Genomic DNA, 55,197 nt, shown 5'->3' with positions numbered 1-55,197 from the left:
AGGGAAAGGCCTTCTGTCATTGTTGAGTTGGATCCCCCGAGGAAGCTTGATACTTCACGCTTTTTCGAAGGTGCAGAAGCATTGAAGGAAGCCGGAATAGATTCTATTACACTTGCAGATAACTCCCTTGCTTCCCCCCGGGTTTGCAACTCTGCGCTTGGCTATCTCGTCAAGCAGCAGACAGGATTGCGCCCGCTTGTTCATGTGACCTGCAGGGATAGAAATATAATTGGACTGCAATCCCATTTAATGGGGCTGCATGCACTTGGATTAAATGATATTCTTGCTGTTACGGGTGATCCTGCACGTGTCGGTGATTTTCCAGGAGCATCTTCCGTATATGATGTCTCATCATTTGAATTGATCAGTATGATCAAGCAGTTGAATGAGGGGTTATCTTTTTCAGGGAAAGATCTTGGCCAGAAAGCTGCTTTTTCAGTTGCAGGCGCTTTTAACCCCAATGTCCGCTCATTGGAAAAAGCTGTTGGACGGCTTGAAAAGAAAATTGAACATGGTGCGGATTATTTCATCTCGCAGCCAGTTTTTTCTGAAGAGAAGCTGCTGGAAGTTCATGAGGCTGTGAAAGATTTAAAAGCACCTGTTTATATAGGCCTAATGCCCCTTACCGGCAGCCGGAATGCCGAGTTTCTTCATAATGAAGTACCGGGAATCAAAATTTCCGACAGTATTAGAAACCGAATGGCTTCATTGAAAGATGATCCTGCGCAGGCTGGAGCTGAAGGCATTGCCATTGCGAAGTCACTGATCGATGCCGCGGCAGAGCTGTTTAATGGCATTTACCTTATCACTCCATTTATGCGCTATGAAATGACGGTCGAACTATCAAACTATGCCCGTGAGACAACCGAACGGCTTTCAAGGAGGAAACAACATGCATAAACCATCACTGCAGGAGCAGCTGAAAAAGAAGATCCTGATCATGGATGGAGCAATGGGCACCATGTTGCAGAGAGCCAATCTTACCGCGGATGACTTTGGCGGCGAAGAATATGAAGGCTGCAACGAGTATTTAAATATAACAGCTCCTTCTGTGATTGAACATATTCACCTTGAATATTTAAAAGCCGGCGCAGATATTATTGAAACCAATACCTTTGGCGCAACCAGCATTGTTCTGGCAGATTACGATCTGGAAGAAAAAGCTTATGAACTAAATAAACTTGCTGTTGAAATTGCCAGGGAAGCGGCAGACAGCATTTCAACCCCTGAATGGCCGAGATATGTGGCTGGTGCCATGGGACCTACTACGAAGACGCTGAGTGTTACCGGCGGGTCTACATTTGAAGAAATGATAACAGCTTATGAAGAACAAGCCAGAGGGTTAATTGACGGCGGAGCCGATCTTCTCCTCCTTGAAACCAGCCAGGACATGCTGAATGTGAAGGCTGGTTTTATCGGCATTGAAAATGCATCAAAAACGACGGGAATAAAACTTCCGCTCATCGTTTCGGGAACGATTGAACCGATGGGTACAACTCTTGCAGGCCAATCGATTGAAGCATTTTATATTTCTCTGGAACATATGAAACCTCTGGCAGTTGGACTTAACTGTGCGACAGGCCCTGAATTCATGCAGGACCATATCCGTTCCTTATCAGGATTGGCATCCACTGCTGTCAGCTGCTATCCCAATGCAGGACTGCCTGATGAAGAAGGACAGTACCATGAAACTCCCGAATCACTGGCGAGCAAGCTTGAGGGCTTTGCCAAGGAAGGCTGGCTGAATATTGTGGGCGGCTGCTGCGGAACCACACCTGAACATATCCAGGCAATTGCTGAGTCGGTTGAAAATTATAAACCAAGGAATTATGAGGGGAATTCACTGCACAAAGTTTCTGGAATTGAACCTCTGATTTATGACGACCCGACATTAAGGCCCATAATGGTCGGCGAGCGCACAAATGTAATTGGCTCACGCAAGTTTAAAAGACTGATTGCTGAAGGTAAGTTTGAGGAAGCTGCTGAGATTGGCCGAGCACAGGTAAAAGGCGGAGCCCATGTAATTGATATATGCCTTGCAGACCCTGACCGTGATGAAATGCAGGATGTTGAAAACTTTATCAGGGAATTAGTGAAAAAAATTAAGGTCCCGCTGGTCATTGATTCAACAGACGAACTGGTTATCGAGAAGGCCCTTACCTATTCTCAGGGGAAAGCCATCATTAATTCCATTAATCTGGAGGATGGCGAAGAAAGATTCGAAGCTATAGCTCCTCTCATCCATCGATATGGTGCAGCTGTGGTAGTAGGTACGATAGATGAAGTCGGAATGGGCGTTACGGCTGAACGAAAACTTGAAATTGCAAAGCGTTCGTATGATTTGCTTGTAAACAAGTATCAAATTCCGCCTGAGGATCTTATTTTTGACCCTCTCGTCTTCCCTGTCGGCACAGGGGATGAGCAATACATCGGGTCTGCAAAGGCAACTGTAGATGGGATAAGACTTATTAAAGAAGCTTTCCCGGAGGTACAAACCATACTGGGAATCAGTAATGTTTCATTCGGCCTTCCTCCTGTCGGCAGGGAGATATTAAATTCAGTATTTCTGTATCACTGCACTCAGGCAGGCCTCGATTATGCGATAGTGAATACGGAGAAACTCGAAAGATTTGCTTCTATCTCAAAAGAAGAGGTCTTAATGGCTGAAAAGCTTCTTTTTGAAACTACTGATGAATCACTTGCCATTTTCACAGATTTTTACCGGGATAAAAAGAAAGAAAGCAAAAGTGTTCTTCCGGATATGACACTTGAGGAACGCCTCGCTTATTATATTCTGGAGGGAACAAAAGAAGGGCTCCTGCCTGATCTTGATCTGGCCCTGCAAGCATACCCTGCTCCCCTTGATATCATTAATGGGCCTTTAATGAATGGAATGAAGGAAGTAGGAAGATTGTTCAATGATAACCAGCTGATTGTTGCAGAAGTCCTTCAAAGTGCAGAGGTAATGAAAGCATCTGTTGCTCATCTTGAACCTTATATGGAAAAAGACGCTGCACAATCTTCTTCCAAGGGGAAAATCATCCTCGCAACCGTTAAAGGCGATGTCCATGATATTGGGAAAAATCTTGTAGATATTATTTTAAGCAATAATGGATATGAAGTAATAGACCTGGGAATCAAGGTCTCCCCTGCTGAACTGATTGAAAAAATCAGGCGTGAGAATCCGGATATGGTCGGCCTGTCAGGTCTGCTTGTTAAATCCGCACAGCAGATGGTCATTACGGCCCATGATATGAAGCAGGCAGGAATCGATATTCCGATATTAGTAGGCGGAGCTGCACTGTCGAGAAAGTTCACAGATACTAAAATCTCCAAGGAATATGATGGACTTGTACTGTATGCCAAGGATGCGATGAATGGACTCTCTATAGCCAATCAGCTTCAGGAGCCCGAAGAAGCGGAGAAACTGCGGATCCAGCAGGCAGAAAAACAGGCAGCCGTGCTGAATGCAGTCCCTTTTGACCGCGGATCGGTTGCAGTTGCAGTAAAGCCTAAACCAACAGTCAGCACAAAAGTGCCAGTTTTTGTTCCAAAAGATTTAAAGAGGCATCTGCTGAAAACATATTCCCTCTCGCATATAGAGCCGTATATAAATAAGCAAATGCTCATTGGCCATCACCTTGGCTTAAAAGGAAACCTGCAAAAGCTTCTTGCGGAAAAAGATGAAAAAGCGATTAAGATTAACGCAATGGTTGATGAACTGATTGCTGAAGCAAAAGAGAAAAACTGGATTGAGCCTAAAGCAGTTTATCAATTCTTCCCTGCCCAAGCAGATGGCGATAAGGTGTATATCTATGATGAAGATGAACAAACGGTCATTGAAACGTTTGAGTTCCCGCGCCAGGAAACAGAGCCATTCCTGTGTCTGGCAGACTTCCTTAAATCAAAAGAAAGCGGTCAAATGGATTATGTTTCCTTCTTTACTGTTACAGCCGGGAAAGGAATACGCAGTATAGCAGACCGTTTAAAAGGGGAAGGCAGATTCCTGGAAAGCCACGCTCTGCAGTCGCTCGCTTTGGAGACAGCTGAAGGGCTTGCCGAGCTGATCCATCGTCAAATACGGGATCGCTGGGGATTCCCTGATCCAGTTGAAATGACAATGAAAGACCGTTTTGCAGCGAAATACCAGGGACAGCGCTTTTCTTATGGATATCCTGCATGCCCAGAGCTTGAGGATCAGAAAAAGCTATTTAAACTAATAAAGCCTGAAGATATCGGAGTTAAGCTTACGGAAGAATGCATGATGGAGCCGGAAGCTTCTGTATCTGCAATGGTTTTTGCCCATCCGGAAGCAAGATATTTTAATGTATTAAGATAGTAATAACCCGGCAAATAAAAAAATTGCCGGGTATTTGCCTATCCCTTTTTAAAACCTTTACAATGGTTACATAGCAAGGAGGGAAATTTATATGAATGTTCTCTGGGATTTAGATGGCACCATTCTGGATACATGGCCTACTCTGGTCCAGTCTTTTATTCGCATATCCGGCAAAGAGCTGGATCCTCAAGAAGTTCTTACGCCTCTTAAAAACGGGACAGCCTATCAGAAATTTAATGTTTCACCGGAAAAAATTGCTGATTTTCGTCAAATGGAAGCAACTTTTAAGCATGATAAGAAGCCATTATTCCCATATGTAAGGAATATTTTAGAACAAAATAATGTAAATGTGATGGTAACCCATCGGAACCGGCAATCCACAGAGGAGCTGCTTGAATATTGGAAACTTAATTCCTATTTTGCAGAAGTCATCTGCCCTGAATTTGATGGGTTCAGCTTAAAACCACATCCGGAATCCTATGAATATCTTCATCGGCGGTATCATATTGATTTGGCGATTGGCGACCAGGATACAGATTTAATGCCTGCCAGACAGATTGGCATCAGCACCTGTGCGTTTCGCAATCCTAACCCCTATGCAGACTTCGCGATTGATTGCTATTCAAAATTTGAATTTGAGAAATAAGGAACCAGGGCTTCACTATGATGAAGTCCTGGTTTGATACCGAGCAGTTTAATTAGCTGATCTTCGCGTATTAATCCTGATTACTCTCTCAGTTTTTGAATCAAACTCAATATCAATATATAAACCGAATTCTTTGCCGCTATCCTCTATCCATAGCTTGAACTTTTCAATGTCTGTCGTTTGTCTCTTTTCTCTGCCGATATGCAAGTAGTCCAGAATTTTAGCTTTAGGGTATTTCTCTTTTGCTGTTTCCATAGCCAGTCTGCCCCATTTTGCATAGGCTGGTTCTGGTCTTTCTGCAAACGCTTCTCCAGTGAATGTCCGAATGGGAATATACTCCGATAAGAACATCAAAACCATAAAGCTGATAATTAATTTCTTCATCTTTTACCTCTTTCCCAAAAGATCCTAATCAGTATTCCCGCTATTCATGGTTTCTTCCTTCATCCGTTCTTCCTCTTCCTCTACACAGATATAAGCAATTTGTTCTTCCATTAGATGATGGAGAATATCTTTATCATCTGTACAGGAAATGTCTTTTCTTTTTTCCATTATCCTCTCTCCCCTCCTCATTCATTCGGGATTTATTAAAATAATTTCTAAATCTAACTACTAACGCCGACAATATTTTTTTATCCACAAATGCCAAATGAAAAACATACATGAATATTGATTTCATCAAGAACAGCATAAATAGCTTCAGCTGTGAAAAACGGAGAAGCTTCCATATCCCGATCTTTTTGAACCACGTATAAAAAGGATAGGCGAAAAAGGCGTCAACAACTGTATTCAAAAGGAAATACAGCAAGGGCCTGCCATAGGTTAATTTTAATATCCATATAGATCCCGCAAAAAACGGCCCTAAAATCATTGGCAATTCACCACTGAGTTTTGGAAGAAGCCTTTCCTTAATAGTCCACCATTTGTTTTTTTCAGCAATAAATCCTTCTAATAAAACATAAAGGCACATAAAAATGGCTGCCGGATAAAAACGTTTAAAGTCCCTTTTGCCTATGAATGGAACAGTCAGCCAGGAAAGGAGAATTATAAGCACCAAATATAGCTTCTTTTTCATCTTACCCCACCTTTTTTTTAAGGTTTTGTATTTAAAGGAAAATTATTCATTCCTTCCGCATGAACGGCAGATATTTTTAAATTTGCTTTAAATATGAGGTTTGAACATTTAAATATGTGTAATAGATTAACAACCAAAGAAGGAGCTGATCAGCATGTTAACAATGTATAAATGCAAAAATTTCAATAAAACTGGGAAAATTCTGCTCCCCAGCAAGTGGCGCTGCCAATTTGGGCTTTTGCCGGGAAAACTGGCTGATCTTCGCTTCGACCAGGATCAAATTATTATTGAGAAGGCCGATTATAAATCAACCCATAATAAAAGACTTATATCTGAAAATGGCTCTATCCATATTCCAAAAGAACTTCAGCTTCTTCTTGACATTACGGAGGAAGAAGAATATTGCCTTTTTATTGATGAGGAAGATAAGAGTTTTGTCCTTAAGATGATTTCAGAACACTAAAAAAGCTGCAGCTATTTCCTTAGCAGCAGCTTTTTAGCAGATATATTTACCTGTCAGCTTTGAAAGTGCCTTGCAAAACTTTTCCCAGCCCTTAGGGAATGCCTGTATTCCCTGACTCTCAAAAATATTCGCCTTTGTAATCAGCTTTATGGACCATGTCACACTATCCAATATTATTCCAGGGTTTTGGTATTCCTTCTGCCACTTCCAAATTTTCAGCCGATATAATTCCTTCTTAAACTCCTCAATGCTGCCTGAAGCTGCAGGCAGTTCATTTCTAGGTGAGAACGAACTTAAATGCCATTCAAAATATGCAAAACGTCCGTTGATAAAGTCCACTTCAATTTTGTACCATGGCCCGGGATAACCGCCAAGGCTGACACTTAAAACGATGGGATCTTTATCAGGATCAATCGTGACAATATTATTTTTTATATGGAAAATTTCTCTTTTTCTGCTGATAACAGATTTTACATGTGATAATTCAAGCGGTTTCCGGTTGGTATTCTGAAAGTTACTTTGTCTATTTATTTCGTCAAGCAAGGAAGGGATTGATATAGCTCCCTTTTTCTCCAGGATATCCAAAATATTCTCGTAAATACTCATTGTTTCTTCCTCCATCAACACAAGGTGGGTTTATGTACCAAAGAATGTTTTCTTCCCTAATATCCTTTTTTCCCCCTGTGCAAACATTAATTAGTTATCAAGGAACATGAGTGAATAAATTCCGCCTGCTTATTGCACGCTATGGATTGGGAGGTGCAGCCATGGATCCAATAAAACCAGGAAGTAAAAAGCTGCCGGATTTCGAAGAACTGGATGATCGGATGATTGCGGGGCATACTTCGGGGCCAACGCTTGTAATAAAGACAAATCTTGATCCGGAAAATTCGACTGAAGATAATCCTTACTTTAAGAATAAAGGCGAAACGGATACAGAAGAATTTCGGGATTATTTTGAGGAATAAAAGGAAACCGGCAGGCTTTTTGCCTGCCGGTTTCCTGCATTATTTAGAAATCGAAGTTGTCAGGGTCAGGACCTACTCGTCTATTTTCATTTAAGCCGCTGATTTTGTCCATATCTTCTGAAGTAAGCTCAAAGTCAAATAAATCAGCATTTTCAATGATGCGATGTTCTTTTACTGACTTGGGTATTGTTACAATTTCGTTCTGAAGATCCCATCTTAAGATCACTTGTGCAACCGATTTGCTGTACTTTTGGGCAATTTCCTTCAATGCTTCGTTTTCAAGAAGCTCTCCTTGTGCAAGTGGTGACCATGCTTCTATTTGAATATCCTGTTTCCTGGAGAACTCCCTAAGCTCAGTCTGGTTCAGCAAAGGATGAAGCTCTACCTGGTTAACCATAGGGTTTATTTCAGCATCCTGCATCAGATCTTCAAGGTGATGAATCTGGAAGTTGCTCACGCCAATTGCCTTTACTCTTTTTTCTTTATAAAGAGTTTCAAGGGCTTTCCATGTTTCTTTATATTTCCCTTTCACAGGCCAATGGATCAGGTAAAGGTCGATATAATCCAGACCCAGCTTTTTAAGACTGGTTTCAAATGCCTTGATTGTAGAATCATAGCCCTGGTCAGAATTCCAGACTTTTGTGGTAATAAATAGTTCTTCACGAGGTACGCCTGCTTCCTTGATTGCCTGGCCTACACCTTCTTCATTCTGATAGACAGCTGCCGTATCAATGCTTTTATATCCTGCTTTAATGGCTGATTTAACTGACTGGACAACTTCGTCTCCGTCCTTAACCTTGAAAACACCCAGTCCCAGCCACGGCATTTTGACACCGTTATGTAATGTTGCAGCAGATTGTAAATTTTCCATTCTTTCACCTCTTTTTAGGAATTAGGGTACTGGATAATTTTCTCACATTATTTTCAGTTAACAAAATCTTTTTCTTAAAAAGAAAAACATTGCCCCATATTAGGCAATGTATGATCAGATACTTTTATCCCCCGAAGAAAAAATCCAGAACGTTTCCTGCAGTGGAAGAGTTTTTATTATAGAATTCTGAGTATCCGCAGTTTTTACAGTAAACTACCAGAAAGCGGTTATGCTGAATATCAAACATTTTGGAAAGTCCTGTACCAGTCATGGCAACTTCTTTTTGGCCGGCATCACTGCTGCCGCATTTAATACAGCCCTTTTTCTCCATATTCTCACCCTTTCGATTTCTTTCCTTACTTTACGTTCACAGCTGAAAAAAGTTTCGCCAATAATCGTACTGTGATTTTAATCACACTTAAGCTAAAATAACTTCTATATAATGACAAATATAATTAATGTAATTAAAGCAGGTGAAGAATTGTGCATGACTTTAAAACACTTTTTGAAGAAATTGGCGGAGCTGAGACCATTGAAAAGCTTGTGGAGGCGTTTTATCCGCGTGTGTATGCTGATCCCGTATTAAGTCCCCTTTTTGTAGGAGACATAGAGGACATTAAGCGAAAACAGAGGATGTTTCTTACACAATTTCTTGGAGGCTCTCCCCTCTACAGCCAGGAGTTTGGACCGCCGGCCATGAAACAAAGGCATCTGCCATTCGAGATTACACCTTTAAGAGCACAAAGATGGCTTGCCTGCATGAAAGAGGCCTTCAAGGAAACGGGGCTCGATCAAATTCCAGCATCGGTTCTATTCTTTGATCGATTAATACAGGTGGCGGCCATTATGGTCAATAGCCCGGAACGAGAATAGACCTTCCGATTCGGAAGGTCTATTCTCTGTTAAATGAGTAAGTATATAGTTTTAAACATCCAGTCCAAGCGATTTTCCAGTTATAGCGATTCAAAATATTCTTTTGCATGTTCTACCGACTGGAACATCTTAACTTCTGTCACCTCTTTTTCATCATAAGCTACTCCGAGAAATCCATCCGCAAGCTGAAGGATATCAGCAGATGAGGTGTTTTCATCTTCGACGATAACAGTGTCTTCCATTTCAAGCTGCCCTTTTTCCGCCCATGATTGAACTTCGGCCGAGTAAGTATCAATATTCATGCCCTCATCAATACGATCATCCAATTCAGCTACTGACAGCGGCTTTTCTTCACCTTCTGTATTCGTAGCATCATTATATTCCTGGCTATTGGTTGAATCATTCGCTGCTTCTTCCTTATTTTCTTCCTCTGTACTGCATGCTGTCATCAGTATGCAGGCGGTAAAAGCAAGAATCCATTTACTCATATGTGTTCATCTCCTTTTGTAATTCTTCTATGCTAGTAACCTATTACCCCAAATTTTGGTTTGCATTCATATTAAAAAAAATAAAGCACCTATAAAAAGGTGCTCTAGCTATTTATTCCTGAGCTCTTCTCTATCAAGTGATTGAGGCGGATTTTCAAGCCAGCCGTTGTCAATCATAATCTTTGCTCCATCATCTGCAAAATCACCGACTTTGATCATCATTTTAGCATACTGAATAGCCAGGTCTTTTCTGATGCTTGCACCGATAGCTATACCAAAGTCCATTACGCCGACCGCCGTTATGCTGGCGATTAGAAACATCATTAATCTATCCGAAAAAGGTGAAATGGTTGAGTCTGTAATGGAACCATCCCATGTGCTTGGATAGGCTACATCGTCATTTTTTAAGACATTGAGAAAATATTCGACATGCTCCAGGCTCATTTCATAGCCTTTTTTAAAATAATCGCTTATATCTTTTTGTTTAGCTACCTGGCTGAAAGCCAAAAGCATGGTTTTGGCAATATTGGATAACTCGATATTTGTACCCAGATGGGCAATTTCGATGGCCAGCAGCTGCCTCCTTTTGCCTACAATCCCGCCCAGAAAACGATGGTCTGATACATACTTAACTTTCTTGGGATATTCTATGTATGGTGATCGAATGAAAATTCCCTTATCTTGCATAGCCTCAGCTGCCATATCAAAAAGTTTTTCTGTTTGTTCATAGTATTTTTTAAACATGCTGCGAACGTCTTTTCTTGCAGAAACTGATTTAGCAAGTGAATAGGCACTCAATCCGGTTCTTCCCAAATGATGCATGAATCTTAAATAGGTTACGTCCGAAAATAATTTAGGAGTGTCATTGTGCAGGTCTTTTTCATTAAATCCATCAGGTATTGGAAATTCTTCTTTTTTAAAGAGCGAGGCAATGTCGTCTATGTGATCCTTGGCGATGGAAAGCGCGTATTTCAATACTGGCAGGACATCTGGATCTTTATTTGTTTTTATATAGTGCCTTATGCAGCAGACTGCTGCAGTATCTGCTACATAGGTATTCCAGAGCAATGCCATTTCAGACGAAATTAATTTAGGAATACTGCTGCCGTTCATATTCTCACCAGCCGTTAGTAAAATTATATTTATATACTATCAGCTTTATATTTGCCTTCATTCAGCATTTTCATTCAAAGATATGGAAATTAATTTCCATCATACTGTTTTACAGGCACATTAAGAAAAAGAACCAGCCAGAAAAGAGGCCGGTTCCTATAAATTAATTTAACTCGAGCTCTCCTGCTTTTTTGAATCCATCAATATGGTAGGCATCAACTTTTTTAGGAGAAATGCTATAAATGTGATCACCGATATAAATAAGCCTTTCTATTGTCTCTTCCCATTCTTCATAGATTGCATTTTCTGTCTGATGGGTAATTTTACTTTGAAGCTCGATTCCACTTTGGGCAGTAATTTTGTATACTAACGCACCCTGGAAGTCGAATGTGGATTCAAACTGGCTTCCTTCTTTATTCTGGTAAATCGAAATGGGAAATCCATATAGATTCTTCTTTTTATGAATGAGCAGAGCTTTGTGATCGTAATTTAATGGTGAATATGTTCCGCGTCCTCCTATTATTTCGGTATCTTTTTCCACGGGCTTATTTGTATTGCTTACATCGAATAATGATATTTTAACACCGTCCGTAGTAATAACAGGCTGGCTGCCTGTACCTTTGCCTCCTGTTATCTTCGTATCATACCCGAAGCCTATCAGATGGTTTTCATCCAATGGGTGCAGGTAATTGCTAAAGCCGGGAATTTTTAATTCACCCAGTACAGAAGGTTTTTTCGGATCTGATCCATCAATGACAAAGAGCGGGTCAGTTTCCTTAAAAGTAACCATATAAATTCGGTCATTCATAAACCTTGCAGAATAAATCCGTTCCCCTCTAGCCAGGTCTTCAAGCTGTCCAATCTGTTTTAAATTCTTATCCAGTATATAAAGGCTGTTGGATGAAGGGGTTCTTTCGTCCCGGGCTTCACCCCTGGTTGTTACCACTCTGAAGTTTTCATTATACTCATCCATTGAAAATTGATTTAAAACGGTGCCTTCTATTTCAGCTGATGCCTGGAACTCTACTTTTCCATCTTTTATCTTGAACTTATAGATGCTCGTATCCGGCTGGGGCATCTGTCTGTCTGCGATGATTTCATTGCTGTAGCTGACGGCTGATAAATATAGATTATTATGGGACATATAGAATTCGTTTCCGCTGCCTAAGTAGCTTGTGATAGATAGTGGCTCTCTGCTTGATCTTACATTCAATACAGCTATATTAATATAGTTTGCGTTTTGGGAACCAGGAAAATATTTTATCTCATTATAATCAACGATCTGCTGCTCACTGCTCTTGGCAGTATCAAAATAACGAGGACGCAGATCTGCATTTTTATTTCTTTCCAGAATCCAATATTCAGGATAATAACTTGTAATAAAATATACCTTTCCATCCATTAGCCTGGAAGCAAGCAAACTTCCTTCGATGTCTGCCTCTCTAATTTGTACCGGTTTTTGTTTATTTTCGATATTGAATACAATCGTTTTTGTGGAATGAAATGCAGGTGCAATCTTTTTTTCTGAAGCCGCTTTTCCAATATGATCAGGAGTATCTATATAGCTGTGGCCCACAACTATTAATTGATTCCCTTCTATAAATAACTGATAGGGAGAGAAGGCTTGATTAAATGTTAATACAGAATCCATCTTCATTTTATCAGCAGGCATGGCCTTAATAATCTGGACTTTATTATCAGTGATTTTGTAAATATGCGTGCCATCCGTTTTTACCACATCAGCTTCATCTATACCCGCTACTTGAATATTTGTCCCGGAATAGTCTGCACCTGCAGAATCTGATGAGCTCTTTTCACTGCTGTTCTCCTCACTCACTGCCATATCCCTTCCAGCAAGGACAGTCCTGTCTTCATTGGACATTTTTGAAAAGTAATTGTTCAATTTTTTTCTTGAGCCGATTGCCGGCAGAGTATTTATAACTTTGAAAGCAGTTTTTACTGATTGATTCAAATTTTGCCCGCCCTTTGTTTTGATATCCTTTGTCAGGACCAAGGTATAATGTGGAGAATTTAAATTATAACCTTTAGAAGGGGGCTGAATTTCAATGGATTTATTAGTATTTTCCAGAGAGATTTTAACCTGCTCTTTTTCCCCCTTCTCATTTAAAATATAAACCGAGCGGCTGTTAACACTATCTGGATTAAGTTTTTTTGAAAACGTAATTTCCCATACTTTATTATTTAGAACTATAACTTCTTCATTATTTTCTGCCAGATTACCGACAATTTTTAATCTGTTAAGGAATGAAAAAGACGCCAAAATAATAATAATCATTGTGACTCCGCCTAGAAAAAGCCATTTTTTCTTCATGAAAGACACCCCTTTTTAAGTAAGTTGACGGGTTAAATCTTCCAATAGTTACAAATTATTATTTATTAAATTTCTGAAATTAATGAATTTTCCTGGCGGTAAAGGTAAAATGTAATTTATTACAGTGCAGGAAGAAGGTTTTCTCAATTGCTGGGAGAGACAAACAAAAGGTACGGTTTTTTAATGCTGATTTTAGCGAACATGATTTGGGGCGGTAATTTTGTTATTGGGAGAATTGGTGTCGATTATTTTCCTCCAATCCTCTTTTCCCTATTAAGATGGATTATTGCATTCTTGCTTTTAACCCCTTTTATGGTCAAGCAGCTAAAAAAAGATTGGCACATTATTTGGCAACATAAGCGGATCATTTTGCTTTTGGCAATGACTGGTGTTGCCGGTTACAATACAATCATTTATTTTGCCCTGCAATACACCACTTCCATTAATGCATCAGTGGTAAACAGCACAACACCACTTTTTATCGCCATTCTGGCCATATTTATTTTAAGAGAAAAGCTTCTAGCCCACCAGGGAGCTGGAATTCTCCTGTCAGTCTTGGGAATTTTATTCATTATTTCAAAGGGATCGATTGAAGTGTTTCTTTCATGGAAAATAAATGCGGGAGATTTATACGTTTTGGCTGCAGTCATTATGTGGGCATTGTATTCGGTCATTGGCAAAAAATATTCAGGCGTATTGCCTGTACTATCTTCTTTTTATGCATCATCATTTCTCGGCATATTACTATTGGCGCCATTAAGCTTGATTGAATATTCTGTAATGGAAGAAGAGCCTGTCTTATCCTTAACTTCCGCAGGAATCTTGCTGTATGTTGGTTTCCTGGCTTCAATTATGGCTTTTCTATCCTGGAATTTTGGAGTTTCCTTAATAGGAGCTGCCAAAGCAGGCGTTTTTCTGAATCTTCTTCCTGTTTTCGCTATCATATTCTCATTGTGTTTTACGGAGGAAAAATTGTATTTGTATCAGATAATCGGCGGAGGAATTGTCGCATTGGGCGTTGTATTATCTTCTAAAAAATCTCTTCGACTTAAGAATCACTTTCAAGAAAATAAGTCTTCAGCATAAAAACTCCCCTCAGTTCCTGACTGCGGGGAGTTTCCATATATATTACCAATCCTGGGTTCGTTCTAATAAATGATCAATTTCTACATGTCTGATCATATAGCCAAGATCTTCTTCGGCAATTTCCGATGTGGATTCCAATAGCTGATCAATATCCATTTGCACCAATCTCATAACCAGACCTCCTGATTTAATAAATGAATCTATATTCTCTTTCCTGCTATACTATTCGCTATGCACTAGACTGGTATGGGGGCAGATGAGAAATTTTATCAGTATTTATTACCCGACTTTTTTTGGACCTAAACATAAATTCAAAAAACAAGATTGAATGGCTGTTCATTATTCGTCACGTCTACTCCGGAAAATAGATAGTATATAATGTTTTAAAAAATCGCAACAGGGAATAGTGTCATAAATACATTGCTGTTTGAAGGTGGCTATTATGAAAACTAACTTTAGTGATTTTGCGAAGCTATTGGAATCTGCCCTTGATAAAGGGCAAACAGATAACGAAGTGACCATTCATGAATTGCTTGATGAAATAAAAAATAAGCTTGAACCTTTAATTAATAAAAAGGAAATCGGCTAATGTGCCGATTTCCTTTTTATTTTGCTATAAACATTTGTGTCCAATAGGAGCCATTTTCAGTATATCCAACACCAATATGTGTGAAAGTGCTGTTTAATATATTTTTCCGATGCCCTTCACTTTCCATCCATGCTTGAACAACTTGTTCAGGAGTCTGCTGTCCCATGGCAATATTTTCGCCAGCGCTGCTGTAATTGACCCCAAAATCCCTCATCATGTCAAATGGCGACCCAAAAGTTGGGCTTGTATGAGAAAAGTAATTTTTCTGCTGCATATCATTTGATTTCGCTTGTGCCACATTACTTAGCGGATTATCTGATTTTAATGCATTTAGGCCATTTTTCTGACGTTCTGCATTTGTTAATTCAATTACTTTCGATTCAAAGTTGTTAATTTCATCATTTTGAGCTGCAGGTGCCTGTCCTCTATCGCTATCTTCTTGAGGCACTGCTGATTTCGGCTGCTGTTGTCCGCCTTCCTGCTGATCTGGCTGCGCAAATTGGCGGCTTTCAGGCTGCTGGGGTGTCATACCCTGTTCTTGCTGCTGGTCTTCTCCGAATTGGAATAAGGGCATTCCGCCATCATCTGTTAATTGGCTGTGTGGAAATTCCTGACTTGGTGTTGCTGTACTATAAGAATTCGGGTCAATAGTTAGATAGCCATTATTTACACGCTGCAATTCCAGAGGAGCTGCTCCCCGTCTTTCTCTATCCACATTCACATTATTTGCATTGCTTATTTCCTGGAGATCTTCACCTGTCAATGCCCCGGAGTGCATTCCCTGCTCTGTGTTATTATTACATGCCGTGAGCATGAGAATCAGGAAGAGACCTGGCAGAACATTTTTCTTTAAGTTCATTTTTCAATTCTCCTTTAGAAAGTGTTTTATAACTTTCTTATCATATGGAGACATTCATAAAGTATGGGTGGAAAAATAGAGAAGTCATCGAGAGAGAACGTAAACATTGTTTGGCATATCTTATTGATAAAGATAAATAAGGAGGAATATCTTTGAGGCAATATATAATTACAGGCATAAATGGAGCACATTATTATGGATATCCTCAGATGCAGTATGGGCCCTGGTGGCAGCCAATTCATCAAGGCTATCCTTATCACAGCATTTGGCATCAAAGTCATTTTCATTCACAGCATTACAATGCTGTTCCGATGCAAAGAATAATTTGAAACAGAAAAACGCATGTTTAAGGGAAACATGCGTTTTTACATTTTATTATGAGATTTGAACAGAAACTCTCTGTATGGCATTAATTGCATCTTCAAGCTGGTTTTTAGTAACATCATAGTGAGTAACAAAACGCACATAAGAGGGTCCAAAAGTTCCTGAAAGCACGCCTTCAGCTTTTAACCTTTCAACAAACTCCGATGAATTCATTTTAAGTTTTTTTACATCAGCCACAATGATATTTGTATCCACTTGATTTACGATTTCTATCCCTTTGATTTGCCCAAGCTGCTGAGCAAGAAGTTGAGCATTTTCATGATCCTCGGCTAAACGCTCTCTCATATTCGTTAATGCAACAATTCCCGGGGCTGCTATGATCCCAGCCTGGCGGAGTCCCCCGCCTAATCTTTTGCGCCATTTTCTTGCTGCAGCAATAAACTCCCTGCTGCCTGCAAGAATGGAACCAACTGGAGCTCCGAGCCCCTTTGAGAGACATACTTGCACTGTGTCGCAGTGTTCAGCCAAGTCAGAAGCCGGCAGATTTAAGGCTGCGGCTGCATTAAACAGTCTTGCCCCATCAATATGTAATGGAATATTATTCCTTTTTGCAATGCTGTATATTTCTTTCATATTATCAATAGGTATTACGGCACCGCCAGCTCTATTGTGAGTATTTTCCAGACAAATCAATCCAGTTTCCGGATAATGCTGATCTTCTCCCCTAATGGCATACTCCACTTCTGATGGATTCATTGCACCTCGTGTCCCATTTAGCGTCCTTGTCTGGACTCCGGCAAAAGCTGAAGAAGCACCGCTTTCATAATAAAAAATATGGCTTTCTGCTTCAAGAATGATTTCATTGCCCGGTCGGCAGTGTGTTAAGATGGCAATCTGGTTTCCCTGAGTGCCGCTCGTTACAAACAGAGCTGCCTCCTTACCAAGCACCTCAGCAGCGGTCTCTTCCAACTTATTGATTGATGGATCCTCTCCGTATACGTCATCCCCAACTGCTGCTTCATAAGCAGCTTTCCTCATTTCTTCAGTTGGCTTTGTAACTGTATCACTTCTTAAATCAATCATACCCTCACCCTGTCCTTCTCTATTTTTAGTCCATGTTACTGTACTATTCAGTATTTTTCAACAAAGAGAGTAATTAGGGTGTCGCAATAAAGTTCAAAATTTGTTCAAAAGTTGTTTTGATGGCCAAAACCCTGCAATAATGCTATTTGTGCAAAATTATCAGCCACTCTAACACCTTACATTTATTTCCTTCTCACTTTTGTCACAACTTTTCATATTTGCTTATGTTAATATCATTTACACAGTGATAACTAAGTTAAATAAAGGTTTTAAGGATGTTTATGTTTATCAGCTATATATTTTTTTGGCATCTTTGTGAAAACCCGCACATTATTTGTGAATTATTTAACAATAGTTTTTGTCAAAAAGGAGATGAAACATCAGATGAAGAAAATGCTGCTCTCTTTAACAGCTCTATTGCCCTTAATGGTTCTCAGCGGCTGTAATATGGTTGTATTTGAACCTCAGGGCCCCGTTGCAAGAAGCATAACCGAATTAATTAACTGGTCCCTGATCTGGATGCTTCTTGTCGTTGCAGTTGTATTTGGATTATTCGGCTACATTGTCTGGAAATACAGGGAACGACCTGAAAATAAAGATTATGAACCCCCGGAGGAGCATGGCAGTACACTCCTTGAAATTATCTGGACCGGGATTCCGATATTAATTGTCATTGCCCTGACAATCCCGACAGTAAAAACTCTTTATGCTCTGGAAGAAACACCAAAGGGCTATGAAGAAAAAGAACCTATTACAATACATGTAACATCTGCAGACTGGAAATGGATCTTCAGCTATCCTGAAGAAGGCATTGAGACAGTGAACTATGTAAATATACCGGAAGATACGCCAGTTCTCTTTAAGATGACATCTGCAAGCACCATGCAATCTTTCTGGGTGCCAGCTCTTGGCGGACAAAAGTATACCATGCCAAAAATGGAAACAGAATTGTATCTTGTTGCAGACAGCCCTGGATCTTATGAAGGCCAGAACACGAACTTTAACGGCCGTGGATATGCGGATATGAAATTTGAAGTGCTTGCACAAACCCAGGAAGATTTTGACCAATGGGTTGACGACGTTAAGGATACAGCTCCCAAGCTAACGGAAGATGAGTATGAAGGGCTGCTGAAGCCTACTCATTTAGGAAGACTGACATATTCCAATACTCATTTAGAATGGGTCAATCATGCTGATCCAAATTCGAAGGCTTATACAAATCCTGAGCTCTACAGAGGGCATGGATATCAAGGTAAAACCTTCGAAGAAGATGACAATTATAAAAATGAGAATCCAAACGTAATCGAAGGTCATGGCGAAGAAGAAAGCCATGATAGTCAAGAAAACCATGGAGGTGACCATCATGGGCATTAAATGGGATGAGTTTTTTATTACTGGGGACCCCCTTATACTAGGTTCACAGATTGCTATATTGTTAACGATGATTGGTGCAGTCGCTGGCATCACTTACTTAAAAAAGTGGAAATACCTTTGGACAGAATGGCTGACTACAGTTGATCATAAAAAAATCGGTATCATGTATATCATCTCCGCAGTATTGATGTTTTTCCGCGGCGGAATGGACGGCTTGCTGATGAAAGCTCAGACAGCGAGACCTGAAATGGAGTTTTTGAATTCCCAGCACTATAATGAAATCTTTACAACACACGGCGTTATTATGATTCTTTTCATGGCTATGCCGTTCTTAATTGGTTTAATGAACGTTGTCATTCCGCTGCAGATCGGTGCGCGTGACGTTGCTTTTCCACAGCTGAATGCTCTAAGCTTCTGGCTGTTTTTCAGCGGAGCTATGCTATTTAATATTTCCTTCGTAATCGGAGGATCGCCTGATGCAGGCTGGACATCTTACTTCCCTCTTGCAGGCAAGGAATTCAGCCCGGGAATCGGCAACAACTTTTACGCAGTCGCACTGCAAATTGCTGGTATCGGTACTCTAATGACAGGTATAAACTTTATCGTCACGATTTTGAAAATGAGAACAAAAGGCATGACACTGATGAAAATGCCGATGTTCACATGGACTACCTTTGTAACATCCATTCTGATTGTGGCTGCTTTCCCAATTTTCACAGTTGCATTGGCGTTGATGACATTCGACCGTCTGTATGGAACACACTTCTTTACAGTGTCAGGCGGAGGAATGGATATGCTTTGGGCTAACCTGTTTTGGCTATGGGGACATCCTGAGGTTTACATTGTTGCCCTTCCTGCTTTCGGGATTTTCTCAGAAGTTATTGCAACATTCTCAAGAAAATCTTTGTTTGGATATAAATCAATGGTATTTTCCATCCTTGGAATTGCCCTTTTAAGTATGGTTGTATGGGTTCACCATTTCTACACAATGGGATCAGGCCCTGCAGTTAACTCTTTCTTCTCCATCACGACGATGGCGATAGCCATACCGACCGGAGTTAAGATGTTCAACTGGCTGTTTACGATGCGTAAAGGCCGCATAAAAATTACTTCCGCCATGCTTTGGGCACTGGCATTCGTCCCATGCTTTGTTATAGGCGGGGTTACAGGTGTAATGCTTGCAATGGGTGCAGCGGATTATCAGTATCACAATACATTATTCCTTGTTGCCCACTTCCACTATGTATTAATTCCAGGTGTAGTATTTGCCGTATTTGCAGGTCTGTACTACTGGTGGCCAAAAATGTTCGGTTTCATGCTGAATGAAAAAATCGGAAAATGGCATTTCTGGCTCTTTGTTATTGGTTTTAACGTAACATTCATGCCTATGTTCTTCCTTGGATTAAACGGAGCTGTGAGACGTGCATACACATACTCTGCGGAATCAGGATTTGCACCACTCTTCATGCTATCGGCAATTGGTTCGATCATTCTGGCAGCAGGGTTCGCGGTATTCTGCTACAACATTTACTGGAGCATCCGCTATGCTGACAGAAACATCTCAAGCGACCCATGGGATGCAAGAACATTGGAATGGTCTACTGCTTCACCAGTTCAATTCTATAACTTTGCAAAGCTGCCGGAGGTTAAATCCCTTGATCCTTTCTGGCACATGAAGAAAAAGAATGAAGGCTTAACGTTATATGACAGTGAAATTGAAGAGATTCATATGCCAAGCAATTCCTGGCTTCCGATTTATATGGGTGTCATCTTCGGCATCGCAGGCTTCCTCCTTGTATTTGAATGGCACATTGCTGCAGCTGTAGCTGCCATCGGCATTTTTGCTGGTTTGATCATCCGTTCATTCGATTACAATGAAGGCTTCCATGTTAAAAAAGATGAAATTCACAGAATTGAAAATGCCTGGAGAAAAACAGAAGGAGAGGTGCATGATCATGTCAGCTAAAGTGGATACTTCCTTGCCCCTTGAATATCAAACTGAACAGGATCGGATGAATATTCTTGGCTTCTGGGTTTTCCTTGGCGCTGAAATCGTTCTATTTGCCACTCTGTTTGGAGTATATGGTGTATTATATGAACGCTTTGCAGGAGGTCCAACACATAAAGACATTTTTGTGATCAAGGATGTCATGATTCAGACAGTCCTCCTTTTGACAAGCAGCTTTACAATGGGCATCGCCATTTTTGAAATGCGCCGGCATAACCTGAAAGGGCTAATTACCTGGCTGGTGATTACCCTTGCTCTTGGCGCAGGATTCCTATTCATGGAGATTAATGAATTTATCCATTATGCCCATGAAGGCGCAACGATGCAGACAAGTGCGTTCCTTTCCAGCTTATTTGTCTTGCTGGGTACACACGGAGCCCACGTTACATTGGGTATTGGCTGGGCAACTATGGTCATTATCCAGCTTTTAAAAAGAGGCCTTACCCCTACTACAGCAAGAAAAACATTTATTATCGGCCTTTACTGGCACTTCCTTGATGTAGTCTGGATCTTTATTTTCACATTCGTGTATTTGAAAGGACTGGTGGCTTAAATGGAACATCATCAATCAAAAAGCTTCCCGATAAGCCATGTCATTGGATTTGTTGTTTCCCTTGTGCTGACATTTGCAGCAGCAGGTATTGCCTTAAAAACGAACCTCTCTTTTAAAGTTATCATGTGGATCATCGGCTCACTGGCTGTCATTCAGGCAGGCATGCAGCTTTTCATGTTCATGCACTTAAGAGAAGGCGAAGACGGCAAAACGAACTTGGTAAATATGATTTATGCCGTATTTATGGTTATCGTTATTGTAGTGGGTTCAATTTGGGTTCTGACTTCTGGGCACGCTGCTCATTAATTAAAGATAAGCAGAAGCGCCATGTCCAACCGATGAACCAAATAATACAAAAAACCGGTCTCCCTATTGGAGGCCGGTTTTATTTGTATTGTCTGATTCCCTTGCTTCCCTTTGTCATTTCTTCCATTACATTGATAAAAAATCCAAATCCAAAAATTAGCATGGATGATACCATAATGCTTAAGCCGATTGATAAAACATACTCACCCGTGATACCGCTTACAAAAAAGCTGGAAATAAAGACAATTAATCCTAAAAGTATACCTGCTGCTGTAACATTCCTAAAAAAGTGAAGAACCTTTTGCTGTTTTAATGTCATGTTTTTCATCCCCTTTTATTTAATATTCTAACTATGTTCACAAATTTGTCAAACTTTTTGTCACAAATTTGTCAAATTTAATTTGGCAAGAAAAAAAGCCTTGCAAGATGCAAAGCGATTTTCTACTGATATAGTTTTTTAATGTTCTCCAAATCTTTCTTTAAACTGCATATTTCCTGCCTGGTCAGCATTAACGGCATTTGATCGTACAGTGTAATAATTTGTCCTCCCTCATCTTCCTCATGGATGGATAAATAGTTATACAAATTTTCACATTGATTTTTGTTGAGAATCGACTGGGTAGTGAAACTTTTAACCTTTTGGATCTCAAAGGCACTGGTTTCTGCATCAAAGACACCTGTTATGATGTTACCCTGCAATGTGTTTGACAAACAATCACTCCCCTTTTTGAGTAATATACCCATTTTTCATAAGGAGTTTCCTAAGATATGAAAAAAACCTCTTTGAAATATATTCAAAGAGGCAGATTATAATCAGGAAGCATGTTTTTGCGATTGAATAATTTCATCTGATTTTCTCATGATTAATCTAGGTGCCGAAGAAATAATTAATGCTGCTAAAATGGAACAAAGAATAGCAGCACCAAGCATTGTTGCGCCATTTGCCATGAAGGAGAATAATACAGGCGACATCCCTTCTGGCGCATAGCTTCCAAAGAAAAATACACCTGCTATGAAATGCCAGAAATACCTGGCAAGGCTTCCGGCAAACACAGCTAAAACTATCCAGCCCAATGCTTTGTTCTTGTTTCCCCTGTGCAGCTGACTTTGAATTGGCCGGAAAAACAAACCGGCAAAACCAATACAGGCAAATGCGACAAAGTACTCAATAAATGCCTGAAGCGGAGTGGCGATCCAGGCATCTCCCATGGAAATCTGCAAAATTCCCCATAAGAGGCCTGCGATGAAGCTTACCTTAAAACCCCACCTGAAAGCCAAAATAAAGATCGGAATCATCGCGGCGGAAATGGAAATAGACGGTGACAGCTTGATTGATGGCAGAAAATCCAGAATGATGGCAAATGCTGCAAAAAATGAAGCTTCAATCATCGCAGTTAAGCTTAATTTTTTCATAAAAAAATCCCCCTTTAATCGTTGACGATACCCCAAGGGAGAACAAGCAGGCAGAAAATCTCCTTCCGCCTTTTATTCCACATTCCTGCGCTAGCATTATCTAACAGGTTCAAAGGGTCAGAACAGCGAACTGTTCACTCTCAGCAAAATGCTCCCCTTGTGGCACGTTATTGAATTATCCGATTTTAGTATATATGAAATGAAACATTGTGAAAAGGATTCTTTGAAAAAACTTTTTTAATTTATATGCCAGGTTTTCACCCTGCTTGTCACATTTTTTTCACATATTTATGCCATCTGATAGCTGTTGTAGCACACTTTCTTATAAACTATACTATTTTTCCATAATTTACAACGTTTAAAAAAAGTAAAACCCTGTTATTAACAATACTATTTCCTTATAATGTAGGTATGTTCAATGAGGAGGGAAATAGTTGAAATCACGTCTAAAGAAGCCTTCGACGATTGTTTCTATTGCATTGGTGATCACGGTGATTTTGGCGGCGGTTATTTGGACCGTACAAGCAGGAAATAAGGATGTGACAGTTCCGTTTTCTTCTGTGGAAAAAATTATTGCCTCCCAGGATGGAAAGACTGTTGCAGTACAGGAATACAAAAATGGGAAACTGCTGATCACAGCCCCTGATGGCGAGTACATCTCCCATGTGCCTCCCAACAGTGAGATGGTTGATAAATTAGTAGAAACCTATAATATACAATATACGTTCGCAACCACAGGACCTTATACCCCTTGGATTCTGGGCGGTGTAGTCCTTTTGTTTATAGCCATTGGCATTTACCTGTTTAAGTCAGGAAAAGGCGGAATGGGTGCTACAAATACCATGAAACAAAGTGTATCTAAGCCAAAGGCCCTTCCTTCCATTTCACTGGAAGATGTTGGCGGAATTCAGGAAGAAATGAAAGAGGAAATCATGCAGACTCTTTCTATATTAAAAGAACCTGAGCGCTCTCTGAAAATGGGGATTAAGCCGCCGAAGGGAATTCTATTATACGGGCCTCCTGGAACAGGAAAAACATTGCTGGCTCAGGCAATCGCTAAAGAACTTGGAGCCACTTTTTTCTCAACCAGCGGTTCCGGTTTTAATGAGTTGTTCGTTGGTGTGGGAGCTTCCCGAGTAAGAAACCTTTTCCAAAATGCAAGAAAGCATTCTCCTGCCGTCGTCTTCATTGACGAAGTAGATGCATTGGCAGGCAGAAGAAAGCAGCATGGCGGAGAAGAAAGCGAAAAGACGTTAACTGAGCTGCTAGTCCAGCTGGACGGCGGCCATTCCAATGATGGAATACTATTTATTGCAGCGACAAACAGGAAGGATATGCTTGATGAAGCATTCCTCCGTCCGGGACGGATTGACTTCTCCTTCAATGTCCCTCTTCCTGATACAAAGGGCCGAAGAGAGATTATCAATATTCACACAAAAAATAGATTACTGGCTGAGGATGTCATGACAACACTTGGTGATTTAGCAGAAAGCACCTCTGGATTCTCAGGTGCAGATCTTCATTCCCTTTTTGAAACGGCAAGCCGCAGAGCTGTCCGTAACGGCCAGGAAATTATCTCAAAAGAAGATTTGGATTATGCGCTTGACCGGACCATTCTGGGAACAACCACCCGGGCATTGCAGGATCACGGTACAAAGCAGCGGGTTGCCATACACGAAGCTGGCCATGCATTAGTGGCTGCTTTAACAAAACCCGGATCCGTCCGCAAAGCAACCATCATTCCGCGCGGCGAAGCACTTGGGTATGTAGCACCAATACAAAAAGAACTTCACTTATCGACAACAAGTGAATTGCTTGATCAGGTTGCCATGATTCTCGCAGGCGGTGTATCAGAACGAATGATTCTTGGCGAGCACAGCATTGGAGTAAGCGGTGATGTTAAACAAGCCAAGCACATCATTGAGCAAATGGTTGATACCGGTTTACTTGATAACGGCTTTGAGCTTACCTTTAACAAAGGTCAAAAAGAAGCAAAAATGCAGGATCTTTTCCAGAAAGCACTGGAAAGATGCGAATTGATCATTGCAAATCATCACCCTCAATTTGAAACACTGGTAGAGGCCCTTCTTGAAAAAGAAACTCTGGAAGGCAGTGAAGTCCAGAAGATTGTTGGAGAATTGAAGTCTGAAATGGTAATAGCATGATGAGAAACCGGCCCCCCTGCAGGCCGGTTTTTATATTGGAAATGCAGTTCATTAGTAAATATTCAAAAATTAATCCATAATAATGTTATGTAAACAAATGGTTATCTCCTATAGAGTCAGAATAAATAAATGTTCCCATATAAAGGATTCTTCCTCTCTTTTGTTTAATTACTAATATACCTGCATGTTGGAGGGATGGTTCTTTTGTATGATTTTACAGCTGACTTGATTTTTCACTTTCTAATTATGATAATGATTCCTTTTATCCATAAAATCTCTTCACATCGGGGGGATGGCTGGAAGACTTCTGCCCCGCTTTTATCTGTTCTTTTTTTAGCGCTTTTCCTGACTATGACTTTTCCGGTGGAAATTGCAAGCGGTCAGTTTTTTGACTTGAAATTTATTCCTGTTTTTGTCGCCTATTTTTACATTAAGCCTCTTGCAGGCTTCCTGGTTATTTTAGTATTGATTACTTTTAAGGGCTTTTTTTCACCAGGAGATATTTCGATTGCGCTAGTAAATTACGCAATTATGTCTGTGCTCTTTTTCTATGCTTCAAAATTCTATAAAAAATGTACATTTAAACAAAAACTCAGTATAGCTGTTTTATTTTATCTTCCCATTACGGTAACCAGGTATGTTATTTTCCTCCAAAAGGATATTAAAGAAGACGCTGTATACTTGCTATTGTTTTCAGCAGTTTCTATTGTGACTCTTTCTATGATCATCTATTTAATTGAAATGAATCTGCTTCAGGAAATGATGATGCAAAAACTGAGAGATGCGGAAAAAATCAATGCGATCAGTCAGCTGGCTGCGTCCGTCGCCCATGAAATTAGAAACCCAATGACTACTGTAAGAGGTTTTCTGCAAATGCTTAAAAATGAAAAAAACCTGACTGCAGATCAAAAGTCCTTTATTAAAGTTTCTTTGGAGGAACTGGACAGAACCAATCATATTATTAGTGATTTCCTCTCACTTGCACGCCCGGAAACTCCTGTTGTCAGTCAAGTTTCTCTTTCCGGAGTATTATTGGAAGTGGCTGATTTTATGCGGCCATATGGACTGATGACAAAGGTTGAAATAAGGACAAGTATTTTTGAAGGCATTTTTATCATTGGTAACCCAAATGAAATTAAGCAATTATTTATAAACTTAATGAAAAATAGTATAGAAGCAATGCCTGATGGCGGTATTCTAGAGGTTTCAGCATTCAAAAGAAATACTACAGCCGATATACTAATTAAAGATGAAGGTGTCGGAATGTCAAAAGAAAAACTCCAAATGCTCGGTCAGCCCTATTACTCAACAAAAACGAAAGGAACCGGCTTAGGATTAATGATATCTTTTGACATCATCAATCGTTTGAAAGGAAAATATGCAATAGAAAGTACACAAAATATAGGAACCTGCTTTACTATTTCGCTGCCTCTATATTACTCGTCCGAAGTGATCCGGCAGACTTCATTCCAGAACAGGTCTGAAAGTCAGCGTATAAATGAGAGTTAACTCAAAATGACTGAATGGGAATCCTGCCGAAAATTAATGCTCGACAGCACAGGTAGGTGATGAATCAAAACATTAACTTAAAAATAAACCACAGAAAAAAGCCTCCAAAAAACTGAAGGCTTTTTTCATTTATCCCCTGCCGGATGCACGGCCTCTTATAAAGTTTACAACAATGATGATCGCTGCTATTACAAGCAGTATATGAATGATGCCTCCCGCTATTTTAAATATTAATCCGAGTATCCATAATACAAGCAGAATACCTGCTATAGTCCAAAGCATGCAATTCACTCCTTCCTGTTGATTTATTATTTACATACCCCTTACAATCGGGACTAATTCATGAGTAATTGAAAAACACAAAAAAACATTGCCCCACTTTTTACAGTTCTGACAATGTTATATTTTGCAAAGAATGGATACTTCTATTCAGAAAGTATTTCATGTTCCAGCACTTTTGCAGCAAGATCATACAAAACCTTCCTGTATTCAAGGAAGTTTTGCTGCATCCTTTTTGCATCACTGCATATACTATATTCACGGTCGCCCACCTCTTCTAACATCGCTTCGTTGCGGGACTAACCAGACCGGAATGTGGGCGGCCACCTTTTAGGATTTAAACCGTATTTCACCATTACACCGTTTTATTACACACCATGAACAAAGCTGCAAACCACACCAGGCTTGCAGCTTTTATTAATAGGATGGAACAGTGTGAATCACTCTGTGGAAAGATTGCATCTATCTCCAGCGCCTAGCCCCTCGGGTCATAAGCCAAATCACTCCAGAAATTAGGACAAGGAACGCTTCGTCAACGGATACATCGCCCGACCAAAGCTTGCTTTGGAAGGTTTCCTGCGTGATTCGTCATATGCCTGTCGGACTTGCACAGGATGTGCTGGCTTCAACGTTCGCCACAGGACGTGGCGGTTTTTAGTGGAAGTTCATCTGATCAGGAGCTTAAGCTTTAGTTCAAGGTCCTTCGTCAATAAGTTCATAGCCTGGAATCAGTTCTGACAGCGGCACTATTTCTGCTTTCTTTTTATAAACAGGTATATACTCTTTAAGCACATTTACCATCTTTGTTCCTGTGATGCCAACATGGCCGATTGCGATGATGCGTTCATTTTTCACCAGTTTTTCAGCGAGTCTGTCTGCCTGTTTTGTGATATGGGCAGTAGTGTAGATATCATCAAAGAAAATATTGTTTTCAACATATGGTACACCCAATTCATTCGCCAGTTTCCCGACTACACTTTTGCCGGTTGTTTTGCTGTCGAGATAAAATAATCCGTGTTCTTTGCATACTTCCAGGACAATTCTCATGACCCGCTCATTTTCAGTGGCTCTTGAACCCATATGGTGATTCATCCCGACCGCATGAGGCACCTCTTTAATGGCACTCTCCACCCTGCGGCGGATTTCTTCATCGGTTAAATCTGTTGTGATGGCCCCCGGCCCAAGCCAGCTCCTCTTTCCTCTTTTCGGCTCCATCGGCATATGAACGATCACTTCATGCCCATTTTTGCTTGCCAGTTGTGCATCTTCTTTTGTCGTTGGCATGAAAGGCATGATGGCAACCGTTAAGGTCACCGGAAGCTCCATCATTTCTGCTGTTCCCTTCATGTTGTTTCCAAGATCATCAATGACAATCGCCAATTCAGGTTTTACTGGGGCAGAAGTTGTGTGAGTTCCTATACTTGCGAATGAAAAAATCAATAAATATATGCTGAAGAATATTTTCATTTTCCATCCTCCTTTTGGCTAGTATTCCCTGAATCATTTAATCAGTTCCAATGCAAAAACTGCCAGGAATTAATCCTGGCAGTACATTACTTTGAATGCATTTTAAACTCAAGGAAAAGCTCATTATAATAAGCAAGCATCCTTTTTCCCAGATTCTCATATACCTCCAGCCGGGCTGTCATTTCTTCATCCGGATAGAATCGTTCATCTGAGATTGTTTCTTCGTCCATATATTTCAGTGCTTCTTTATTCGGCGTTGAATATCCAACGTATTCTGTATTTTGTGCCGCATTTTCCGGGTCAAGGATAAAATTCATGAACTGGTGGGCCGCTTCCGGATTTTTGGCAGTCTTAGGGATGACCATATTATCAAACCAAAGATTGGAGCCTTCATTCGGAAGCACATATTCCAGATTATCCTTCTCCCACATAAGCTCCTGTGCCGTACCTGACCATACCACGCCAATGCCGGCTTCATCATTTTCCATCAGCATTCTGATTTCGTCACCCACAATAGCTTTAATGTTAGGTGTAAGACGATCGAGCTTTTCTTTAGCTTCGATCAAATGGTCTGTATTTTTGTCATTCAGGGAATAATGAAGACTGTTGAGACCCATGCCCATTACTTCCCTTGCCCCGTCTATCAGCAGGATCTGATTCTTAAATTCAGGGTCCCATAAATCATTCCAGCTTGTGATTTTTTTATCTCCTAAAATATCCGTGTTATAAAGAATTCCAACTGTGCCCCAGAAATAGGGAATCGAATATTTGTTCCCCGAATCAAAAGGCAGGTCCATAAAACGCTGATCTATATATTTCAGATTCGGAATTTTCGAATGGTCGACCGGCAATAAAAGGTCTTCCTCTTTCATTTTTTCAATCGCATATTCAGATGGAACAGCAATATCATAAGCTGTGCCGCCCTGTTCAATTTTCGTCATCATCGCTTCATTGGAATCGAATGTCTCATAGATGACTTTTATGCCTGTTTCCTGTTCGAACTTTTCCACCAGCTCTGCATCTATATAGTCGCCCCAGTTAAAAATGGTCAAAGTATTGCCGCTTGTGTAGCCCTGGGAGGAATTCAGCCTTAAAACGATGTACAACAAGGCAAATGAAACAATTAAAACGGCAGCGAGCGCCTGAACAAGCTTCTTCATTGCCTTACCCCCATTCCATTCGGCTTCTCATTTCGTTTCGTAATAAAGTAATAGCCAGTAACGAGAATGATTGTAAATAGGAAAAGCAAAGCAGATAAAGCATTGATATTTAAAGAAACTCCCCGTCTTGCCAGTGAATAAATCTCAACAGACAAAGTGGTAAAGCCGTTGCCTGTAACAAAGAAAGTTACGGCAAAATCATCGAGGGAATACGTCAGGGCCATAAAAAAGCCAGCGAAAATTCCAGGAGTAATATAAGGGAGAATGACCTTAGTGAGCACATCAAGCCTGCTTGCCCCAAGATCCATGGCTGCATAAATCATGGATGAGCTCATTTCCTCTATTTTAGGCAAAACCATCAGCACGACAATTGGAACACTAAATGCTATGTGTGCAAGCAAAACAGATACAAATCCAAGCTTAAGCCCGATCATTGTAAACAGAATCAAAAACGAGGCTCCAATAATGACATCCGGACTGACAATCAGCACATTATTCAGTGAAAGAAGCGTGTTTTTCACTCTGCGTTTTCTGGCATAGGCAATGGCAAGTGCTCCAGCTACTCCAATAATCGTCGAAATAGCTGCAGATAAAAGGGCAATAATAACGGTATTAAGGACAATGATGAGCAATCGGCTATCAGCAAACAGCTCCCGATACCAATCCAAGGTGAAGCCTTCGAATTGATACATGGTCCCTCCGCTGTTGAATGAATAAAATATCAAGTAAAAAATCGGGGCGTACAGGATGATAAAAATAAAAGCCAAATAAAACGCTGGCCATTTCCTGTTCTTTTTCATTATAAGATCCCCCGCTTTCTTCGGCCTGTCAGCAACATAATGATTACCATTGCGATAATCAGGAATACAGCAATGGTCGAGCCCATTCCCCAGTCCTGTGTCACAAGGAAATGCTGTTCAATGGCTGTTCCAAGAGTGATGACACGGTTTCCTGCAATCAGCCTTGTCAGCATGAATAAAGACAGTGCAGGGATAAAGACGATCTGGCATCCCGCTTTTACCCCATCAAGTGTCAATGGAAAAATGACACGTTTAAATGTTACCCAGGAAGACCCGCCTAAATCATTGGAAGCATCAAGAAGGGTTGGATTCAGTTCATCCAAAGAATTAAATATCGGCAAAATCATAAAAGGAAGGAAGATATATACCGACACAAAGATAAAGCTGAAATCAGTGAACAGAATTTGCCTGCCCCCTATTCCCATCGCATCCAAAAAAGCATTCGCTGCCCCATATGTACCAAAGATGCCCAGAAAAGCATAAGCTTTCAAAAGCAAATTAATCCACGATGGCAGGATAATGAATAAGAGCCACAGCTGCTTATGTTTAGTCTTAGTAAGCAAATAGGCCGTCGGATAAGCGATCAGCAATGAAAATAATGTAATTAAAAAGGCATACCAAAAGGAGCTTAGGGTCATTTTTAAATAAACGGGTGTAAAGAACTTTCTATAATTCTCCAAAGTGAATTGCCCTTCAATATCAAAAAAAGAATAATACAGAACAAGAAGCAATGGAGCTACAACAAAGAGGGCAATCCACAGGACATAAGGAATTAAATAAAAGTTGCGGGAATTAGTCCTCATGGCTTCCCTCTTCATAAGCTTCAAGACGCTTATCAAATTCCTCTTCTGTTTCCCCATGCCTCATGACGTGTATTGCTTCGGGGTCGAAATGAAGGCCAATTTGATCCCCGACTGTCGCCTTTTTGGTTGAATGGACCAGCCACTCATTGTCATCGCTGTCATAGCAGCTGATCTCATAGTGGACTCCCCTAAAGAGCTGTGAGTCAACTTTCACTTTCAGTTTCCCATCTTCCGGTGCGGTAATAGCCAGATCTTCAGGCCGGATGACGATCTCAACATCTTCATTTGGCTCAAAGCCGCCATCAACACACTCAAATAATTTGCCGGCAAACTTTACCTGATAATCCTGGATCATCGTTCCGGCAACAATATTGGATTCCCCAATAAAATCTGCTACAAAACGATTAATCGGCTCGTCATATATATCAGTAGGAGTTCCGCTTTGCTCGATGCTTCCGCTGTTAAGCACGAAAATTTCATCTGACATGGCCAAAGCTTCTTCCTGGTCATGTGTGACAAAAATAAACGTAATGCCCAGATTTCTCTGCAGTTCCCTCAGTTCATATTGCATTTCGGTCCGCAGCTTTAAATCAAGTGCAGACAAAGGTTCATCCAGGAGAATAACCTCTGGTTCATTGACAATCGCACGCGCGATGGCAACACGCTGTCGCTGTCCCCCTGACATTTCTTTAATTTCACGATTTTCGTAGCCTTCAAGGTTCACAAATTTTAACGCTTCTTTAACTTTCTTCTCAATATCCGCTTTCTTCATTTTTTTGATTTTTAAGCCGAATGCAATATTTTCATACACATTCAGATGCGGAAATAGAGCGTAATCCTGAAAAACAGTATTTACTTGCCTTTTGTTGGCTGGAACATTATTTATTATTCTTCCATTAAAATAAATGTCCCCCTCAGAAGGTTCAGTAAAGCCGGCAATCAATCGCAATATGGTCGTTTTCCCGCAGCCCGATGGCCCTAAAAGGGTATAGAACTTCCCGCGTTCAATTTCAAAGCTGACATCCTTTAAAACTGGCGGGTCATTATCATATCTTTTAGTAACGGAATTAAACCGAATAATAGTGTTATCTGTCATCTAACTCTCCCTATCTATCGAAATTTACAGCACTTATGTAATGTTAAGTTCAAACGTATAATATCATATATTTCCCGGAATCTGACATAAATTGTTGTATATACTTAACATAAATAAACCCCGCATCCTTTGATGCGGGGTTTATTTATGTTATACTCCGCGCTTATTGCCCCATACATAGGTATGCAGCTGCGGAAGTACTTTCACATCCTTCAAATCACTGTCATGTATCGTTTTTTCAATTAGCCAATCATATTTGTCAAGCAATCTCTGCAGCAAATTTCGATCATCAGCTGTAACGGTATCATCATTTCCCACCTGCAGATAAAACGGAACACCGGGATAGCGCTTATGAACGTTTTTTGCATACTCATAATCCTTATCATCAAAAACAACAATCTTCAGTGAGAACTGCTGGCCAGCCTTTCTTTTGGTCTGAAGATTATTCACAATATAATCGAGAACATCAAAGTCTGTATCCATGCCTGAGCTTGGCGGTTTTGGGGAAAGGGTCAGTTCATCAATTTCATAAAACCAATCCTGCCATCGGCTTCCCTGAGTTTCCAGGCAAATCTTAATTTTCTCCGCTTTCAGCAAAGAAATGAATTCACTCAAATTTTTTAAAAGAGCAGGATTACCTCCGGATATTGTCACAAAGGAAAATCCATCGCCGCCAAGCTCTTTGAGCTCCTTCCAGATTTCATCCGGCTCCATCTGGCGGATGCTGTCTTTTGCACTTCCATCCCAGGTAAAGGAGGAATCACACCAGCTGCACGAATAATCACATCCTGCTGTACGGACGAACATCGTTTTCTGGCCGATCACCATCCCTTCACCCTGAATGGTCGGCCCAAATATCTCGAGAACAGGAACTTTACTCAACCTCCATCCACTCCCTTCTTGCTTCCGCATAGCTTGTAGGAGTTTCAAAAAGGCGCACAAATTCGACTCTTGCACCGCTATATTGCTCATTTCTGTTTTGGAGGCTTTCTGCCATTTTTTCATAAATCCAGACAACCATATTCTCTGCGGTCGTATTCATTGGCGGCAGCGTTTCATTCAGATACTTGTGGTCAAGGAATATTTCAATTTCGTTTTTCCAGATTTCTTTAATGTCTCCGAAATCAATCATTAACCCTCTGTTATCCACGAATCCGCTTAGGCCAAAAATCACCTTGTATGTGTGCCCATGCAGGTTTTTGCATTTGCCTTCATAGCAATGCAGATGATGGGCTGAATCAAAAGTGAATTCCTTGCTGACCATTACACGCTTATGATGGTATTTCAGCTGATCGGGTTTAATATCCTCATTAATTTTCTGCAGTTTTTCAACAATCCTGAAACCGTACATGGCTTAAAGCTCCTCCTTTTCTTTGAGGTATTCTTCAAGGCCATTTTTCCTTAAATGGCATGCAGGACACTCACCGCAGCCATCAGCCGGAATTCCGTTATAGCATGTCAGGGTTTTCTCACGCACATATTCAAGGGCATTTAATTCATCTGCCAGCTTCCATGTCTCAGCTTTGTTAAGCCACATTAAAGGTGTATGGATTACAAACTGGGCATCCATTGATAGATTAAGTGTGACATTCAATGATTTTATAAACATATCTCTGCAGTCAGGATAGCCGCTGAAATCTGTTTCACACACCCCGGTTATAATATGCTTTGCATTAGTCTGACTGGCCAGGACACCTGCAAATGACAGAAATAAAAGGTTTCTCCCAGGCACAAATGTGGATGGCAGCCCGCCTTCCGCTCCGTCCTTTACTTCAATTTCATCCCGGGTCAGTGCATTTGGTGCCAGCTGATTCAATAGGGACATATCCAGAATATGGTGCCTGATCCCCAGCTCTTTTGCTATTTGCTGTGCACATTCTATCTCCAGCTTATGACGCTGATTATAATTAAAAGTGACTGCTTCCACTTCTGCAAAACGTTCCTTTGCCCAGAATAAGCAAGTTGTACTATCCTGGCCGCCGCTGAACACAACGATCGCTTTATCATTTTTCATATTAATATTCTCCTTTAAAATAGAAAAACAGGACCACTAAGAAAGCAGACCTGTTTTCCTTAGTTTTTTAAAGAGGGTAGCTAGAACCTCTACCGTGTACACGGATTTTGCTATTGAACTATCAGTTAATATTATCATCTTTATTGGCATTTTAGAAGGTTTTAATATATACAGCAAAAAAGTTTAACTATTCCAAAAAAAAGTGCGCTATTGCTTGCACTTTTTTGCGTTTTAATTTTCGGAATCGGCTTCCAGGAGGTCCCAGGCTGTAATCATGCCTTTTGGTTTTTCAGTCGGCTTTCCATTCTCGGTAACAATGATCCCTTCAAGCTTTTCATTTTTATTTCTGGATTCCTCAAATGTATCCTCTAATTCAAAGATAGATGTATCCTTGCCGGCAAAAGAGATTTTATGTTTTGATTTCTTGTTGAAAAGCTCTTTTATTTTCACCTTTTTCAACTGGATTGTTTCTTCAGTAAAGTGCTCAGCCATCCATTTCACGATATCCGCAGAAGTTAATAGCCATGAGTATTCGTCATTTCTCGAGTAAATCGGGAATTGGGAGTGTGAAAATTTGTTGATGATGGCCAGTACATCAGTTAGCTTGCCATCTTCATAGAAATAAAATACCGGGGTTGCAGCTATGGAGAGGGCGGTTTTAGGCTTTTCAAAATAGCCGGCAATTCTTTCAATCTTCTCTACCGTCTTGAAATGAGGCTCCGCAATATAGTAATCAAGGTCTATTTTTTCATGAACAATAGCATTTCGCAGCTTTGCAAACTGGTGCAAATCTTCTTCGTATAATCGAATCAGCGAATGATTTTTCTGTATTTCTATAAGTTTATAAAATTTATCTGTTCTGGCGTTTTTAGCAGATTGTTTTAAGGCCTTGTGAATACGGTTAAAGGCAGCCTCAAACCTTTCTGATAAGTTTTTTTCTATAGCTTCTTCCAATATGATCTCTCCCTAAATGGTAATGTACCTCCTCTATTCCCAAAATGATGGACCAAATAAACTTTGAAGATATTGGTTCGCCTGCTAAAAGAATAATTTGCACAAATAGAATTTTCAGTCTATTATAGAATATTATATTCTTTAGCTGGGGACATTGCATAAATATATAACTTTACTAATAAATTTTTTCGTTCTAGCGTTAAAAAACATGACTTTACCTTTTTTTAGGAAAGAATATTGAATGTATTTCTTCTGAACGAAAATGAATATTTATTATTACCGAATAATATTTTATTCCTCAGGTCAACAAATATACTATGAAAGCTGGTGAAATCATGAGATACACTTTACACCCCTTGGGGGATGACGCTGTTCTTATTGAGCTTGGGACAGAAATCAGCCTGGAAACACATCAGAAAGTTCAGTCGCTGACTGCCTTTCTCGAAAAACATCCTCCCGAATGGATGATTGAATACATACCTGCTTATACAACTGTAACCATTTTTTATAATCCAATTGAGGCCTTTCAGCTTTCAAACGGACAGCTCCCGTTTGATTTCGTGTGTTCACTGATAAAACCGCTTATTGAAGAGCTGAAGGAAAATGATTTGCCGGAACCTCAAATCGTTGAGATCCCGGTTTGCTATGGCGGGAAATTTGGGCCGGATCTTGATTTTGTTGCGGCACATAATGGGATTACCCCTGAAGAAGTAATTGAAATTCACTCTTCAGGCAGTTATCTGGTCTATATGATTGGATTCGCACCAGGGTTCCCTTTTATTGGCGGAATGTCAGAACAAATTGCGGCACCAAGACGCGATACACCGCGTTTAAAGATTCCCGAGAGAACGGTAGGGATTGCCGGGATGCAGACAGGAATTTACCCCATTGAGACGCCAGGAGGCTGGCAGCTGATTGGGCGTACTCCTGTTAAATTGTTTCGGCCGACCGATCACTCCCCTACCCTCCTGAAAGCAGGCGACCATATCAAATTCAAGCCAATCACTCTGGAAGAATACCATCATTGGGAGGAGACGGAGCAATGATTAACGTTTTAAAGCCTGGACTCCTTTCAAGCATCCAGGACCTTGGGAGAACCGGCTATCAAAAGTATGGCGTGATTTCCAGCGGGTCTATGGATCCTTTTTCACACCGGATGGCCAATCTGCTGGCTGGAAACGATGAAAATGATCCTGTTTTAGAAATAACGATGATGGGTCCAGTTCTAACATTTGAAGAAGATATACTCATTTCGATTTGCGGCGGGGACCTTTCCCCTTCCATCAATGGCCAGCCTGTTCGAACATGGAGATCCCTTTTTGTGAAAAAAGGCAGTGAACTAAAATTCGGCAGGTGCCGTAAAGGGTGCCGGGCCTATCTGGCTGCTGCTGGCGGATTCGCCGTTCCTGAAGTAATGAACAGCAAATCCACTTACCTGAGAGCAGGCATTGGCGGCTATAAAGGCAGAGCATTAAAGTCAGGAGACCTGCTGGAAACCGGCAAACCCTCTCTCCAGTCATTGAAAATAACGGAGTATTTGTCAAAACAGATTCTTAATAGGCCTTTTGTTGAAAACGACTGGGGTATTGCATCAGAACTAATACCGGACACAGCGGCAGAAATCAGAATAACAAGGGGCCGCCAATTTGATTTATTTTCTGAGGAAAGCCAGGTTCAGCTTTTTAAACACGCCTTTGAAGTGACCTCACAATCGGACAGGATGGGATACAGACTAAATGGCCCTTCCCTTTCGCTATCAGAACATGCTGAGCAAATATCTGAAGCCGTAAACTTTGGTTCCATTCAAGTTCCTCCGGATGGAAATCCGATTGTATTGCTGGCTGATCGGCAAACAACGGGGGGGTACCCAAAAATTGGACAGGTTGCTGCTGTCGATCTCCCTCTTCTGGCGCAGGCCAAACCCGGAGATTCCTTAAGTTTTGCAGAAATATCAAATGAAGAGGCTCAGCAGTTATTAATTAATAGAGAAATAAAATTAAAGGAATTAAAGCAAGGCATATTTTTAAAAACCAGAGGAGGAAATTAAGATGCACATTGTAGACATTAATTGTGATATGGGAGAAAGCTTTGGCTCTTACAAGATGGGGCGCGATGAGGAAATTCTTGATTATATTACTTCTGCAAATATTGCATGCGGCTTTCATGCCGGCGACCCTGCGACCATGCGAAAAACAGTTAAGATGGCACTAAAGAAGAATGTTGGCCTGGGTGTCCATCCGGGGCTCCAGGATCTGCATGGATTCGGCCGGAGGGATATAAATATAACCCCTCAGGAAGCTTATGACTTAGTGGTTTATCAAATTGGCGCTTTGAACGCTTTTGTTACATCAGAAGGCGGAAAGCTTCAGCACGTAAAACCGCACGGTGCATTGTTCAACATGGCCTCAAAAAGCGCACCGTTATCTGAAGCAATCGCAGAAGCGGTCTATAAAGTGGATCCTGAACTGATTCTTTTCGGGCTCTCAGGAAGTGAATTAGTAAAAGCCGGAAGGAAACTTGGACTCCGCTCTGCAAATGAAGTGTTCTCAGACCGTACATACCAGGAAGATGGATCCCTCACTTCAAGAAGGGAAAACAATGCACTTATTACAGATCATAGCGCAGCTGTAAATCAGGTAATCCGCATGGTCAAGGAAGGAAAAGTTCATTCTGTCCAGGGCACTGATGTTTCCATTGAGGCCAATACAATATGCATCCATGGTGACGGGGAAAGCGCACTTGAATTTGCTCAATACATTCCGAAGGCATTGAATGAAGCGGGAATTCAGGTAGCAAAAATCAGCGAGTTTTTGAAATAAAATAGGTATTAATGGAGATAATGTAAAATTGGTGCTGCTGCTTATATGCTCCTGAATGACCGTATAAATCAAGCTATTTATTGCAGAGATTCGAATGTTCTCATCGGCTTGAAATAGTCCAAATGAATTTTGATAAGATAGCGTGAAGGCATTCACTGGCGACTGTCGGGAATAGTTCTTTTGAAGCTGAATAATTCAAGCGCCAATGTCACTTATCACCCGGAATAGTTCCGTTGAAGCCGAATAAGTAAGCGCCAATTGCACTTATCACCCGGAATGGTTCCGCTGAAGCCGAATAAGCAAGCGCCAATGGCACTTATCGCCCGGAATAGTTCCGTTGAAGCCGAATAAGCAAGCGCCAATGGCATTTATCAGGGGGTATAGTTCCTCTGGAGCTGAATAAGCAATTTCGAATGAAGCTCAATCAGACTAATAGTGTTGGTGCAAAGTAAAAAAGCACGACAGATAACCACAAATAGAATTATTGGGGGAAAATGAATGAAAAAGCAATCAAATGCCAGTCTACTGCTTGGTGCCGCATTCCTTATGGCCACTTCTGCCATTGGACCAGGCTTTCTGACACAAACAACAGTATTTACAGAAACCCTGCTTGCGAGTTTTGGGTTTGTCATTTTAATTTCTATTATTATTGATATTGGAGCACAGATGAATATCTGGCGAATCATTGCCGTTTCTGAAAAGCGCGCACAGGATATTGCCAATGATGTTCTTCCGGGTCTTGGTCATTTCCTTGCTGCCCTGATTGTCATGGGCGGTCTTGCTTTTAATATTGGGAATATTGCCGGTGCCGGGTTAGGTACAAATGTTATTTTCGGCATATCCCCTGAAATGGGCGCCCTTTTAAGCGGAATTTTGGCAATCGGCATCTTCCTTGTAAAAGAAGCGGGCAGATTAATGGACCGTTTCACACAGATTTTAGGGTTTGTCATGATTGGATTAACTCTTTACGTAATGTTTACGGCACAGCCACCTGTTGGTGAAGCTGTTGTCAAAACGTTTGTGCCGGATAAAATTGATATCCTGGCCATTATTACGCTTGTTGGCGGAACGGTTGGCGGTTATATTACCTTCGCTGGCGGGCATCGCTTAATTGATGCTGGAGTCAAAGGAAAAGAAGCTCTTCCGGAAGTCACGAAGAGCTCTGTCAGTGCAATCGGGATCGCATCCATTATGCGTATCTTCCTGTTCCTTGCAGCACTAGGTGTGGTTTCACAGGGCCTAGCACTCGATCCATCCAACCCTCCTGCTTCTGTCTTTCAGCTGGCAGCAGGCAATATTGGATATAAGATGTTTGGAGTAGTCATGTGGGCAGCTGCCATTACTTCTGTTGTCGGTGCAGCCTATACTTCGGTATCATTCATTCGGACATTGAGCCCAGCTGTCGAGAAACATCATAAATGGGTCATTGTCGGTTTTATCGCCATTTCTACATTTGTTTTTGTTTTGATCGGAAAACCGGTAAAAATATTGGTTTTAGTTGGTTCCTTAAACGGTCTTATTCTCCCAATTGCATTAGGTGTAATGCTGATTGCTGCTTATAAAACCAAAATTGTCGGCGATTATAAACATCCTCTTTGGATGACGATTTTTGGAGTCATTATCGTGATTGCCATGTCTTACATGGGGGTTTATTCATTAATCAATGGAATCCCTGAGCTATTTAAATAAGCATGAAAGGAGATTTTTATATGAACTCCCCTTTTCAATTGAATCCCGATGAGGCACGCAGATTGATCCGTGTCCAGGATTGGGATAAACCAACTGCAGGAATGGCAAATGGCTTTATTCAAGCCAATCTGGCTATATTGCCAAAGGAGCTGGCCTTTGAATTTCTGCTCTTTTGCCAGCGTAATCCTAAATCCTGTCCAATCATCGATGTGACTGAACCAGGATCACCGGTGCCAATGCTGTCAGCTCCAAATGCTGATATTAGAACCGACCTGCCAAAATACAGGGTATATAAAAACGGAGAGCTCGTTGAGGAGCTTTCAGACATAACCTCTTATTGGAATAATGATATGGTAGCATTTCTGATCGGCTGCAGTTTTACGTTCGAAGACGCATTGCTCAAAAATAATATCCCTATCCGCCATATTGAGGAAAATCGGAATGTCCCGATGTATAAAACAAATATTGGGTGTGTGGGTGCAGGCCAATTTGAAGGCCCTATGGTAGTGAGTATGCGGCCGATGACAGAGAAGGAAGCGATTAGAGCTGTACAGGTGACAAGCCGCTTCCCATCTGTCCATGGGGCTCCTGTCCATATTGGAAATCCTGAAGCAATCGGAATTAACAATATTCAGCATCCTGATTTTGGAGACTCTGTGACCATTAAGGAAGGAGAAGTACCAGTTTTCTGGGCCTGCGGGGTTACCCCTCAGGCAGTCGCCATGCATGTGAAGCCGGAGATTATGATTACTCATGCTCCGGGACATATGTTTATTACTGACTTGAAAAATGAAGAGTTTTCGGTTTTATAGGAAAAAGGCGTCCAGTGGGCGCCTTTTACTTTTTATTTTTCAAATAATTCAGGGCATCATGATGGTCCTTTTTCATAATCTGTTCAATTATTGGGTCTGCGGGTATGACTTCCCTGCTTTTTTTATTGATTGTCCTGTAAACGGGCCTGATCGACGAAACACTGCTTTTAACTTTCCATTCGCTATCCTGGAAGACAATTTTCAAATCGATGAGACCGAGATGATTGCCCCAGTATCCAGCCTGGACAGCAGCAGTCCCGTTAATGGTACCAGCCTTTAAGTCAATTCCAGGCAGCTTCTGCAGTTCATCTTTAACTGGAAAAACTGAATGGCTGTGCCCGAATAGAATGGCATCTAATCCTTTAACTTTACTGAGGGCATGGACTGAATTGCCCTTTTTTTCATCCAGCCCTTTATCAGATTGGAGACCGGTATGGGCAAGAGCCACAATAATATCTGCCCCTTTACTTTTCATAATAGGAATAAAATGCTCGGCAGTTTCCTTTATATTTTTCACTTTAAGGTTTCCGCGAAAATACTCTTTATTCCATTCCGCCACAATCGGTGTGATAAAGCCGATGACTCCAACTTTCAGCTTATGCTTTTCCCCGGCTGTATCTGTCACCTCTTTCTCTATGATGGTATAGGGATTAAAATAATTCAGATCATCCTCATCGATCTGATTGCTGTCTTCAACATATATATTGGCATTGACATAAGGAAAGTTAGCTCCCCTGAGGCTTTCTTCCATAAAATCAATTCCGTAATTAAATTCATGATTTCCCACTGTCGCAGCATCATAAAGTAAAGTATTCATGGCTTTAAAAACAGGATGGACATTAGCCATGTCAAGCGGATGGCTTCTATAGGCATATTCATCGAGTCCATTCCCTTCAAGAATGTCTCCATTATCAAATAGAAGGGAGTTAGGCGACTCATTTCTTGCCTGTTTAATCAAGCTGGCCGTTCTTGAAAGCCCAAACTCCACTGTTTTCCTGCGGTCTTCGTAATCATAACCAATCATGTTCCCATGCAAATCAGTGGTTTCCAACAGGCGCAGATGGATGGTTGGCGGTCCGGATACTTCAGCTTCCGTCTGGTTCCAGACAATCAGCAGGGCTATGAATAATAACAGCGTGATTAAGTATTTTTTCATTCCCTTTTTCATTCCATTTCCCCCAGATGATCAAAGATTAGTTTTCTTATTTTCTCTAGATGCAAGAAAATTAATCAGAGATTGGGGACTTAAGTAAAAAGAAGATAAAAAGGAAAATTTTGAAACTTTTTATCATTCTATTCGTTATAAAAGAAAAAGAAAAAAGGAGGTCATGCATGGTTAAACAAAAAAAGTTCCTGGTTTGGTCATTGTTATTTTTTATTTTAGAATCAATTTTAGCAGCAGGTATTTCATTTTTTCTTCACTTTCCTCTGCTTGATACTCTTGCCTACAGCAGCTTTATTCTTTTGGCATTCAGCTTATTTGCTTTTTCACAGGGTGATGCCTGGACAAATAATGTGATTGCAGATTCAAAGCTGAATCTGATGACTCATATGAATGAAGAAGAAAGAGCGGATTTCTTCATTCATTTCAATCCGTTTCTTACAGGGACTTTTGCTTTTTTTATCGTTGGAATAATTATTACCGGGTATTTGTTTATAAGTTAATTTTATTTTTATGATAGGCTGTTGTTTAGTTTTTAATGATGTCCGTTACGTTCCGCGGGGAGGAATGAGAGCCTATTCGGGTTCGCCTGCGGGATCTCTCATTCCCCTCTCCTCCCGCAGTACATTGAATTGTCTTCCGTAAATCATCACCGCACGAAGAAAATGCATAAGCATTTTCGAGGATCAAGTACTCTCCGCTCCAATCAACTCAGCAGATTAAATAAAATTTAGAGTTAAAACTTTTAAAAAAACTATTATTGTTTGTAGAGAGTTTTTAATATGATTTTCTCCCAGCTTTTCCAGTTCATAAGGTTTTTCAGGCGTATTCTTGTGCGGACACCCTTTCCTGCCGGATACCTGAGTGCAGGTTCTTTTTCTCTGAGGATGCTCACTGCTTTTTTCGCAACGATTATCGGATCTTCATAAAATGGCTCTCCTTGTTCAAGGTAATGTTGAATTTTTGTCATATATGGATAATAAGGTGAGTCTTTTTTCAAGGATGATTCAGCTATCTTTTTTCCAGTTGTCCAGATGCCGGTCCTGAAGGATCCTGGCTCAATCAGCACAACATTTACGCCAAACGGTTTCATTTCAAGTCTAAGTGATTCACTCCATCCCTCTACAGCAAATTTTGATGCGGCATATGGCGATAAGCCAGGAAACCCGATTCTTCCGCTTATGGAACTCACATTTATGATGGTTCCTGTTCTTTGTTTCCGCATAAATGGCAGTACCGCCTGAGTAACTGCAAACGTTCCAAAAACATTTGTCTCAAATTGATTTCTATACTCCTCCAGCGGTATTTCTTCCGCAAATCCTGCTCCTGCATAGCCGGCATTATTGATTAGAACATCAATGGAAGGCAATTGAAGGATCAGGTTTTTAAACATTTCAATGGATGAGGACGAGGTGACATCCAATTCGTGAATGGATATCTGTTCATGAACTCCCTCTTGTCTAGCTTTCTCCATTAACTTATTGCTTTTATCCGTGTTTCTCATTGTTGCAATAACTTGAAAATCATCCTTTGCGAGCTCAATGGCCATCAAGGCTCCAAACCCGCTGGAACAGCCTGTAATGGCAGCATATTTTCTATCCAACTATCATCATCCTTTCTGCGTAATGATTTTTTCCATTTCGACTGTAAATAGATATATAATTAAATGAAAAAGTATTATAAAATAGTAAATATATTGATAATAAGAGGATGAACAAGGTGGCACACATATTTTTCAGCATTTTCCTGCTTGTATCCGGTTTGTCTTCATCTGTGCAGCAAAGCCAGGAGCCGATTGATTTCAATGTACATCTGAAGGGAAATGCCATTGTTATTGATTTACCTGCCCTAAAAAGCCCTGCTTTGAGCAGCACTTTAGCAGCTCCAGTAAAATTAACGGTGAAGCTGACCTATTATAAAGTATACCGGACACATTTTCAGGCACTAAACTCCGATGCAATTCACAGAAGTAATCAATATATGATCCCATATATGTTCCAGAGTAATTATCTCCGCATTTCCTGAAATTTTAAAGAAACTTAAAAAGTGTGGAGGAATGAAGTTGGAAACGATTAAATCATTTTTAAATAATAACGGCATAAAAAGATTCATCATTTTTGGAATTATAGTCCTGGCTCTTTACCTGTTGAGGAGCATGATTAATTTAATTCTGATTACATTCATATTTTCATTTTTGATGGATAGGCTTGTGAAGCTTGTCCTTTCGAGATTTAAACTGAATAGAAAACTGACTGTCATTACCCTTTACATGGGAATTATCGGCCTGCTTTCTATAGGGATAATCAAATATCTTCCTTTGATTGTATCTGAAATATCACAGCTGTTTAAACAGGTTGAAAGCTTTTACACCCAAAAACATGACAATATAGTAATTACATATATTGTTCAAATGCTCGAAACAAATGAAATTACGAAATATCTTGAACAGGGATTTGCCTTCCTGCTTCAGTATTTTTCCGATATTAGTCATATTGCCATCCAGGTATTGCTGTCTCTAATACTTAGTTTGTTTTTCCTGCTCGAAAAACCGAAACTTATCGAATTCACCTTGAAATTTAAACACAGCAAAATCGCTGACTTTTATAATGAAATCGAGTATTTTGGAAGTAAATTTGTGCAAACATTCGGAAAGGTAATCGAAGCGCAGTTTGTCATTGCCACTGTGAATTGCATCCTGACAACACTTGCACTGTGGATCATGGACTTTCCTCAGCTAATGGGATTGTCGATTCTTATTTTCCTGCTGGGATTAATTCCTGTTGCGGGTGTCATCATTTCGCTTGTCCCGCTATGTACAATCGCCTATTCTCTCGGCGGATTCATCCAGGTATTTTATATAGTACTTGTCATTATGGTGATCCACGCCATTGAAGCGTATATTTTAAATCCGAAGCTTATGTCTTCCAAAACGGATTTGCCTGTCTTTTATACCTTTATTGTCCTGATTTTTTCTGAACATTTCTTCGGTGTTTGGGGATTAATCGTAGGTATACCAGTGTTTGTGTTTATGCTGGATGTTCTGGAAGTCAAGAGCAATCCGCCGAAAATACAGTAATTTAAAAACACACAGTCCCGCTGTGTGTTTTTTTATCTTTTTAGAATCCCTCTTTTATTATCGGGCTGCTTCAGCCAATGCCTGAGCCCTTTTCCTGCGTGTAGTTCATCATTATATCTGGGAATGACGTGCAGGTGGCTGTGAAGAATGGATTGATTTGAAGCATCGCCCACATTCCAGCCAAGCGTATATCCATCTGGAGCATACTTTTTATCTAAATAATCCTTGGCTTTTTGCAGAAGTTCATATGTATCATTCCACTCTTCCGCCGTCAGGTGAAAAGCATCGGAATGGTGCGCTTTTGGCACTATGACCCCACAGCCCTCCAATACGTCCTGTTCTTTATCGTGCTGAAGAAAATAACAAGTGCTGTTTTCAAAAATGATATGTTGAAGAGGGTCCTGGTGCGGTCTGCAAAAAGGACAATGCTCCTGATAAGGCACTTAATTTTCCCCTTTCTGTGCAAGGTGATTTATCAGCAAATTCACTAAAGCGGCTTTATGTGAATTCTCATCGAATGCTGAGTTATTGATTACAGCCTTTCGGATGGACAGCTCCTTCAAAATTTCCTCTTCAGCCTTCCTCCTGGCTTCAAGAACCTTTAAAGTGCCTTCTGCCCCGCTTAAATGATTTTTCTTACCATATCCTTGACCGGTATAATAATGGATAAAACCTTCAGACCAGGATGGCGGCCGTTCATTTATCGCTTTCCTGAAAGACAAGTCAAGGTTATCCTGACTGACATAAATTAATATCGGATTCAGCTTTTTCACGGATTTTTCCAATGCTAATACATAATTCCGAACCATTGTAAGGGGAGCTCCATATTTAATCATACCGACTGTAACTGGATTCTGTAAAAAACAGCATTCAAAAATATGTACCTTTTTGCCGCTGGCAGCTCGATTGGAAAATCGTTCCCAATTATTGATTAGAAGTTTCATATTTTGCTCCAAAGGAAGCTCATAGATATCATTTTTAGATACTTTCTCATAAAATGTGTCTGGCATATCAGGTCCAATCTTTTTATACGGCACTAAATAGCCAGTATCTTCCGGAAAACTTTTTTCAATCATCCGGTCTCTGAATGCACTGTATTCTTCAAGCAATCGATGCCACTGGTCGTTTTCAAAATAGGCGACGCTCTCATAATCTGCCGGGTGATCCAGATCACCTTCGCAGAATAGCTCTGATTCAATACCGTTTTGCATCAAAACTTCATGAACCAATCTTGCGGTAGTAGATTTGCCTGAACCAGGGAGACCCTCAATTAAAATTAATTTTGTATCCATAGAATCACCTTCATAATATTTAGAATTCCCATTCTATTGTAATGCATAAAAAGAAAAACAAACAGCATTATTAACTGTTTGTCTCTTGGATGATGTTTATTTTATTTCCGTAAAAGCATTAAACAGATTTATCCAGACAGGCAATCAGGCGCTGCTCGATATCTAAAGCCAATTCTTTTAGATTCTGGTTATCAATCATGCTTATTAACGCGCTTGGCCTTGGCAGCCCTATCTTTGTTTTCCCTTTTTCTTTATATACGACAATTTTACATGGGAGAAAATATCCAACAATTTTATCTTCTTTCAGTACCCGCTCAGCCTCCTGCGGGTTACAGACTTCTAGCACCTTAAATTCCTCTTCCAATTGAAAGCCTTTTTCTTCAAGCTTTTCTTTAATATCAAAAGTCCAAAGCACACCAAACTGTTCATCTTTTAAATGTATTTCCAATGCTGTAATTGCTTCTTCAATGGATTTCTCTGTTTCAATAGTGTAAGCAAAATTTATGGCAGTCACCTCTTTTTATTTCCTTCTTAATGTAAACAGGCTGCTGTTTTTTACTATGGAATATTAATGGTTTTGGGGAACTGCCAAAATGTTTTTTATAACAACCATTTGTTGGTGTGCGGCTGAATTTCCGTCGCCATGATCATATAAAAGACGGCACTCAAAATTATTTGCGTTGTTTGTTAATTTCCATTATCAAAACAGTCAGTGCATCGCTCATTGGGGAGGCTTGCATGTTATTAATGATTTGTCCTCTTCTTTTTTCAAGTTTATCCAGTGACTCAATCATGCTGTCTTTTGTTAAGTTCTCTTCTTTCAATGTAAGCGAGAATCCTTTTTTTAAGAAAGATTCTGCATTTAGTATTTGGTCTCCCCTGCTTTGTTTTTTGGTTAGCGGGATGATGAGCATTGGGATTTTTAAAGACAGGAATTCAAAGATGGCATTTGATCCTCCCCTGGTGACGACAGTATCTGTAGCAGCGAGGATATCAGCAAGCTCATTGCTAATGTATTCGAATTGTCTGTACCCTTTAACATTTATTAAACTGTCATCCTTCTGCCCTTTGCCGCAAAGATGAACAATTTGGTATATAGCAGTCAGCTCCTGAAGGGATGCCCTGATTGTTTCATTAATTTTCTTAGCGCCCAGACTGCCTCCCATTACAGTCATAATTGGTTTTTCATCTGTAAACCTAAGAAACTCCTTCCCTCTCTCCTTATCACCTGAGAAGATTTCCTTTCTGATCGGAGATCCTATGGCCTTAGTCTTTTTCGCAGGAAAATGTGCTGCTGCTTCATCAAATGAAGTAAAAATCCTGTCAGCAAACCGCTGGGAAATTTTGTTTGCAAGTCCTGGCGTCAGATCACTTTCATGAATATAAATAGGTATTTTTAATGAGCTTGCCGCAATAATAACAGGCACCGATACAAATCCGCCTTTTGAAAAGACAAGCTTTGGCTTCAATCTTTTGAGCAGCTTTCGAGCTTCGATAATCCCTCTTAACACTCGAAAAAAGTCTTTTGCATTTTCTTTATCCATGTAACGCCGGAGCTTTCCGCTGCTAATTCCGTAATATGGTATGTTAATCTCAGAAATCAATTCTTTTTCGATTCCTCTTATCGAACCGATATAGTGAATATCCCATTCTTTTTGAGAAAGTTCATTTATTATGGCAATATTCGGAGTCACATGCCCGGCAGAGCCGCCCCCTGTAAAAACGATTTTATTTTTCTTCATTTCCTACCTGCCTATACAATTTTTAATTCCATTATATATCTAAGATACCAGTTTAAGTCCGATTGCTGCACTTAATACCATTGCAATAAAAAATATCCGTTTGGCATCTTTGGGCTCTCCGTACAGAATCATGCCAAGAACAGCTCCTCCAGCGGCACCAATTCCAGTCCAGACCGCATAAGCTGTACCCATTGGCAGCTCTTTCATGGCCAGCGCAAGGAACAGGAAGCTGGCGCCAAAACCGCCAACCAGCAGGAATAAGGATTGCCAATTCCGTTTTTTGTGCAGGCTGTTAATCATGGTTACACCTGTCATTTCAAAAAGGCCAGCCAGAATTAAAAACACCCAGCTCATGAACTTTCAGCTCCTTTTGATTCATCTTCATTTGTCACTAGCTTTAAGCCCAGAACACCTAATAACAAAATAAGAACCAGTATTATTTTAGATAATTTCAAAGGCTCTCCGAAAAATATGATTTCAGATAAAACTGTACCAGCAGTGCCTAAGCCAACAAAGACAGCATAAACCGTTCCCACAGGCAGGACTTTGCCAGCCATGATCATCAAATAAAAACTGACTGCTATGCATAGAATGGTCCCTGCCCATGATAATGGATCATCCGAATGCTTTAAACCAATCACCCAAAACACTTCAAAAAATGCGGCTATAAATACCTTCAGCCACTGCATGAAATCAGCCCCTTTTAAACGAATAGTATTCCCGGAAAAAGAAAAAAGCCCGGAAGATATCTGATGAACAGTATCTCCCAGGCTTTTATCCTTCCGTGGCATAGCTAATATTGCTATGAGTTTTCTCTCGGACCAGGCCAGCAGCTGCTGCGGAACCCTAGAAAACCTTTTTATTAGATTTACTGGCATTATAACAAAATAAAATCAGCTTTTCCATAATAATAGATGAAAATAAATATCAAGACACATGATCAGCAAGGACATATTCTTTTTCCCATTTCCTGCTGTCTGACATTTCAGCTGATAAAGAATGCGGTGAGCACGTGGATGCAAGATGGCTGATTGATGGCGGATAGGGACTTATCCTAATATGGCCTTTAATATAGCTCAAAGCCATTTCATAGTCGAAATCACGGCAATAATCAAAATAATAATGAACGATTTCGTTTTTAATCCGAAATGAGGGATAGATTCTTTCAATAAGAACCAAAAGCTTCAGCATCTGTGTTTTGTTCATTTTACCAATCCTTTATTATTATGTTAATTCAATTATTGCCTTTTTTACTAAAACAAAACCCCTGCATCTCCGCAGGGGTTTCGCTTTACATATCCAATTCAAGCGCTACCGGGCAATGATCGCTGCCCATAATGTCGCAGTGAATCTGTGAATCTAGTATTCTTTCTTTTAGCTTTTCGGACACGATAAAGTAATCAATCCTCCAGCCGATATTCCGCTCTCTAACCTTGGCCATATATGACCACCAGGTATAAGCTCCCTCAGCATCAGGATATTTATAGCGGAATGCATCAACAAACCCGGAACCCAGCAATCTGGTCATTTTTCCGCGTTCTTCATCCGTAAACCCTGAGTTGCCCCTGTTGGATTTAGCATTTTTTAAGTCTTTTTCGAAATGTGCCACGTTTAAGTCCCCGCACATGATCACAGGCTTAATTTTATCCAGGCCGAATAAATACTCCCGAATCCGCTCTTCCCACTCAAGGCGGTATGGAAGCCTGGCCAGATCACGCTGTGAATTCGGAGTATAGACATTGACGAGATAAAAGCCATCATACTCAAGCGTGAGGATCCTGCCTTCAGGTTCTGTTTCCTCATCATTCAATCCATAGCGGACAGAAAGCGGCTCTTTCTTTGTAAATACAGCTGTACCGGAATACCCTTTTTTTATCGCATAATTCCAGTATTGGTAATAGCCTTCCAGTATAAGTTCGATCTGTCCTTCCTGCAGTTTGGATTCCTGAATGCAAAATATGTCTGCATCCACTTCTTTGAAATAATCCATGAATCCTTTTTTCACACATGCCCTTATGCCATTCACATTCCATGAAACGAGTTTCATTGCTATTATATCCCCTTATGTTAAAAAATCTGCCTGATTACAACATTACCATGGAAATTCAATACTTGCACAGTTAAAGTACTGTAACAGGAACGGCAAATCCACAAGAAAATGCAGCCTATTTTTATAAGCGTTGCTTTATTGCCTGAATATCATGGTACCGGCATTCATCTGCACTAATTTGATCTTTTCACCCCGCTTAATACTTTCATATAATGATGCCGTCAGCTCAAAGGATTTGCCATTATCCAGCCGTATCCAATATTCTTCATGGGTGCTAAAGTTGCTTAAGTAATTATCAACCGAAGTCAGACGATATTTCTCATCTATTTCCCCTTCGTATTCAGTCATTTTGGTCTCCGCAGCTACAAGACCTGAAATGAACCCGTAATAGACGACCAGCAATACGGCTGCCATTTGAATGTAAAGACCTGATTCCATCCACTTTTTCAATTGTTCATCCCTCTGTTTCTATTGTTTGTAGTGAGCTACCCTCAATAGATTGGGATAAACCTTAGAATTTCAAACGTCTATACAATAAAAAATGCCCAAATTAGTGGGCATTTTTCACATTATTCTCTTACTGCATCATATAACAGTATGGCTGCTTTTTCAGGTGAATCCGCCTGGCTGATTGCAGAAATAACAGAAACACCGTCAGCCCCTGCCTTAATTATAGGAGGTGTATTTTCAGGAGTAATTCCGCCTATTCCTACAACAGGAATTTGGATATGAGCAGATCTTAATTCTGTCAAAAAAGTAAGTCCCTGAACGGCTTTGGCATCTTCCTTTGTGGATGTCGGATAAATAGGCCCTATCCCAAGGTAATCTGCGCCTTGACGGATCGCTGTTTCCGCTTCCTGCATGCTGTGCACTGAGACTCCCAGGATTTTGCTGCCAATTTTCCTGCGGACCGCATCGGCTGGTTCATCGTCCTGGCCTATATGGACACCATCTGCATTTATTTTAAGTGCCAATTCGATATCATCATTTACAATAAAAGGGATACTGCTCTCTTTGCAGATTGCTTGAAGCTTTTTTGCGAGCGATTCCTTTTCTTTGCCATGAAGGCATCCTGCTCCTTTTTCACGGAATTGAAATAACGTAATTCCTCCTTTGATGGCCGATTGAAGGACTTTTTCAGGATCCTGATGGCAATTAGTGCTGCCCATTATAAAGTATACTTTTAATAAGTTTCTCATTGCCTGCGGATTAACGGCCATAAACTTCAGTCTCCTTCTTCCTTCTATTGAACGCCCAGTGATTGGTAGGACCATGACCGCTGCCAATTCCCAAGTCAAATTCAATGGCGGCCTGGATGAATTTTTTCGCTCGATCAACAGCTTCTGGCACAGAAAGACCGTCTGCGAGGCCAGCGGTAATGGCAGCCGAAAAAGTGCAGCCTGTTCCATGTGTATTGGCGGTTTGTATTCTGCTGCTCTTAAATTCCGAAAAACTTTCTCCGTCAAATAGAAGGTCTGCTGCTATGTCCTTTGCTTCGTCATGGCCGCCTTTTATGATGACATTTTTTGCTCCAAGGTGATGCAGCTTTTTTGCTGCTTCTCTTTTATCCTCCAGCGAACGAATCCTTATGTCCGTTAAAACCTCTGCCTCTGGAATATTCGGGGTAATCACCATAGAGAGCGGAATAAGACGCTTCTTCATCGCTAATATCGCTTCATTCTGAAGAAGACTTGCTCCTCCCTTTGCAATCATCACTGGATCTATGACGACATTTTTCCATCCGTATCTCACGATTTCATTGGAAACACTCTCGATTATATCTGCACTAAAAAGCATTCCTGTCTTTACAGCGTCAGGTCTGAGGTCCTCTCCTATGGACTGAATTTGAGCAGACACTGCCTCTGCTGTCATTGGATAAACTCCCTGAACGCCCTTGGTGTTTTGAGCCGTAACAGCAGTCAAAGCAGACATGCCGAAAACACCGAGTTCCTGAAATGTTTTTAAGTCTGCCTGAATGCCCGCGCCGCCGCCGCTATCTGAACCCGCTATGGTTAAAGCTTTATTCACTTTCATTTAAAAGCCTCCTATCCGATCGTTTTTTCAAAAGATCCATATGCTTCAACATCTGCAGCAGAAATGTTATATAAGCTATTCAAAAACTCTGCTTGGAAAGTTCCTGGGCCTTTGCCATCCGATTTTTCTGCTGCAATTTCTGCGGCAGATCCATAAACGACCAATGAAGCTGCTGCTGCTTTTACAGGATCCTTTTCAACAGCAGCGAAAGCTCCTATTACAGAAGTAAGAAGACATCCGGCACCTGTTACTTTCGTTAGAAGAGGATGGCCATTGTTAATGGCAAATGTGGATCTTCCATCTGAAACGATATCCTGTTTTCCTGTGATAACAGTGACTGCACCAAGTTCTTTTGCTGCCGACTTAGCAAGCTCAGAAGTGTTCCCTGCTGCTTCAACTGCATCTACGCCCTTAATACTCCATTTCTGTCCTGCTGCGTTGGCAATTTCTGCTGCATTGCCTCTTATGATGGTAATATCTAATTCTTCTAATAGTCTTTTAGCTGTTTCTGTACGATAGGCCGTCGCGCCGACACCAACAGGGTCAAAAATGACCGGCACTCCATGCTGATTTGCTGACTTACCCGCTATGAGCATGCTTTTTACTTCTTTTTCAGTCAGTGTTCCCATATTGAGAACCAATGCGCCAGCTATTTTAGCCATGTCAGCTGCCTCTTCATGTGCATATGCCATCACTGGTGATGCCCCAATAGCCAGAAGGCCATTTGCCGTAAAGTTGGTTACCACCACATTGGTGATATTATGTACCAGAGGATTTGTATCTCTTAGTTTTTCCAATAGGCTGCTAATCTCCTGAATGTTCACATTAATTCCTCCTTTAATTCATAACTAGTCCGCCATCCACAACCAAATTCTGTCCTGTAACCGCCCTTGCCCAGGGAGAAGCGAAGAAGACTATTGCATCAGCCACTTCTGCAGGATCTGTGACTTTTTTTAATGGAGTTGAGTTTTCGATAATTTCAAAGACTTCCTCGGATGTCGAAGCACTGGCGTCTGTCGTTCTTAACAAACCGCCTGATACCATATTCGCAGTAATCCCATATTGGCCCAGCTCATTCGCCATATTCCTGGTGAAGCCTAATAGAGCAGCTTTGCTGGTCGTATAGTCATGGTAGGGTACAACTGGATTCTGGAATAGATTGGTCCCAACCGAGATTATCCTGCCAAACTCCTGTTTTTTCATATCTTCCAGACCAGCCTGGACTGTGTTTAAAGCCCCAAGAATTGCACCTTCGAGCTGGTTTTTGTAATCGTCCCATTTAATTGTTTCTGCATCTTTTTTTGAAATAGGGTCAAATTGAAAGTTCACCAGTGCATTATTGACTATGGTTGTAATGGGGCCTCCAAAGTGTTCCTTCGCCTTTTGAAACATTGATTTCACTTGACCTCTGTCCCGGATATCAGCACGAATGGCAATGGCTTTTTCGCCAATTTCCTTCTGTAGAGCATGTGCTTTTTCCTCGCTATGGAAATAGTTAATGACAACTCTCGCCCCTTCCCTCGCGAATGCTTTTGCTGTTTCTTTGCCCAGCCCTCTGCTGCTGCCTGTAATAATGACAATCTGATCGTTAAGATTCATAGAAAATCCTCCTTATTGATAGCCAATTCATTTGTTTTTGAGAACAAAATAAAAACCAGATCCGAAATTGGACCTGGCTGAATAATCTAAGAGAAAAAACATCGTTCCCCGCAATTACTACTTTCCTACGCTGGTATGATCCAGATCAGGTCCGAAGGGTAAAAAACAGTCCGGTTTCTTTCTCAGCCCGCGAGCATCGGGCACCCCTAGCAGTAAAACTATTAAGTTGGCTGATTTCATCTTAGCCTGAAACGTTAAATCTGTAAAGTCTTGCAATTCTGCCTGTTCCTCTTTAAGGTTTAAATAGAAATACATAACTTGGAGGAATCAAAGAATGGCTGAACACCAATTCCATTTAAAAGCACATTGGCCTGGACTTCGTAATGATGTTGGAGAAATTGAGACTGGAGGGCTGAAAACAAAGGTTTCCATTCCCCCAGAAATGGAAGGTCCCGGAATCGGAACAAATCCGGATGAAATGCTGCTTGGGGCTGCAGCAACTTGTTATATCATTACCCTGGCAGCCATGATGGAACGAAGCAAACTCGAAAAAGAAGACCTTACGATGGAATCAATTGGAATTGTGGATGTAACCAAAGGAGTGATTACGTATAGGAAAATTATTCATCGCCCCCTTATCTTGTTAAAAGCTGATGCGACAGAAAAGGATCATTCACTTGCGCGAAAGCTGGCGCAAAAAGCTGAAGCATCCTGTATGATTTCCAGGGCGATTAAAGGAAATGTGGAAATAGCACTGGAAGAAACCATTCTAATTGCCAAAAGAGCATCCAAATAAACCAAAAACCGGCATGTTAGCCGGTTTTTAATCTTAGAGAGCCCACTTTCGGATTGCTTTTGCAACACCAGCGTCATCATTAGTTCCCGTAACAGCATTGGCTGTTTCTTTCACAATATCCTGGGCATTTCCCATTGCTACTCCCCAGCCAGATTCCTCTATCATGGCAATATCATTTAAGCTGTCTCCCATTGCCATTACATTTTCCATCGAAATGCCAAGAATCTCAGTTACCTTCTGGATACCTCTGGCTTTATTGATGCCCAGAGCATTTACCTCAATATTAGTTAAGCTGGAATTTGTAATTTCCAGGTCCCCTTTTGTTCGAAGCTCTTTATGAATGAGTTCCCTGATCTCATCATCTGATATATCAAATCCAAATTTAAGCCATTCATGGTCATGAATATTTTCTGGCATTTCATTCATCCAAACTTGTTCGCAGCTGGTTGCCCAGAATTTGGTCTTATGTGACTGGGATAAATTCCACATCCATTCCATTACTTTAGAATCAACAGGAGTCCTTGTGATTAATTCTCCACCAGGGCCAAATATTTCACTGCCGTTGACCGTGATCAAATAGGAGTTCAATTCCAAAGAATCAGCATGATCGCCTGCCGTGAGCCTGGATCTTCCCGTGCTTAAAATAACTTCAATCCCTTTTTCCTTCGCCTCCCGTATTGCCTTGCGGTTTTCATCTGGAATTTCCCCTCTGGAATTCAACAAGGTTCCATCCATATCAAGAGCGATTAATTTGATCTGTGGAGCAATATTTGATTGTGACATAATAATCTCCCTTCTTTCTTGCACAATAAATCCATTATATAAATAAATAATCGTCCCATCAAAAACAAAGCATTTGGGCAGAATCATTTATTCGAAAATAGCGATCATTATTCCCAATCTAATTGTATAGGCCAGAATTACTCAATATGAACAAATGAGGAAATGATGAATGTTCCTTGTTATTTTTGCTCCTTCTGTTCTTAAGCTATGCATGGATGTGGTTTTATTTAATCGGATTAAATAATCAGGCGCAGACCAAATGGTATGCGCTTTTTTTGTATAATCTTAATAGATGCCAAAAGTTGAAGCGATTTACTTGTATCTGTCGTCTAA

Annotated in this window: 65 protein-coding genes and 4 riboswitches (1 of these 69 cut by a window edge); of the genes, 24 read left to right on the top strand and 41 right to left on the bottom strand. The window is 40.6% G+C overall.

The window, feature by feature from the left end; all coding sequences use genetic code 11:
* From ACEQ1T_RS09650 to ACEQ1T_RS09640, 3 genes are all read left to right on the top strand, one after another.
* Nucleotides 1-900 carry the final stretch of a bifunctional homocysteine S-methyltransferase/methylenetetrahydrofolate reductase gene (locus ACEQ1T_RS09650; protein WP_206839737.1) on the top strand. Its footprint begins 951 nt before the window's first position, so only the last 900 of its 1,851 coding nucleotides appear in the window; its start codon lies off the left edge, out of view; the stop codon is at nt 898-900.
* Complete coding sequence (metH, locus tag ACEQ1T_RS09645) at nt 893-4,339, top strand: methionine synthase (RefSeq protein ID WP_206839736.1); 3,447 nt, start codon at nt 893-895, stop codon at nt 4,337-4,339. Before ACEQ1T_RS09650 ends, metH begins: the two co-directional genes overlap by 8 nt.
* A gap of 91 nt (nt 4,340-4,430) precedes the next feature.
* Nucleotides 4,431-4,985 carry an HAD hydrolase-like protein gene (locus ACEQ1T_RS09640; protein WP_206839735.1) on the top strand — a complete coding sequence of 185 codons (555 nt, stop codon included), beginning with the start codon at nt 4,431-4,433 and terminating at the stop codon, nt 4,983-4,985.
* Nucleotides 4,986-5,033: 48 nt separating this feature from the next.
* On the opposite strand, the gene ACEQ1T_RS09635 is transcribed toward ACEQ1T_RS09640, so the two are convergent.
* Genes ACEQ1T_RS09635 through ACEQ1T_RS09625 form a run of 3 tightly spaced genes read right to left on the bottom strand, consistent with a single transcriptional unit; the run spans nt 5,034 to nt 6,060 of the window.
* The gene (locus tag ACEQ1T_RS09635) at nt 5,034-5,369 is read right to left on the bottom strand and encodes a DUF3889 domain-containing protein (RefSeq protein ID WP_206839734.1); all 336 of its coding nucleotides are present in this window, start codon (nt 5,367-5,369) and stop codon (nt 5,034-5,036) included.
* Nucleotides 5,370-5,393: 24 nt separating this feature from the next.
* Nucleotides 5,394-5,537: a hypothetical protein gene (locus ACEQ1T_RS09630; RefSeq protein ID WP_206839733.1), complete on the bottom strand. Its 144-nt coding sequence runs from the start codon at nt 5,535-5,537 to the stop codon at nt 5,394-5,396.
* Entirely contained in the window at nt 5,503-6,060 is a 558-nt protein-coding gene (locus ACEQ1T_RS09625; protein WP_206839732.1) for a hypothetical protein, read from the bottom strand. Before ACEQ1T_RS09625 ends, ACEQ1T_RS09630 begins: the two co-directional genes overlap by 35 nt.
* Nucleotides 6,061-6,214: 154 nt before the next feature.
* Between ACEQ1T_RS09625 and ACEQ1T_RS09620 the strand changes: the two genes are divergently transcribed.
* Entirely contained in the window at nt 6,215-6,523 is a 309-nt protein-coding gene (locus ACEQ1T_RS09620; RefSeq protein WP_206839731.1) for a hypothetical protein, read from the top strand.
* 33 nt (nt 6,524-6,556) lie between these two features.
* Here the strand turns inward: ACEQ1T_RS09620 and ACEQ1T_RS09615 are convergent, their stop codons facing one another.
* The gene (locus ACEQ1T_RS09615; RefSeq protein WP_370222680.1) at nt 6,557-7,129 is read right to left on the bottom strand and encodes a hypothetical protein; all 573 of its coding nucleotides are present in this window, start codon (nt 7,127-7,129) and stop codon (nt 6,557-6,559) included.
* 161 nt (nt 7,130-7,290) lie between these two features.
* Between ACEQ1T_RS09615 and ACEQ1T_RS09610 the strand changes: the two genes are divergently transcribed.
* Nucleotides 7,291-7,491 carry a hypothetical protein gene (locus ACEQ1T_RS09610; protein ID WP_206839727.1) on the top strand — a complete coding sequence of 67 codons (201 nt, stop codon included), beginning with the start codon at nt 7,291-7,293 and terminating at the stop codon, nt 7,489-7,491.
* Between the two features lie 43 nt (nt 7,492-7,534).
* Here the strand turns inward: ACEQ1T_RS09610 and ACEQ1T_RS09605 are convergent, their stop codons facing one another.
* Both ACEQ1T_RS09605 and ACEQ1T_RS09600 read right to left on the bottom strand, forming a co-directional pair.
* Nucleotides 7,535-8,362, bottom strand: coding sequence for an aldo/keto reductase (locus ACEQ1T_RS09605; protein WP_370222678.1), 828 nt, complete (start codon nt 8,360-8,362; stop codon nt 7,535-7,537).
* A 124-nt stretch (nt 8,363-8,486) separates the two neighbouring features.
* Complete coding sequence (locus tag ACEQ1T_RS09600; protein ID WP_206839723.1) at nt 8,487-8,693, bottom strand: zinc ribbon domain-containing protein; 207 nt, start codon at nt 8,691-8,693, stop codon at nt 8,487-8,489.
* A gap of 152 nt (nt 8,694-8,845) precedes the next feature.
* On the opposite strand from ACEQ1T_RS09600, the gene ACEQ1T_RS09595 reads away from it, so the two are divergent.
* Nucleotides 8,846-9,235 carry a globin gene (locus ACEQ1T_RS09595; protein WP_370222677.1) on the top strand — a complete coding sequence of 130 codons (390 nt, stop codon included), beginning with the start codon at nt 8,846-8,848 and terminating at the stop codon, nt 9,233-9,235.
* An 80-nt stretch (nt 9,236-9,315) separates the two neighbouring features.
* Here ACEQ1T_RS09595 and ACEQ1T_RS09590 read toward each other — a convergent pair whose 3' ends face one another.
* From ACEQ1T_RS09590 to ACEQ1T_RS09580, 3 genes are all read right to left on the bottom strand, one after another.
* The gene (locus ACEQ1T_RS09590; protein ID WP_370222676.1) at nt 9,316-9,723 is read right to left on the bottom strand and encodes a hypothetical protein; all 408 of its coding nucleotides are present in this window, start codon (nt 9,721-9,723) and stop codon (nt 9,316-9,318) included.
* A 108-nt stretch (nt 9,724-9,831) separates the two neighbouring features.
* Nucleotides 9,832-10,836, bottom strand: a complete 1,005-nt coding sequence (locus ACEQ1T_RS09585; RefSeq protein WP_370222674.1) for a DUF3231 family protein — start codon at nt 10,834-10,836, stop codon at nt 9,832-9,834.
* Between the two features lie 163 nt (nt 10,837-10,999).
* A complete protein-coding gene (locus tag ACEQ1T_RS09580) occupies nt 11,000-13,168 on the bottom strand; it encodes a beta-propeller domain-containing protein (RefSeq protein ID WP_370222673.1) in 2,169 nt (722 codons plus the stop codon).
* 147 nt (nt 13,169-13,315) lie between these two features.
* Here ACEQ1T_RS09580 and ACEQ1T_RS09575 point away from each other — a divergent pair, with 147 nt between their 5' ends.
* Nucleotides 13,316-14,254 carry a DMT family transporter gene (locus ACEQ1T_RS09575; protein WP_370222672.1) on the top strand — a complete coding sequence of 313 codons (939 nt, stop codon included), beginning with the start codon at nt 13,316-13,318 and terminating at the stop codon, nt 14,252-14,254.
* Nucleotides 14,255-14,296: 42 nt separating this feature from the next.
* Here the strand turns inward: ACEQ1T_RS09575 and ACEQ1T_RS09570 are convergent, their stop codons facing one another.
* Entirely contained in the window at nt 14,297-14,425 is a 129-nt protein-coding gene (locus tag ACEQ1T_RS09570) for a hypothetical protein (protein WP_258549796.1), read from the bottom strand.
* 271 nt (nt 14,426-14,696) lie between these two features.
* On the opposite strand from ACEQ1T_RS09570, the gene ACEQ1T_RS09565 reads away from it, so the two are divergent.
* Nucleotides 14,697-14,843 (top strand): hypothetical protein, encoded by a 147-nt coding sequence (locus ACEQ1T_RS09565; RefSeq protein WP_370222671.1) that lies wholly within the window; start codon nt 14,697-14,699, stop codon nt 14,841-14,843.
* A 16-nt stretch (nt 14,844-14,859) separates the two neighbouring features.
* On the opposite strand, the gene ACEQ1T_RS09560 is transcribed toward ACEQ1T_RS09565, so the two are convergent.
* Nucleotides 14,860-15,702: a CAP domain-containing protein gene (locus tag ACEQ1T_RS09560; protein ID WP_244671164.1), complete on the bottom strand. Its 843-nt coding sequence runs from the start codon at nt 15,700-15,702 to the stop codon at nt 14,860-14,862.
* A 195-nt stretch (nt 15,703-15,897) separates the two neighbouring features.
* On the opposite strand from ACEQ1T_RS09560, the gene ACEQ1T_RS09555 reads away from it, so the two are divergent.
* Nucleotides 15,898-16,026, top strand: coding sequence for a hypothetical protein (locus tag ACEQ1T_RS09555; RefSeq protein ID WP_372530243.1), 129 nt, complete (start codon nt 15,898-15,900; stop codon nt 16,024-16,026).
* Between the two features lie 51 nt (nt 16,027-16,077).
* Here ACEQ1T_RS09555 and ltaE read toward each other — a convergent pair whose 3' ends face one another.
* Nucleotides 16,078-17,109 (bottom strand): low-specificity L-threonine aldolase, encoded by a 1,032-nt coding sequence (gene ltaE / locus ACEQ1T_RS09550; protein ID WP_206839715.1) that lies wholly within the window; start codon nt 17,107-17,109, stop codon nt 16,078-16,080.
* A 384-nt stretch (nt 17,110-17,493) separates the two neighbouring features.
* Here ltaE and qoxA point away from each other — a divergent pair, with 384 nt between their 5' ends.
* The 4 genes from qoxA to qoxD are packed head-to-tail and all read left to right on the top strand — an operon-like array spanning nt 17,494 to nt 21,350.
* Nucleotides 17,494-18,483 (top strand): cytochrome aa3 quinol oxidase subunit II, encoded by a 990-nt coding sequence (gene qoxA / locus ACEQ1T_RS09545; RefSeq protein ID WP_370222669.1) that lies wholly within the window; start codon nt 17,494-17,496, stop codon nt 18,481-18,483.
* On the top strand, nt 18,473-20,449 hold the full coding sequence (gene qoxB, locus ACEQ1T_RS09540; protein WP_206839713.1) for a cytochrome aa3 quinol oxidase subunit I: 1,977 nt from the start codon (nt 18,473-18,475) through the stop codon (nt 20,447-20,449). The genes qoxA and qoxB overlap by 11 nt, the downstream gene beginning before the upstream one ends.
* Nucleotides 20,439-21,044 carry a cytochrome aa3 quinol oxidase subunit III gene (gene qoxC / locus ACEQ1T_RS09535; RefSeq protein WP_009334518.1) on the top strand — a complete coding sequence of 202 codons (606 nt, stop codon included), beginning with the start codon at nt 20,439-20,441 and terminating at the stop codon, nt 21,042-21,044. Before qoxB ends, qoxC begins: the two co-directional genes overlap by 11 nt.
* A complete protein-coding gene (gene qoxD, locus ACEQ1T_RS09530; RefSeq protein ID WP_019379818.1) occupies nt 21,045-21,350 on the top strand; it encodes a cytochrome aa3 quinol oxidase subunit IV in 306 nt (101 codons plus the stop codon). It abuts the gene before it with no gap.
* 79 nt (nt 21,351-21,429) lie between these two features.
* On the opposite strand, the gene ACEQ1T_RS09525 is transcribed toward qoxD, so the two are convergent.
* The 3 genes from ACEQ1T_RS09525 to thiT all read right to left on the bottom strand — a co-directional run bounded on the left by ACEQ1T_RS09525 (nt 21,430) and on the right by thiT (nt 22,763).
* Nucleotides 21,430-21,669: a hypothetical protein gene (locus tag ACEQ1T_RS09525; RefSeq protein WP_206839711.1), complete on the bottom strand. Its 240-nt coding sequence runs from the start codon at nt 21,667-21,669 to the stop codon at nt 21,430-21,432.
* Nucleotides 21,670-21,791: 122 nt separating this feature from the next.
* Nucleotides 21,792-22,061 (bottom strand): hypothetical protein, encoded by a 270-nt coding sequence (locus ACEQ1T_RS09520; protein WP_206839709.1) that lies wholly within the window; start codon nt 22,059-22,061, stop codon nt 21,792-21,794.
* Between the two features lie 102 nt (nt 22,062-22,163).
* Nucleotides 22,164-22,763, bottom strand: a complete 600-nt coding sequence (gene thiT / locus ACEQ1T_RS09515) for an energy-coupled thiamine transporter ThiT (RefSeq protein ID WP_370222667.1) — start codon at nt 22,761-22,763, stop codon at nt 22,164-22,166.
* 65 nt (nt 22,764-22,828) lie between these two features.
* Nucleotides 22,829-22,931: riboswitch (TPP riboswitch) on the bottom strand.
* 266 nt (nt 22,932-23,197) lie between these two features.
* On the opposite strand from thiT, the gene ACEQ1T_RS09510 reads away from it, so the two are divergent.
* Both ACEQ1T_RS09510 and ACEQ1T_RS09505 read left to right on the top strand, forming a co-directional pair.
* Complete coding sequence (locus ACEQ1T_RS09510) at nt 23,198-24,928, top strand: AAA family ATPase (protein ID WP_370222665.1); 1,731 nt, start codon at nt 23,198-23,200, stop codon at nt 24,926-24,928.
* A 204-nt stretch (nt 24,929-25,132) separates the two neighbouring features.
* Nucleotides 25,133-26,437 (top strand): ATP-binding protein, encoded by a 1,305-nt coding sequence (locus ACEQ1T_RS09505; RefSeq protein WP_370222663.1) that lies wholly within the window; start codon nt 25,133-25,135, stop codon nt 26,435-26,437.
* 129 nt (nt 26,438-26,566) lie between these two features.
* Here the strand turns inward: ACEQ1T_RS09505 and ACEQ1T_RS09500 are convergent, their stop codons facing one another.
* From ACEQ1T_RS09500 to ACEQ1T_RS09455, 10 genes are all read right to left on the bottom strand, one after another.
* A complete protein-coding gene (locus tag ACEQ1T_RS09500) occupies nt 26,567-26,719 on the bottom strand; it encodes a lmo0937 family membrane protein (RefSeq protein ID WP_206839702.1) in 153 nt (50 codons plus the stop codon).
* Nucleotides 26,720-27,409: 690 nt separating this feature from the next.
* Nucleotides 27,410-28,183: a divergent polysaccharide deacetylase family protein gene (locus ACEQ1T_RS09495; protein ID WP_206839701.1), complete on the bottom strand. Its 774-nt coding sequence runs from the start codon at nt 28,181-28,183 to the stop codon at nt 27,410-27,412.
* 86 nt (nt 28,184-28,269) lie between these two features.
* On the bottom strand, nt 28,270-29,343 hold the full coding sequence (locus ACEQ1T_RS09490; RefSeq protein ID WP_206839700.1) for a PotD/PotF family extracellular solute-binding protein: 1,074 nt from the start codon (nt 29,341-29,343) through the stop codon (nt 28,270-28,272).
* Nucleotides 29,340-30,143: an ABC transporter permease gene (locus ACEQ1T_RS09485; protein WP_370222660.1), complete on the bottom strand. Its 804-nt coding sequence runs from the start codon at nt 30,141-30,143 to the stop codon at nt 29,340-29,342. The genes ACEQ1T_RS09490 and ACEQ1T_RS09485 overlap by 4 nt, the downstream gene beginning before the upstream one ends.
* Complete coding sequence (locus ACEQ1T_RS09480) at nt 30,143-30,946, bottom strand: ABC transporter permease (RefSeq protein WP_206839698.1); 804 nt, start codon at nt 30,944-30,946, stop codon at nt 30,143-30,145. The genes ACEQ1T_RS09485 and ACEQ1T_RS09480 overlap by 1 nt, the downstream gene beginning before the upstream one ends.
* The gene (locus tag ACEQ1T_RS09475; protein ID WP_370222658.1) at nt 30,936-32,042 is read right to left on the bottom strand and encodes an ABC transporter ATP-binding protein; all 1,107 of its coding nucleotides are present in this window, start codon (nt 32,040-32,042) and stop codon (nt 30,936-30,938) included. The genes ACEQ1T_RS09480 and ACEQ1T_RS09475 overlap by 11 nt, the downstream gene beginning before the upstream one ends.
* Before the next feature lie 150 nt (nt 32,043-32,192).
* Nucleotides 32,193-32,924 (bottom strand): 7-carboxy-7-deazaguanine synthase QueE, encoded by a 732-nt coding sequence (gene queE / locus ACEQ1T_RS09470; protein WP_206839696.1) that lies wholly within the window; start codon nt 32,922-32,924, stop codon nt 32,193-32,195.
* Complete coding sequence (gene queD / locus ACEQ1T_RS09465) at nt 32,917-33,393, bottom strand: 6-carboxytetrahydropterin synthase QueD (protein WP_370222656.1); 477 nt, start codon at nt 33,391-33,393, stop codon at nt 32,917-32,919. Before queD ends, queE begins: the two co-directional genes overlap by 8 nt.
* A gap of 3 nt (nt 33,394-33,396) precedes the next feature.
* Nucleotides 33,397-34,077, bottom strand: a complete 681-nt coding sequence (gene queC / locus ACEQ1T_RS09460) for a 7-cyano-7-deazaguanine synthase QueC (RefSeq protein WP_312886191.1) — start codon at nt 34,075-34,077, stop codon at nt 33,397-33,399.
* A gap of 32 nt (nt 34,078-34,109) precedes the next feature.
* Nucleotides 34,110-34,152, bottom strand: a riboswitch (PreQ1 riboswitch).
* Between the two features lie 135 nt (nt 34,153-34,287).
* Entirely contained in the window at nt 34,288-35,010 is a 723-nt protein-coding gene (locus ACEQ1T_RS09455; RefSeq protein WP_370222654.1) for a CBS domain-containing protein, read from the bottom strand.
* A gap of 335 nt (nt 35,011-35,345) precedes the next feature.
* On the opposite strand from ACEQ1T_RS09455, the gene pxpB reads away from it, so the two are divergent.
* From pxpB to ACEQ1T_RS09430, 5 genes are all read left to right on the top strand, one after another.
* Nucleotides 35,346-36,056, top strand: coding sequence for a 5-oxoprolinase subunit PxpB (gene pxpB, locus ACEQ1T_RS09450; RefSeq protein ID WP_370222652.1), 711 nt, complete (start codon nt 35,346-35,348; stop codon nt 36,054-36,056).
* Complete coding sequence (locus ACEQ1T_RS09445) at nt 36,053-37,057, top strand: biotin-dependent carboxyltransferase family protein (protein ID WP_370222651.1); 1,005 nt, start codon at nt 36,053-36,055, stop codon at nt 37,055-37,057. Before pxpB ends, ACEQ1T_RS09445 begins: the two co-directional genes overlap by 4 nt.
* 1 nt (nt 37,058) lies before the next feature.
* Nucleotides 37,059-37,829: a LamB/YcsF family protein gene (locus ACEQ1T_RS09440; protein WP_370222649.1), complete on the top strand. Its 771-nt coding sequence runs from the start codon at nt 37,059-37,061 to the stop codon at nt 37,827-37,829.
* Nucleotides 37,830-38,327: 498 nt separating this feature from the next.
* Entirely contained in the window at nt 38,328-39,518 is a 1,191-nt protein-coding gene (locus ACEQ1T_RS09435) for an NRAMP family divalent metal transporter (RefSeq protein ID WP_206839686.1), read from the top strand.
* A gap of 20 nt (nt 39,519-39,538) precedes the next feature.
* On the top strand, nt 39,539-40,330 hold the full coding sequence (locus ACEQ1T_RS09430; protein WP_370222647.1) for a putative hydro-lyase: 792 nt from the start codon (nt 39,539-39,541) through the stop codon (nt 40,328-40,330).
* A 25-nt stretch (nt 40,331-40,355) separates the two neighbouring features.
* On the opposite strand, the gene ACEQ1T_RS09425 is transcribed toward ACEQ1T_RS09430, so the two are convergent.
* The gene (locus ACEQ1T_RS09425; RefSeq protein WP_370222645.1) at nt 40,356-41,498 is read right to left on the bottom strand and encodes a metallophosphoesterase; all 1,143 of its coding nucleotides are present in this window, start codon (nt 41,496-41,498) and stop codon (nt 40,356-40,358) included.
* Nucleotides 41,499-41,662: 164 nt separating this feature from the next.
* On the opposite strand from ACEQ1T_RS09425, the gene ACEQ1T_RS09420 reads away from it, so the two are divergent.
* A complete protein-coding gene (locus ACEQ1T_RS09420) occupies nt 41,663-41,995 on the top strand; it encodes a hypothetical protein (RefSeq protein ID WP_370222644.1) in 333 nt (110 codons plus the stop codon).
* Nucleotides 41,996-42,249: 254 nt separating this feature from the next.
* Here the strand turns inward: ACEQ1T_RS09420 and ACEQ1T_RS09415 are convergent, their stop codons facing one another.
* Entirely contained in the window at nt 42,250-43,095 is an 846-nt protein-coding gene (locus ACEQ1T_RS09415) for an SDR family oxidoreductase (RefSeq protein WP_206839683.1), read from the bottom strand.
* 116 nt (nt 43,096-43,211) lie between these two features.
* Between ACEQ1T_RS09415 and ACEQ1T_RS09410 the strand changes: the two genes are divergently transcribed.
* Both ACEQ1T_RS09410 and ACEQ1T_RS09405 read left to right on the top strand, forming a co-directional pair.
* Nucleotides 43,212-43,517: a hypothetical protein gene (locus ACEQ1T_RS09410; protein ID WP_370222642.1), complete on the top strand. Its 306-nt coding sequence runs from the start codon at nt 43,212-43,214 to the stop codon at nt 43,515-43,517.
* Between the two features lie 37 nt (nt 43,518-43,554).
* The gene (locus ACEQ1T_RS09405) at nt 43,555-44,568 is read left to right on the top strand and encodes an AI-2E family transporter (RefSeq protein WP_244671162.1); all 1,014 of its coding nucleotides are present in this window, start codon (nt 43,555-43,557) and stop codon (nt 44,566-44,568) included.
* 32 nt (nt 44,569-44,600) lie between these two features.
* On the opposite strand, the gene ACEQ1T_RS09400 is transcribed toward ACEQ1T_RS09405, so the two are convergent.
* From ACEQ1T_RS09400 to ACEQ1T_RS09340, 13 genes are all read right to left on the bottom strand, one after another.
* Entirely contained in the window at nt 44,601-45,011 is a 411-nt protein-coding gene (locus tag ACEQ1T_RS09400) for an HIT family protein (protein ID WP_370222640.1), read from the bottom strand.
* Nucleotides 45,012-45,860 (bottom strand): hypothetical protein, encoded by an 849-nt coding sequence (locus ACEQ1T_RS09395; RefSeq protein WP_370222639.1) that lies wholly within the window; start codon nt 45,858-45,860, stop codon nt 45,012-45,014.
* A 118-nt stretch (nt 45,861-45,978) separates the two neighbouring features.
* The gene (locus tag ACEQ1T_RS09390) at nt 45,979-46,374 is read right to left on the bottom strand and encodes a DUF302 domain-containing protein (protein WP_370222638.1); all 396 of its coding nucleotides are present in this window, start codon (nt 46,372-46,374) and stop codon (nt 45,979-45,981) included.
* Between the two features lie 157 nt (nt 46,375-46,531).
* Nucleotides 46,532-47,602 (bottom strand): undecaprenyldiphospho-muramoylpentapeptide beta-N-acetylglucosaminyltransferase, encoded by a 1,071-nt coding sequence (locus tag ACEQ1T_RS09385; RefSeq protein ID WP_370222636.1) that lies wholly within the window; start codon nt 47,600-47,602, stop codon nt 46,532-46,534.
* A gap of 39 nt (nt 47,603-47,641) precedes the next feature.
* A complete protein-coding gene (locus tag ACEQ1T_RS09380) occupies nt 47,642-47,956 on the bottom strand; it encodes a multidrug efflux SMR transporter (protein ID WP_206839671.1) in 315 nt (104 codons plus the stop codon).
* Nucleotides 47,953-48,291, bottom strand: a complete 339-nt coding sequence (locus ACEQ1T_RS09375; RefSeq protein WP_370222634.1) for a multidrug efflux SMR transporter — start codon at nt 48,289-48,291, stop codon at nt 47,953-47,955. Before ACEQ1T_RS09375 ends, ACEQ1T_RS09380 begins: the two co-directional genes overlap by 4 nt.
* A gap of 72 nt (nt 48,292-48,363) precedes the next feature.
* A riboswitch (guanidine-I (ykkC/yxkD leader) is annotated at nt 48,364-48,463 on the bottom strand.
* A gap of 66 nt (nt 48,464-48,529) precedes the next feature.
* A complete protein-coding gene (locus ACEQ1T_RS09370; RefSeq protein ID WP_370222632.1) occupies nt 48,530-48,808 on the bottom strand; it encodes a hypothetical protein in 279 nt (92 codons plus the stop codon).
* An 85-nt stretch (nt 48,809-48,893) separates the two neighbouring features.
* Nucleotides 48,894-49,649, bottom strand: coding sequence for an exodeoxyribonuclease III (gene xth, locus ACEQ1T_RS09365; RefSeq protein ID WP_370222630.1), 756 nt, complete (start codon nt 49,647-49,649; stop codon nt 48,894-48,896).
* A gap of 138 nt (nt 49,650-49,787) precedes the next feature.
* Nucleotides 49,788-50,102: a hypothetical protein gene (locus ACEQ1T_RS09360; protein ID WP_035330901.1), complete on the bottom strand. Its 315-nt coding sequence runs from the start codon at nt 50,100-50,102 to the stop codon at nt 49,788-49,790.
* 119 nt (nt 50,103-50,221) lie between these two features.
* Nucleotides 50,222-50,872, bottom strand: a complete 651-nt coding sequence (gene thiE / locus ACEQ1T_RS09355; RefSeq protein WP_370222628.1) for a thiamine phosphate synthase — start codon at nt 50,870-50,872, stop codon at nt 50,222-50,224.
* Entirely contained in the window at nt 50,862-51,686 is an 825-nt protein-coding gene (gene thiD, locus ACEQ1T_RS09350) for a bifunctional hydroxymethylpyrimidine kinase/phosphomethylpyrimidine kinase (protein WP_370222626.1), read from the bottom strand. Before thiD ends, thiE begins: the two co-directional genes overlap by 11 nt.
* A gap of 11 nt (nt 51,687-51,697) precedes the next feature.
* Entirely contained in the window at nt 51,698-52,510 is an 813-nt protein-coding gene (thiM, locus tag ACEQ1T_RS09345; protein WP_370222624.1) for a hydroxyethylthiazole kinase, read from the bottom strand.
* Between the two features lie 13 nt (nt 52,511-52,523).
* Nucleotides 52,524-53,285 (bottom strand): 3-oxoacyl-ACP reductase, encoded by a 762-nt coding sequence (locus ACEQ1T_RS09340; RefSeq protein WP_370222623.1) that lies wholly within the window; start codon nt 53,283-53,285, stop codon nt 52,524-52,526.
* A gap of 105 nt (nt 53,286-53,390) precedes the next feature.
* Nucleotides 53,391-53,503: riboswitch (TPP riboswitch) on the bottom strand.
* Nucleotides 53,504-53,619: 116 nt separating this feature from the next.
* Between ACEQ1T_RS09340 and ACEQ1T_RS09335 the strand changes: the two genes are divergently transcribed.
* Nucleotides 53,620-54,081, top strand: a complete 462-nt coding sequence (locus ACEQ1T_RS09335; RefSeq protein WP_370222622.1) for an OsmC family protein — start codon at nt 53,620-53,622, stop codon at nt 54,079-54,081.
* A gap of 33 nt (nt 54,082-54,114) precedes the next feature.
* Here the strand turns inward: ACEQ1T_RS09335 and ACEQ1T_RS09330 are convergent, their stop codons facing one another.
* Nucleotides 54,115-54,864: a Cof-type HAD-IIB family hydrolase gene (locus tag ACEQ1T_RS09330; RefSeq protein ID WP_206839659.1), complete on the bottom strand. Its 750-nt coding sequence runs from the start codon at nt 54,862-54,864 to the stop codon at nt 54,115-54,117.
* Between the last annotated feature and the right edge of the window lie 333 nt (nt 54,865-55,197).

It is taken from the genome of Cytobacillus sp., assembly GCF_964223445.1.
Lineage (GTDB): Bacteria > Bacillota > Bacilli > Bacillales > Cytobacillaceae > Cytobacillus.
Note: the sequence above shows the minus strand (reverse complement) of the source record. Positions and strands in the feature narration are given on the sequence as shown.

What these genes read in the sequence shown, in the direction of transcription:
- metH (WP_206839736.1), top strand. Translation starts at nt 893, where the DNA reads ATGCATAAACCATCACTGCAGGAGCAGCTGAAAAAGAAGATCCTGATC.
- ACEQ1T_RS09640 (WP_206839735.1), top strand. Translation starts at nt 4,431, where the DNA reads ATGAATGTTCTCTGGGATTTAGATGGCACCATTCTGGATACATGGCCT.
- ACEQ1T_RS09635 (WP_206839734.1), bottom strand. Translation starts at nt 5,369, where the DNA reads ATGAAGAAATTAATTATCAGCTTTATGGTTTTGATGTTCTTATCGGAG.
- ACEQ1T_RS09630 (WP_206839733.1), bottom strand. Translation starts at nt 5,537, where the DNA reads ATGGAAAAAAGAAAAGACATTTCCTGTACAGATGATAAAGATATTCTC.
- ACEQ1T_RS09625 (WP_206839732.1), bottom strand. Translation starts at nt 6,060, where the DNA reads ATGAAAAAGAAGCTATATTTGGTGCTTATAATTCTCCTTTCCTGGCTG.
- ACEQ1T_RS09620 (WP_206839731.1), top strand. Translation starts at nt 6,215, where the DNA reads ATGTTAACAATGTATAAATGCAAAAATTTCAATAAAACTGGGAAAATT.
- ACEQ1T_RS09615 (WP_370222680.1), bottom strand. Translation starts at nt 7,129, where the DNA reads ATGAGTATTTACGAGAATATTTTGGATATCCTGGAGAAAAAGGGAGCT.
- ACEQ1T_RS09610 (WP_206839727.1), top strand. Translation starts at nt 7,291, where the DNA reads ATGGATCCAATAAAACCAGGAAGTAAAAAGCTGCCGGATTTCGAAGAA.
- ACEQ1T_RS09605 (WP_370222678.1), bottom strand. Translation starts at nt 8,362, where the DNA reads ATGGAAAATTTACAATCTGCTGCAACATTACATAACGGTGTCAAAATG.
- ACEQ1T_RS09600 (WP_206839723.1), bottom strand. Translation starts at nt 8,693, where the DNA reads ATGGAGAAAAAGGGCTGTATTAAATGCGGCAGCAGTGATGCCGGCCAA.
- ACEQ1T_RS09590 (WP_370222676.1), bottom strand. Translation starts at nt 9,723, where the DNA reads ATGAGTAAATGGATTCTTGCTTTTACCGCCTGCATACTGATGACAGCA.
- ACEQ1T_RS09585 (WP_370222674.1), bottom strand. Translation starts at nt 10,836, where the DNA reads ATGAACGGCAGCAGTATTCCTAAATTAATTTCGTCTGAAATGGCATTG.
- ACEQ1T_RS09580 (WP_370222673.1), bottom strand. Translation starts at nt 13,168, where the DNA reads ATGAAGAAAAAATGGCTTTTTCTAGGCGGAGTCACAATGATTATTATT.
- ACEQ1T_RS09570 (WP_258549796.1), bottom strand. Translation starts at nt 14,425, where the DNA reads ATGAGATTGGTGCAAATGGATATTGATCAGCTATTGGAATCCACATCG.
- ACEQ1T_RS09565 (WP_370222671.1), top strand. Translation starts at nt 14,697, where the DNA reads ATGAAAACTAACTTTAGTGATTTTGCGAAGCTATTGGAATCTGCCCTT.
- ACEQ1T_RS09560 (WP_244671164.1), bottom strand. Translation starts at nt 15,702, where the DNA reads ATGAACTTAAAGAAAAATGTTCTGCCAGGTCTCTTCCTGATTCTCATG.
- ACEQ1T_RS09555 (WP_372530243.1), top strand. Translation starts at nt 15,898, where the DNA reads ATGGATATCCTCAGATGCAGTATGGGCCCTGGTGGCAGCCAATTCATC.
- ltaE (WP_206839715.1), bottom strand. Translation starts at nt 17,109, where the DNA reads ATGATTGATTTAAGAAGTGATACAGTTACAAAGCCAACTGAAGAAATG.
- qoxA (WP_370222669.1), top strand. Translation starts at nt 17,494, where the DNA reads ATGAAGAAAATGCTGCTCTCTTTAACAGCTCTATTGCCCTTAATGGTT.
- qoxB (WP_206839713.1), top strand. Translation starts at nt 18,473, where the DNA reads ATGGGCATTAAATGGGATGAGTTTTTTATTACTGGGGACCCCCTTATA.
- qoxC (WP_009334518.1), top strand. Translation starts at nt 20,439, where the DNA reads ATGTCAGCTAAAGTGGATACTTCCTTGCCCCTTGAATATCAAACTGAA.
- qoxD (WP_019379818.1), top strand. Translation starts at nt 21,045, where the DNA reads ATGGAACATCATCAATCAAAAAGCTTCCCGATAAGCCATGTCATTGGA.
- ACEQ1T_RS09525 (WP_206839711.1), bottom strand. Translation starts at nt 21,669, where the DNA reads ATGACATTAAAACAGCAAAAGGTTCTTCACTTTTTTAGGAATGTTACA.
- thiT (WP_370222667.1), bottom strand. Translation starts at nt 22,763, where the DNA reads ATGAAAAAATTAAGCTTAACTGCGATGATTGAAGCTTCATTTTTTGCA.
- ACEQ1T_RS09500 (WP_206839702.1), bottom strand. Translation starts at nt 26,719, where the DNA reads ATGCTTTGGACTATAGCAGGTATTCTGCTTGTATTATGGATACTCGGA.
- ACEQ1T_RS09495 (WP_206839701.1), bottom strand. Translation starts at nt 28,183, where the DNA reads ATGAAAATATTCTTCAGCATATATTTATTGATTTTTTCATTCGCAAGT.
- ACEQ1T_RS09490 (WP_206839700.1), bottom strand. Translation starts at nt 29,343, where the DNA reads ATGAAGAAGCTTGTTCAGGCGCTCGCTGCCGTTTTAATTGTTTCATTT.
- ACEQ1T_RS09485 (WP_370222660.1), bottom strand. Translation starts at nt 30,143, where the DNA reads ATGAAAAAGAACAGGAAATGGCCAGCGTTTTATTTGGCTTTTATTTTT.
- ACEQ1T_RS09480 (WP_206839698.1), bottom strand. Translation starts at nt 30,946, where the DNA reads ATGAGGACTAATTCCCGCAACTTTTATTTAATTCCTTATGTCCTGTGG.
- ACEQ1T_RS09475 (WP_370222658.1), bottom strand. Translation starts at nt 32,042, where the DNA reads ATGACAGATAACACTATTATTCGGTTTAATTCCGTTACTAAAAGATAT.
- queD (WP_370222656.1), bottom strand. Translation starts at nt 33,393, where the DNA reads ATGTACGGTTTCAGGATTGTTGAAAAACTGCAGAAAATTAATGAGGAT.
- pxpB (WP_370222652.1), top strand. Translation starts at nt 35,346, where the DNA reads ATGAGATACACTTTACACCCCTTGGGGGATGACGCTGTTCTTATTGAG.
- ACEQ1T_RS09445 (WP_370222651.1), top strand. Translation starts at nt 36,053, where the DNA reads ATGATTAACGTTTTAAAGCCTGGACTCCTTTCAAGCATCCAGGACCTT.
- ACEQ1T_RS09440 (WP_370222649.1), top strand. Translation starts at nt 37,059, where the DNA reads ATGCACATTGTAGACATTAATTGTGATATGGGAGAAAGCTTTGGCTCT.
- ACEQ1T_RS09435 (WP_206839686.1), top strand. Translation starts at nt 38,328, where the DNA reads ATGAAAAAGCAATCAAATGCCAGTCTACTGCTTGGTGCCGCATTCCTT.
- ACEQ1T_RS09430 (WP_370222647.1), top strand. Translation starts at nt 39,539, where the DNA reads ATGAACTCCCCTTTTCAATTGAATCCCGATGAGGCACGCAGATTGATC.
- ACEQ1T_RS09425 (WP_370222645.1), bottom strand. Translation starts at nt 41,498, where the DNA reads ATGAAAAAGGGAATGAAAAAATACTTAATCACGCTGTTATTATTCATA.
- ACEQ1T_RS09420 (WP_370222644.1), top strand. Translation starts at nt 41,663, where the DNA reads ATGGTTAAACAAAAAAAGTTCCTGGTTTGGTCATTGTTATTTTTTATT.
- ACEQ1T_RS09395 (WP_370222639.1), bottom strand. Translation starts at nt 45,860, where the DNA reads ATGGATACAAAATTAATTTTAATTGAGGGTCTCCCTGGTTCAGGCAAA.
- ACEQ1T_RS09385 (WP_370222636.1), bottom strand. Translation starts at nt 47,602, where the DNA reads ATGAAGAAAAATAAAATCGTTTTTACAGGGGGCGGCTCTGCCGGGCAT.
- ACEQ1T_RS09380 (WP_206839671.1), bottom strand. Translation starts at nt 47,956, where the DNA reads ATGAGCTGGGTGTTTTTAATTCTGGCTGGCCTTTTTGAAATGACAGGT.
- ACEQ1T_RS09375 (WP_370222634.1), bottom strand. Translation starts at nt 48,291, where the DNA reads ATGCAGTGGCTGAAGGTATTTATAGCCGCATTTTTTGAAGTGTTTTGG.
- ACEQ1T_RS09370 (WP_370222632.1), bottom strand. Translation starts at nt 48,808, where the DNA reads ATGAACAAAACACAGATGCTGAAGCTTTTGGTTCTTATTGAAAGAATC.
- xth (WP_370222630.1), bottom strand. Translation starts at nt 49,649, where the DNA reads ATGAAACTCGTTTCATGGAATGTGAATGGCATAAGGGCATGTGTGAAA.
- thiE (WP_370222628.1), bottom strand. Translation starts at nt 50,872, where the DNA reads ATGGCCGTTAATCCGCAGGCAATGAGAAACTTATTAAAAGTATACTTT.
- thiD (WP_370222626.1), bottom strand. Translation starts at nt 51,686, where the DNA reads ATGAAAGTGAATAAAGCTTTAACCATAGCGGGTTCAGATAGCGGCGGC.
- ACEQ1T_RS09340 (WP_370222623.1), bottom strand. Translation starts at nt 53,285, where the DNA reads ATGAATCTTAACGATCAGATTGTCATTATTACAGGCAGCAGCAGAGGG.
- ACEQ1T_RS09335 (WP_370222622.1), top strand. Translation starts at nt 53,620, where the DNA reads ATGGCTGAACACCAATTCCATTTAAAAGCACATTGGCCTGGACTTCGT.
- ACEQ1T_RS09330 (WP_206839659.1), bottom strand. Translation starts at nt 54,864, where the DNA reads ATGTCACAATCAAATATTGCTCCACAGATCAAATTAATCGCTCTTGAT.